Below are 57,671 nucleotides of genomic sequence, written 5' to 3'. Positions count from 1 at the left end.
TGCAGAATTCGAAGACGTGTACTCGGCCACGCGCCTGGGTACCGGCAGCAAGACCGTCGGCAACGGCGTGCGTCTGGCCAACGTTTCCCAGCAGTTCGGCCAGGGCGACGTGAACAACACCGGCAACGTGTTGGACATGGGTATCCAGGGCAACGGTTTCTTCGTCATGAGCGACAACGGCTCGCTGAGTTACACCCGTGCCGGTGCGTTCAAGACTGACGCCCAGAACTACGTGGTCGACAACAACGGCCGCCGCTTGCAGGGTTTTGGCGTAGACGCCAACGGCAAGATCATCAACGGCGTGCTGACCGACCTGAAAATCGACACCTCGAGCCTGGCGCCGCACGCGACCACTCGTGTCGACCAGACGATGAACCTGAACTCCTCGGACCCACTGCCAACAGTGACCCCGTTCAACGTCAAAGACACCAACAGCTACAACAAGACCATTTCCACCCCTGTGTACGACACGCAGGGTAACCAGCACACGATGGATCAGTTTTACGTTAAAAATGCGGCGTCCAACTCCTGGACTGTTTACACCTACATGGACGGCCGTAGCCCAACCAACCCGCTGACTGAGCCACCGGTGCCGATCCAGGCTGATATCACCTTCAATCCAGATGGCACCATCAAGACGCTGACGGGCGGTGCTGGCTGGACGCAAACCGGTACCACCCTGACCATGACAGGCTGGAAGCCGGGCGTGATGGTTAACGCCAACACCAACCCGCCGACCTGGGCCCTGAACGGTTCGGACGCAGCCGCGGCCGGTATCGCGTTCGACATGACCAAAACCACTTCTTACGCTTCGCCAACCGCACGTACTGCGCAGTATCAGGACGGTTACGCGACCGGCCAGATTTCCAGCCTGACCATCGACGAAAGCGGTGTCATGACCGCCAACTTCACCAACCAGCAAACCAAGGCCATCGGCCAGGTAGCCATTGCCAGTTTCGCCAACGAACAAGGCCTGCAGCCAATCGGTGGTACTGCCTGGAAAGAAACCTTCGCTTCAGGCGTGCCTGGCATCGATGCACCGAAAACCGGTACGCTGGGTTCGGTGGTGTCCAACTCGCTGGAAGAGTCCAACGTCAACCTGACCAACGAGCTGGTTGATTTGATCAAGGCGCAGAGCAACTACCAGGCGAACGCCAAGACCATCTCCACCCAGAGCACCATCATGCAGACCATCATTCAGATGACTTGATGCCTGATAGCGCTGCATAAAAAACCCCTCGAAAGAGGGGTTTTTTTATGGACGGGATTTGTCTCAGGTGCTGACATTTTGGTTGTCTGTATTGGCCTCATCGCGAGCAAGCTCGCTCCCACAGGGGACCGAGTTGGCCCGGAGGAATGCGATCAACTGTGGGAGCGGGCTTGCCCGCGATTGGGTGGCACAGTCGACGCTTTACTTGAGCCAAAAGAAAACCCCCGATCAATCCAGAGGAGTGATCGGGGGTTTTCGAGTAGCGTCTTGCGACGCCTACCGGCTCAGCTTATTGGCAAGCTTCGCAATCCGGCTCGTCGATGGCGCAAGCCTTTGGCACTGGAGCAGGGCCGGCAGGTGCTGCCAGGACCGAATCTTCACCGTGGTTGCCGCCGCTGGAAACAGCGTTCAGCTTGCCGGTGTTGATGGTCGACTTCTCGGTGCTGGTCGCAGCCAGGGCACGGAGGTAGTAAGTGGTTTTCAGACCACGGTACCAGGCCATGCGGTAGGTCACGTCCAGCTTCTTGCCCGAAGCGCCAGCGATGTACAGGTTCAGCGATTGAGCCTGGTCGATCCACTTCTGACGACGGCTTGCCGCGTCAACGATCCACTTGGTGTCCACTTCGAATGCAGTCGCGTAGAGCTCTTTGAGTTCTTGCGGGATGCGCTCGATTTGCTGCACCGAACCGTCGTAGTACTTCAGGTCGTTGATCATGACCGAGTCCCACAGGCCGCGAGCCTTCAGGTCGCGAACCAGGTACGGGTTGATCACGGTGAATTCGCCCGACAGGTTCGATTTCACGTAGAGGTTCTGGTAGGTCGGTTCGATCGACTGCGATACGCCAGTGATGTTGGCGATGGTCGCGGTCGGTGCGATGGCCATGATGTTGGAGTTACGAATGCCTTTCTGTACACGGGCGCGAACCGGTGCCCAGTCCAGGGATTCGTTCAGGTCAACGTCGATGTACTTCTGGCCACGCTGTTCGATCAGGATCTGTTGCGAATCCAGCGGCAGGATGCCTTTGGACCACAGCGAACCCTGGAATGTCTCGTAGGCGCCGCGCTCGTCAGCCAGGTCGCAGGAAGCCTGGATCGCGTAGTAGCTGACCGCTTCCATCGACTTGTCGGCGAACTCGACGGCAGCGTCGGAACCGTAAGGAATGTGCTGCAGGTACAGCGCATCCTGGAAGCCCATGATGCCCAGGCCGACCGGACGGTGCTTGAAGTTGGAGTTCTTCGCTTGTGGCACCGAGTAGTAGTTGATGTCGATCACGTTATCGAGCATGCGAACGGCGGTGTTCACGGTGCGTTCCAGCTTGGCGGTGTCCAGCTTGCCGTTGACGATGTGGTTCGGCAGGTTGATCGAGCCCAGGTTGCAAACGGCGATTTCGTCCTTGTTGGTGTTCAAGGTGATCTCGGTGCACAGGTTCGAGCTGTGAACCACGCCCACGTGCTGCTGCGGGCTACGCAGGTTGCACGGGTCTTTGAAGGTCAACCATGGGTGGCCGGTTTCAAACAGCATGGACAGCATTTTGCGCCACAGGTCTTTGGCCTGGATGGTCTTGAACAGTTTGACCTTGCCTGGGTATTCGGTCAGGGCTTCGTAGTACTCGTAACGCTCTTCGAAGGCTTTACCGGTCAGGTCGTGCAGGTCCGGTACTTCGGATGGCGAGAACAGGGTCCACTTGCCGTCATCGAAGACACGCTTCATGAACAGGTCAGGGATCCAGTTGGCGGTGTTCATGTCGTGGGTACGACGACGGTCATCACCGGTGTTCTTGCGCAGCTCGATGAACTCTTCGATGTCCATGTGCCAGGTTTCCAGGTAGGCACAGACAGCGCCTTTGCGCTTGCCACCCTGGTTAACGGCGACGGCGGTGTCGTTCACGACTTTCAGGAACGGAACAACGCCCTGGGACTTGCCGTTGGTGCCCTTGATGTACGAACCCAGTGCACGAACCGGAGTCCAGTCGTTGCCCAGGCCGCCGGCGAATTTCGACAACATGGCGTTGTCGTGGATCGCGTGGTAAATGCCCGACAGGTCATCCGGCACGGTGGTCAGGTAGCAGCTGGACAGCTGTGGACGCAGGGTACCGGCGTTGAACAGGGTCGGGGTCGACGACATGTAGTCGAAGGACGACAGCAGGTTGTAGAACTCGATCGCACGGTCTTCTTTGTGCTTCTCTTCGATCGCCAGGCCCATGGCCACGCGCATGAAGAAGATCTGCGGCAGTTCGAAGCGGATACCGTCCTTGTGGATGAAGTAACGGTCGTACAGGGTTTGCAGGCCCAGGTACGTGAACTGCTGATCGCGCTCGTGGTTGATGGCCTTGCCGAGTTTTTCCAGGTCGAAGGACGCGAGGACCGGGTTCAGCAATTCGTATTCGATACCCTTGGCGATGTAGGCAGGCAGGGCCTTGGCGTACAGGTCGACCATCTCGTGGTGGGTCGCGCTTTCGGCAACGTTGAGGAAGCTCAGGCCTTCGGCACGCAGGGTGTCCATCAGCAGGCGGGCGGTTACGAACGAGTAGTTCGGCTCACGCTCGACCAGGGTACGGGCGGTCATCACCAGGGCGGTGTTGACGTCGGTCAGGGCCACGCCGTCGTACAGGTTTTTCAGGGTTTCGCGCTGGATCAGGTCGCCGTCGACTTCTTCCAGGCCTTCGCACGCTTCGGTGACGATGGTGTTCAGGCGACCCATGTCCAGAGGGGCCAGGCTGCCATCGGCGCGGGTGATGCGGATCGACGGGTGAGCGTTGACGGCTTCTTCGGCCGGGGCGTGGGCGGCGCGTTGTTTCGAGCGACCGTCGCGGTAGATCACGTAGTCGCGGGCTACTTTCTGCTCGCCGGCACGCATCAGGGCCAGTTCAACCTGGTCCTGGATTTCTTCGATGTGGATGGTGCCGCCCGATGGCATGCGACGCTTGAAGGTCGCGGTGACTTGTTCGGTCAGGCGGGCCACGGTGTCATGGATTCGCGACGAGGCGGCAGCGGTGCCGCCTTCAACTGCGAGAAACGCTTTGGTGATGGCGACGGTGATCTTGTCATCGGTGTAAGGAACGACAGTGCCGTTACGCTTGATCACACGCAATTGACCCGGCGCGGTGGCGGACAGATCCGAAGTCGAATCAGCGGCCTGCGGCAAGGTACCCTGCGGGTTCTCGCGAGTTGTGTCGGTTTGCATGGGGGGTTGTCTCCACATTCTCTATGTTTGTTTGGGCACCATTACGGCGCCCACCGTTCTGTCCTGAAGCACTACAACCGACGTGGTGTCGGGCATAACAACTTCGGGACAGTAGGAAAAAGGCTAATGATGCCGCTTCCTTGCCGAAGTCTTTGGCCGCGAGCCTGGGCTCGAAGCCGGATTCCTTTCAAGGGTGCCAGTTATGACTGCAACACCCGTACCGTTTCGGCTGTTCTGGCCTGAAAAAACGGTGCCATCCGCACGTGCGGTTTGGTCTTGTAAAATCGTGCTTGGTTCAACCATAAACAGGCAATAAAGCGCTTGAGTTTCTGGTCTGAAATGTGGTTGGGCTTTTAAGCTAAAACCCTACATGTAGGGGTTTTTTGGCGCCGGGGTACAAGATAGTGCGTTTTTGGAGGTGTTGCAACGTACTGCCTGTGGATAAACCTGTGTGTAAATTGTGCGTGAAAGGTGGAACGAGCGTGTAGGCCGCGACCTAGCTGGATCGAGCCGTTTTTCATCGTTTTTCAACGATCGAAAACAGCCGTTTGGATTTTTAAGGGCGCGAACCCTATCACAAAAAACCGGGTTGTCCGAACGCATTTGCCGGCTTGTGTTCTCGGCGGGCGGCGTTTATACAATCGGCCAGTGTATAAGCATTCTTATCCTCCCCAATCATTACAAAAAGACGGGCGGATCCTTCCTTATTAGTGTTGTTGGCAAGCAGAGGTCACCGTGGAGCAAGAAGCCTGGCAGGTATTGATTGTGGAGGACGACCGGCGTCTGGCCGAACTGACCCGCGACTACCTGGAAGCCAATGGCCTGCGCGTCTCGATCGAGGGCAATGGTGCGCTGGCGGCGGCACGCATCATCAAGGAGAAACCGGACCTGGTGATCCTCGACCTGATGCTGCCCGGCGAAGACGGCCTGAGCATTTGCCGCAAAGTCCGCGACAAGTATGACGGGCCGATCCTGATGCTCACCGCCCGCACCGACGACACCGATCAGATCCTCGGTCTGGACCTCGGTGCCGACGACTACGTGTGCAAGCCGGTTCGTCCGCGCCTGTTGCTGGCGCGCATCCAGGCGCTGTTGCGCCGCAGTGAAGGCCCCGAAGCCTCCCCGGAAAAACAACGGCGCCTGCAGTTCGGCCCGCTGGTGGTGGACAACGCGTTGCGTGAAGCCTGGTTGCATGACAACGGCATCGAACTGACCAGCGCCGAGTTCGACCTGCTCTGGTTGTTGGTGGCCAACGCCGGGCGGATCCTGTCTCGCGAAGAGATTTTCACCGCGCTGCGCGGTATCGGCTATGATGGCCAGGACCGTTCTATCGATGTGCGGATCTCGCGCATCCGCCCGAAAATCGGCGATGACCCGGAACACCCGCGGCTGATCAAAACCATCCGCAGCAAGGGCTATCTGTTTGTGCCTGAAGCCTGTGTAGATCCGTCGCTGTGAATTCGATCTTCCTGCGCATTTATGGCGGCATGTGTGCGGCGCTGGTCCTGGTCGCCGTGCTGGGCGTGCTGGCGTTGCACTTGCTCAACGAAGTGCGCAGCGAGCAATACCGCGAGCGCCTGGCCCACGGCACGTTTTCGCTGATGGCCGACAACCTCAAGCCGATGAACGAAACCGAGCGCCACCGCGCCTTGCTGGTGTGGGAACGCTTGCTCGGCATTCCGTTGGCGCTGACCACATTTGCCCAGACCGACCTCGACCTCACCCAGCGCACCCGCGTGCTGCGCGGTCAGGCGCTGGTGGAACAGACCGGCCCGCATGCGGCGAAGGTCTACCGACTGGTCAACGACAAGGAACAGTTGGTGCTCACCGGCGAGGTTCAGCAGATCAGCGAGCAACTGGCCCGGGCCACTATTTATTTGCTGGTCGATGAACTGGTGCGCTACCCGGTGGCTGAACAGCCCGAACGGCTGGCGCTGTTGAAAGAAGACAAAGGGTTTGGGTTTGACCTGCGCCTGGTCAAGGTCGAGCAGGCGGACATGGACGAGGACCAGAGCCGTCGTGTGTCCGAGGGTGACACCGTGATGGCGCTGGGCAAGGGCGGCGACTCGATCCGCGTGTTTGCCGGCATGGTCGGTACACCGTGGGTGCTGGAGATTGGCCCGCTGTACCAGATGAATCCTTATCCGCCCGAATGGCTGGTGTTGATCGCCGCCCTCGGTTTGAGCCTGATTGGCCTGATCGTTTACTTGTTGGTGCGGCAACTGGAGCGCCGATTGCGCGGGCTGGAAGCGGCCGCCACGCGCATCGCCAAGGGTAGCCTGGAAACCCGCGTACCGGCGCGCGGTGCCGACTCGGTGGGGCGACTGGCCGCCGCCTTCAACGGCATGGCCGAGCACTTGCAGCAATTGCTGGCGATCCAGCGTGAACTGGTGCGCGCCGTGTCCCACGAGTTGCGCACACCGGTGGCGCGCCTGCGTTTCGGCCTGGAGATGATCGGTTCGGCCACCACGCCACAGCAGCTGGAAAAATACTGCGAGGGCATGGATCACGACATCGAGGATCTCGACAAACTGGTCGACGAGATGCTGACCTACGCGCGGCTGGAGCAGGGCTCGCCGGCGCTGAATTTCCAGCGGATTGATCTGGATGCGTTGGTCAATCAAGTGATCGAAGAACTGGCGCCGTTACGCGCCGAGGTCACGGTGCAGCGCGGCTTGTGTTTGTCGGCCGCCGATTGCGACGACGCCTGGGTCGAGGCCGAACCGCGTTACTTGCATCGGGCCCTTCAGAACCTGGTCAGCAACGCCATGCGTCACGCCCACTCACGGGTGACCGTCAGCTATCAGGTGGGGCAGCAGCGTTGTCGGGTGGACGTCGAGGATGACGGGCCGGGGGTGCCGGAGTTGGCCTGGGAGCGAATTTTCACACCGTTCCTGCGCCTTGATGACAGCCGTACCCGCGCCTCGGGCGGGCATGGATTGGGGTTGTCGATCGTGCGGCGGATTATCCATTGGCATGACGGGCGGGCGTTGATCAGCCAGAGTAAAAGCCTGGGTGGGGCGTGTTTCAGCCTGAGTTGGCCGCGCAATCAGGAGAAGCGTTGAGAGTTGTGGTGATAGTCAGGCCGCCATCGCGAGCAAGCTCGGCTCCTACAGGCGATCTTCGGTGTGTCAGAGATCCAATGTGGGAGCCGAGCTTGCTCGCGATGAGGCCAGTACAAACCCTGCAATTCTTCAGGCCTTGATACTGACCAGGCTCAACAACTGCCCATCCATCACCCCGAACTGCGCCTCAAGCTCCGTGCCATTGCGCCACTCGGCGGACAGGTCCGTCAGCATCCGCAACCGCACCTCACCGGCCTCGGTCCACTCCAGCACCTCGGCATGTTCAAAATAAAAGCGCTGCTGGACAATCGGGTACAGCGCCTTGAACAGACTTTCTTTTACCGAAAACGTCAGCGTCACCAGCAGTGCGAGGTCATCGCGACAACCGGCTGCCATGCGCTGCAACTCCGGCGGCGTGAGAATTTCCCCTGCCAGACGTTCGGCCCGGTCTGGGTTGAGCAGGTTTTCCAGGTCCATCCCCAAGCCGCGCCAATCAGTTTTTTCGCGACGATGGCGGCCGCCCGGCCAGTGCTGTGGGTGATCGAGCCGGCGATGTGCACCGGCCAAACCGGCGCCCGGTCTTCGCCGATGGCCGGGCTGACACTCAGGCCTTCCAATTGTTGCAACGCCGCCCGGGCGCAGACTCGCCCAGCCAGAAATTCCGCCTGACGCTTGGCGACCGAACGCTGAATGCTCGCGGGCGGCTCAATGGCGCTGCGCTGGAAATCATCGCTGGCCAGTTGCGAACTATCAAAGCGGGTGCTCAGCAGCACCGTATTGGGCAGCACAAACGGCAGCGGCCAACGGGCGTCGAGCGGGGTGCAGCAAACGGGGAGGGCGGGGGCGGAGTTCATGTCGGCATTTTGCCGGGTTGCCTTCTGGCTGGGTAGTAGCGTGATCGTTCCCACGCGAACCGCGGGAACGATCATCGCGTTACTAACTGAAGATTTTTTTGAAAAACGCCTGCATATCCGCCCAGGACTGTTCATCCGCCGCCTTGCTGTAGCCGATGTCCGGCCCGCCATGATCGCCGTGGCTCAGACGATCCGCATCAGGATTACTGAACCCATGCTTGGCGCCCTCAAGGCTGACGAACGTGTAGTCGGCGCCGGCCTTGTCCATTTCAGCCTTGAACGCGGCCACGTTATCCGGCGTGACCATGCTGTCCATCGCCCCATGCTCGACCAGGATTTTTGCCTTCACATTGCCCGGCATCGCCGGTGACTGGGTGGCCAGCGCACCGTGGAAACTCACCACGCCTGCCAGTGGCACGCCCTGACGAGCTGCATTGAGCACCACGCCGCCTCCGAAGCAGTAACCGATGGCGGCGATTTTATCCGGATTGGTCTGTGGCTGTTTCTTCAGCAAATCGAGCCCGGCCTGGAAGCGCGCGCTGGACGCGGCACTGTCTTTCAACGCGGCTTGCATGAAGGCCATGGCGTCCTTTGGATGTTCGGTGTTCTTGCCATCGCCATACATGTCGATGGCCAGAGCGCTGTAACCCAGGCCGGCCAGATCACGGGCGCGGCGCTTGGTGTAGTCGTTGAGCCCCCACCATTCGTGCACCACCACCACGCCTGGACGCGGGCCTTTGATGGCGTCGTCGTAGGCGTAGTAGCCAATCAGTTTTGTACCGTCGGCACTTTGGTAGGGAATCTCTTGAGTCTTGATGGCGGCTTGGCTGAACCCGCTCAAGGCCAGTAATACGAGGGCGAGGAAAACGCGCATGGTCGAATCTCCTGCAAAAAGTCAGCAAAACAGCTGGGTGGATTTGATTCAGCTCAGGTTCAGTGTGCGTTCAGGGGGAGTTCAGGGCGGGGTGGGTAACCTTGCCCCGTACCCAAAAAGCAAATAGCGCATGAGGAAACTCCCCAATGACTACTTTCAAAAAACTGCTTCTGGCCTTCGCCGTGATGGGCGCCAGTACCGCGGCTATGGCGACCGACGATAATTTCGCCAGCCTTACTCTTGGACAGACCAGCGACAAAGTCAAAAAATCCCACGCCCTGAACGACAACCTCAACCATCCGAACGCCGACGGCGTGATCGGCAAGGACACCACTTATGGTGTGCGTCTGGGCAAGCAAAACAGCGAGGGCCGCTACTACGCCACTTACGACAACGTGTCGGGCTCGCACAATGGCATTAAACTGCGCCAGGAAAACCTGCTGGGCAGCTACGATCTGTTCTACCCGGTGGGCGGCAGCACCAAATTGTTTGGCGGTGCCACGGCCGGTTTGACCAAGATGACGCAGGAGTCACCAGGCTTCAGCCGCGACAGTGACATCGGTTACGCGATTGGCGGCCAGGTCGGTGTGTTGCAACAGGTTTCGCAAAACACCTCGGTTGAACTGGGTTACCGTTACCTGCGCAGCAACGCCAGCACCGAGATGAGCGAGCGCGGCGGCAGCAAACAGGGTTCGCTGGACCTGACCAGCAGCGCCCAGACTTACCTGTCGGCAAACTACGCTTTCTGAACAGGTTGTGGGCATGTGCCAATGCCTTCAGATAAGCGAACCCCCTGTGGGAGCGGGCTTGCCCGCGATAGCGGCGGCACATTCACTATTGATGTGTCAGCCAGATCGCTATCGCGGGCAAGCCCGCTCCTACAGGTTCTGCGGCCTGACTGAAAACTGTGCTGTTGGAGATAACGATTTGCCTGGGAGAGCGTTATGAAACTGTTGGTCGTCGAAGATGAAGCGCTGTTGCGCCATCACCTGCAAACCCGCCTGACGGAAAGTGGCCATGTGGTCGAGTCCGTGGCCAATGGCGAAGAGGCGCTGTACCAGACCGGGCAGTTCAACCATGACCTGGCGGTGATCGACCTCGGCCTGCCAGGCATGAGCGGGCTCGATTTGATCCGCCAACTGCGCGCACGGGGCAAGACCTTTCCGATCCTGATCCTGACCGCGCGCGGCAACTGGCAGGACAAGGTCGAAGGCCTCGCCGCCGGGGCTGATGACTATGTGGTCAAGCCGTTCCAGTTCGAAGAACTCGACGCCCGGTTGAATGCCTTGTTGCGCCGCTCCAGCGGTTTCACCCAGTCGACCATCGTTGCCGGGCCACTGCTGCTGGACCTCAATCGCAAACAAGCCTCTCTTGATGATCAGCCGCTGGCGCTGACCGCGTATGAGTACCGGATCCTCGAGTACCTCATGCGTCATCACCAACAAGTGGTGGCCAAGGACCGCTTGATGGAACAGCTCTACCCGGATGACGACGAGCGCGATCCGAACGTGATCGAAGTGTTGGTCGGCCGTCTGCGCCGCAAACTCGAAGGCCCGGCCGGCTTCAAACCGATCGACACCGTGCGTGGCCTCGGCTACCTCTTCAATGAGCGCTGCACTTGATCCGTTCCCTTCGCGTCCGGTTGATGCTCGCCGCCACCCTGTTGGCGGTGTTGTTCATGCTGGCATTGCTGCCGGCGATGCAGGGCGCGTTCAGTCTGGCGTTGCAAGATTCCATCGAGCAACGTCTGGCGTCGGACGTCAACACGCTGATTTCCGCCGCACGGGTGGAAAACAACACCCTGCAAATGCCGGAGCAGTTGCCGGATGAGCGCTTCAACCTGACGGACAGCCGTTTGCTCGGCTACATCTTTGACCGCGATGCTCACCTGGTCTGGCGTTCGAAGGGCACCGGGCAGGAGATGATCAACTACAAACCGCGTTACGACGGACGTGGTAATGAGTTCGCGCGTATCCGCGAGGCCAGTGGCCAAGAGTTCTTCGTCTATGACGTCGAAGTCAAACTGCTCAGCGGCAAAAGCGCTGCGTTCAGCATCGTCGCCCTGCAACCGGTGAGCGAATACGAAACCACCGTCGAAGGTCTGCGCGAAAACCTTTACCTCGGTTTCGGCGCGGCGTTGTTGGTGCTGCTGGCGTTGCTGTGGATCGGCCTGACCTGGGGCTTGCAGGCGTTGCGCCGGCTCAGTCAGGAACTCGACGAAATCGAAAGCGGCGCCCGTGAAAGCCTCAGCGAACAGCACCCGCGTGAACTGTTGCGCCTGACCGGCTCCCTCAACCGCTTGCTGCACAGCGAGCGCGAACAGCGCAGCCGCTACCGCGACTCCCTCGACGACCTGGCCCACAGCCTGAAAACCCCGTTGACCGTGCTGCAAGGCGTCAGCGAAGACATGGCCCAGCGCCCGGAAAACCGCGAACAGGCCAGGGTTCTGCAAACCCAGATTGAGCGCATGAGCCAACAAATCAGCTATCAACTGCAACGCGCCAGCCTGCGCAAAAGCGGTCTGGTGCGCCATCAGGTGCGCCTGCAACCGGTGCTCAAAAGCCTGTGCGACACACTGGACAAGGTCTATCGCGACAAGCGCGTGCGGGTCGCTTTCGATCTGCCAGACCCATGTGATGTGCCGATCGAGCAAGGCGCCTTGCTGGAAATGATGGGCAACCTGTTGGAAAACGCGTATCGGCTGTGTCTGGGTGAAGTGCGCATCAGCGTGCGTGAAACCCTGAGCGGCGTTGAGTTGTGCGTCGAAGACGACGGCCCGGGTGTGCCGATGGATCAGCGCGCACGGATTCTCGAACGCGGCGAGCGGCTGGACCGTCAGCACCCTGGGCAGGGGATCGGGCTGGCGGTGGTCAAGGACATTATCGAGAGCTACAGCGCGAAGCTGACGCTGGGGGATTCGCCGATGGGCGGGGCGGCGTTCCGGATTCATTTTCCGGTGGTTTAGTGGTTGGCATTGCGGGCCCCATCGCGGGCAAGCCCGCTCCCACAGGTATCTTTGGTGAGCTCGCTATCTGTGAGCGATGAAGTTAATTGTGGGAGCGGGCTTGCCCGCGATGAGGCCCGAGCATCAAACACAAAACTGACAGATGCTCTGTAATAAACGGAGCTGTTTAAAAGACACCTCCAGACACTATCTCAGGCTACACATCCTTGCGCCGCTGCCTACGACTACGCCAGAATCCGCCGGCTTGTGCGTCTAGGGCGTGGGTTCTATCGTTTGCGGGTCGCTGACGAATCAGCGATCGGGTTTAGCGATCCGATCCCCTACACAGACGCAAAGCTGCAGTTCGCGTAATGGCGGCTGTGCGTGGGAGACCTTCGAGGTCTACCCGGGGTTTCTGTGTCCCGGATCGCTAACCTGCGTACAGCCGCCACCTTTACTTGTTTAGCGATAGGTCGTGGCGGCTCAACCAACCACGGAGCTTCACATGTTCAAGATCACGCCCAACCCGCCCGAAACCGACGACGTTTCCCCCTACGAAACCCCCGACTCCAAAAAACTCAACAAAGCCGCCGACCGCGCCCTCGATTACTACCTCAAACCGGTCATTCCCAAAGACACCCCGCGCAAACCCAGCACCATCTACTTCGTCGGGGTCGACACCCATGATGAAACCCTGCTGGTCAGCGCCTGTGAAACCATGGCGTCGGCGAGTGTGATGCTCAATGAATTTGCGGGGCAGGTAGAGGGAACCCAGCGCAACACGGTGCTGGGGATTGCTCAGGTTGTGATGCTTGGGGAGTTGGCGGTGAACCGGATGCTGGATAACCTCGATCCACAAGGCTAGCCAGAAAAAGCAAAATCAAAAGATCGCAGCCTTCGGCAGCTCACAGGCGATTGCATTCCAAATGGGGAGTTGCCGCAGGCTGCGATCCTTTGATCTTCATGTTCGACTACCGTCCGTCGGAGACAGCCGCTGACCTGTTAGTTCTTACAGTAGTCAGCAAGGAGGCTTGGGTGTCTGATCCTTTTTGTCCAGGTGCATTGCACGCCTGTCCAGCAAGGAGCAAGTCCGATGACAAGCGATCAGCCAAACGCAGAGATTCTCATCAATTACCCACTGAAATTTTCCGGAGCTACCGCCGGCGTGATCGTCACTCCGCCACCGCCTGCCGATGTGCCGGTCGAGGGGCTGCCGCAGGCCAGTTTCAAAGTGGTCACACGGCGCGATGGCAGCCGGGAAGGGGCGGTGCTGGCAGTGGTTGATCCACCGCAGGGAGGCCTCTATCTCAATATTGCCCTTTATATGCAGGGCCCAGGCGATTCGCAGCCACAACTGCTCGAGCGTAAACCGGTGGCGCCGGCCGAGCAGAATGATGGGGTGTATTTCGACGTGTACCAGTCATTGTTCACTGACGGGGTGCACGTCTTTACTTATGAGGTGGAGCGCTCCAGTGGCAACAGCGGTCCCTCCACGGAGTCGTGGGCTCTCTACCATCGCGACCTGCCCGGCGAAAACGGAGTGCCAGGTAGCGGGGATCACCCCTACCTTTTCATTAGCTTGCCGGCGGAGTTGGGCGACCCGCCGCAGATCGGCAAAGACGAAGTGGACAACGGTGTCGTGTGCACGTTGTTCTACCCGTTCCTGAGGGCTTATGACCGGATTACCCTGGAACTCAATCGCGAACGGTTCTACTTCAACGTGCAACCCGGGGTTGACGATCAGCCTTACGAAATAATCATTACCCGAGCCATGTTCGAACAGGCCGGCAGCAATCCCAGGTTTGCAATTTCTTACACGGTGGTCGATCAGGTGAACAACCCGACGGACAAGCGGCGGTGGTCGCGGACGATTGAGGCGAATGTCGATACAGAGCGTGTCTTTCTGACGGCGCCGGATCTGAGTGAAGACCCTGATGACTCTGCGGATGATCCTGGCACCATCGATCTGGGCAAAGTGAAAGACTTTCTCTACGTACAGGTTCACGTGTTCAAGCCACTCTGGGCAGAAGGCGACGTGGTCAGGGTCAATTACACTTGTACGCCGCAAACCGGGCCTGCGGTGACGCACAGTGCCGAGGAGTCCGTCGGGCGATTGCCTTTCACGCACAAACTGAAGGTGCCTGTGGACAAGGTTCTGCTCGACAGCCGGGTGTCGGCGTTTTATGAGCAGGTCCGTGGGAGCGATGTGCTTGCCACCTCGTTTACCGCAACGGCTCAAGTGTTTGGCAGGGCGACAGGGCCGGTGGGAAACATCAATCTGGGGCTTACGCAAAGAGCCAATGGCATCAGCCCGGACGGGTTACGCGTTTATGTCGGGCACGTCGGGGCGATATCAGTGATCGACACCACGACCAATCGACGGACGGACACTATTGTCACCCCCAACACAAACTTTTTTATGGGCTTCGTCTTTACCCCCGATGGAACCAAAATGTACGGAGCTGCCTATGGGACGAATGAAATTCTGGTCATTGATACCGGATCGAACAGGTTGATCAAACGCATCGCGGCTGGAGGGCCTCCGCACTCGATTGTCATGACCCCGGATGGGAGGCGGGTCATTTTTCATTACGTCAGCTCTGTCAACGGGGCAGTCAGGGTGATCGATACGGGGTTGGACCAAATCATCAGTACCTTTCCTACCGGGAGCGACACCAGCGGTGGTGCAATCAGCCCGGATGGACAGCGTTTCTACTACCTCGAATACAAAAATCGGAATCTGGTTGCCATGGATCCAGCCACTGGCCGTCGGCTGAGTGCCAGTGCCATGCCGAACTACCGGGGACAGGTTTACGTGAGCCCGGATGGCCTGCGGCTTTATCTTCCTTCGTACAATGACACCTCCTTCGCTTTACTTGAGGTGGAGGCCAGCACCCTGAAATTGGTTCGTACCTTCAACCACCCCTACCCAGCTGATCAATACACGGCGGCACTCAATCCCGAGGGTTCACGGTTATATCTGTGCGGTTGGGGACTGCGCAACAATCTGATATTGGATACGGCTTCGGGAGCAATCATTCACGCCTTTCCATCTGGGGTTGCTCCTTGGGGAGTATCTTGCACACGTGATGGCAAGCGTCTGTATGTCTGTAATGCGGGAAGCAATTTCGTGACGGTGGTAGCCGCTGATTGAAGGTGCTTATTGCATTGGACAAAAGCCAAGGTACAGGGGCATTGAGCTTGGCACTCACTGCTCCTGCGCGCGATAGGCGCCGGGTGTCAGCCCCGTCCACTTCTTGAACGCCCGGTGAAACGCCGACGGTTCTGAAAACCCCAACTGTTCAGCAATCTGCTGCAACGATAAATCCGCGCGCCCCAAGTGATAAATCGCAATGTCGCGCCTTAGCTGGTCCTTCAATTCCTGAAAACTCGTGCCTTCCTCACGCAAGTGCCGGCGCAACGTCTGCGGGCTGATGTGCATATGCGCGGCCACGGCGTCGAGGTCCGGCCAGCGTGCGCTGTCGCGGCTGAGCAAGCGGCGCAACTGGCTGCTCAGGCTGTCGCCGTCATCCGGGCGCGAGAGCAGGTCGGCGGGGGAGTGTTCGAGGAAATGTTTGAGCGTCCGTTCGTCCTGCAACAGCGGCATGTTCAGGTAGCGACTGTGAAACAGCAGGCTGCTCTGGGTCGCAGAAAATTCGAGTGGGCAAGAGAACAACAAGTCGTATTCCGCGCCGTGCTCGGGCCTCGGGTAACTGAAGGTCGCCTGCTCCAGGCGAATGCGTTGGCCGATCATCCAGCTGCCCAGCCGATGCCAGACCAACAGTTGGCTTTCGGTGAGAAAATGGTCCGGGTCCTGGAGCTTCGAATCATCGAGGCACAGGCGGATCAGGTCGCCTTCATGGGTCAGGCTCAGACGCGGACTGCCGGGGAATAAGCTATAAAACAATAAGCCGCGATGCAGCGCTTTTTCCAGATTGCGGCAGTGGATCACCGCATGGCACATCATCGCGAAGCTCCCGGTTTTGCTCGGAGCGGGCCCGAATCCCAGGTATTCGTCGTCCAGGGCCTGCCACAAACCCTGGATCAATCGGGTGAATTGTTCAGGCGCAAGTCGCGCACGTGGCTCGTCCAGCAACTCGAGGCTGATGCCCAGTTGCTGTAACAGGTCTGAACAGTCGACACCCAGCCGGCGCGCGCCACCGAGGGCGGCGCGGGCGAAATGACTGGCGATGGTGCGTTCGCGCATAAGCAGGCAAGTCCGTCCATTGAGCGACGGATGGTAGCCGTGGTGGCTGGCAACGGACAAGGCGGATATCCGCCAAATTGTAGGACGAGGTTTGGCCGATGGGCGGAAACCCGCCACATTGTGCGAGCCGATGGATGACCACGACAAACCTGCAACCCTTGATGTCAAAAGGCTTGCCGGTGATTTTGTGAAGGTGGCACGGGCCTTGCGATACAACGAGCAGAAGCTTGCCTTCGCGCAGCTCGAAAACAAATCCCTCCAGAAGCAGGAGGGTTCGCAATTCAGGTGTCGTGGACAACAGATGGATGTTGTCACCGGGCACTCTTGAGGAACTTTGCAATGACGACTCGTCAGCCACTGTACAAATCCCTGTATTTCCAGGTGATCGTTGCAATTGTTATCGGTATCGCGCTCGGTCACTTCTACCCACAAGTTGGTGTGGCGGTTAAACCACTGGGTGACGGGTTCATCAAACTGATCAAAATGATCATCGCCCCGATCATCTTCTGCACCGTCGTCAGCGGTATTGCGGGCATGCAGAACATGAAGTCGGTCGGCAAGACCGGCGGTTACGCGCTGCTCTACTTCGAAATCGTTTCGACCATCGCTTTGCTGGTCGGTCTGCTGGTGGTCAACATCGTCCAGCCGGGCAACGGCATGCACATCGACGTGGCCACGCTGGATGCTTCCAAAGTCGCTCAATACGTCGCCGCGGGTGCGGATCAAAGCGTCGTCGGCTTCCTGTTGAATGTGATCCCGTCGACCATCGTCGGCGCGTTCGCCACGGGCGATATCCTGCAAGTGCTGATGTTCTCGGTGATCTTTGGTTTCGCCCTGCATCGCCTGGGTGCCTACGGCAAGCCGATCCTGGACTTCATCGATCGCTTCGCCCACGTGATGTTCAACATCATCAACATGATCATGAAGCTCGCGCCAATCGGTGCCTTCGGTGCCATGGCGTTCACCATCGGTGCCTACGGTGTGGGTTCGCTGGTGCAACTGGGTCAGTTGATGGCGTGCTTCTACATCACTTGCGTGCTGTTCATCCTGGTTGTGCTGGGCGGTATCGCTCGCGCTCACGGTTTCAGCGTGCTGAAAGTGATTCGCTACATTCGTGAAGAACTGCTGATTGTGCTGGGTACTTCCTCGTCGGAATCGGTACTGCCACGCATGCTGATCAAGATGGAACGTCTGGGCGCGAAGAAGTCGGTAGTGGGTCTGGTGATCCCGACCGGTTACTCGTTCAACCTCGACGGTACGGCGATCTACCTGACCATGGCGGCCGTGTTCATCGCTCAAGCGACCGACACCCACATGGACATCACCCATCAGATCACCTTGCTGGTGGTGTTGCTGCTGTCCTCCAAAGGCGCTGCTGGCGTAACCGGCAGTGGCTTCATTGTGTTGGCGGCGACCTTGTCCGCTGTTGGCCACCTGCCGGTTGCCGGCCTGGCGCTGATCCTCGGTATCGACCGCTTCATGTCTGAAGCCCGCGCCCTGACCAACCTGGTGGGTAACGCTGTGGCCACCCTGGTCGTGGCCAAGTGGGTTAAAGAACTGGACACCGACGTGATGAACGCTGAACTGGCGTCTGGCGGTCGCGGTATCGCTGATACCCGTCCTGAAGATGACCTGGGCGTGGCCGAAGGCCCTACCCCAAGCAACGTCAAGTAACCCTCGCTGCACTGAAAAACCCGCTTCGGCGGGTTTTTTCTTGCCTGGGATTTGAGCGCAACGGTCACCTTTGCTGACACTTCGGGTGATTGCTGCAATGCCATCGGCTGCCTAGTCTGGAGGCATCGTTCACGGAGATCACTCATGCCCGGTCCATTGGCATCACTCAAGGTTCTGGATTTCTCGACACTGTTGCCGGGGCCGTTTGCCTCGTTGTTGCTGGCGGACATGGGCGCCGAAGTGCTGCGCATCGAATCGCCGACCCGCCTGGATTTGCTGCGGGTACTGCCGCCTCACGATCAGGGTATTTCCGCCAGTCACGCCTACCTCAATCGCAACAAGCGCAGTCTGGCGCTGGACCTCAAGCAGCCCGAGGCGCTGGAGGTGATCAAGCAGTTGCTGGCCGATCACGACATTGTGCTGGAGCAGTTCCGCCCCGGCGTGATGGAGCGCCTGGGGTTGGGGTATGAAGCCTTGAAGGCGATCAATCCCAAACTGATTTATGTGTCGATTACCGGTTATGGCCAGACCGGCCCCTACAAGGACCGCGCCGGCCATGACATCAACTACCTGGCGCTGGCGGGGCTGGCCAGCTACACCGGCCGCGCCGACAGTGGGCCGCTGCCGTTGGGCGCACAGGTGGCCGATGTCGCCGGTGGTTCGCTGCATGGGGTGATCGGTCTGCTGGCGGCCGTCATCGCCCGGCAGCAGACCGGGCAAGGCCAGCATCTGGATGTGAGCATGACGGACTGCGCGTTCAGTCTGAACGCGATGGCGGGTGCCGGGTATCTGGCCTGCGGCGTGGAGCCGGGGAGGGAAGACCAGGTGCTCAATGGCGGCAGTTTCTACGACTATTACCGTTCGCGGGACGGGCGCTGGTTGTCGGTGGGCAGTCTGGAACCGGTGTTTATGCAGCAACTGTGTACGGCGCTGGGGCGGCCGGAATTGGCGGCGCAGGGGTTGTCAGCGAAACCGGCGCAGCAACAGGCGTTGAAGAACGAGTTGAAGGTTGAATTCGAGAAGCATGACTTTGCTCAACTGTGCGAGCTGTTTGCCGGGGTGGATGCGTGTGTGGAACCGGTGTTGAGCATGAGCGAAGCAGTTCTGCATCCGCAGTTGCAGGCTCGGGCTTTGGTGACTGAAGTGCCGCGCGGGGACGGGACGAGTCAGGCGCAGATGGCGTGCCCGTTGAAGTTTTCGCAAGGGTTGCCAGAGCCTCGGCACATTGGCGCGACGCTGGGGCAGCATACCGATCAGGTGTTGGGGGAGTTGGGGTTCAGTGCGCAGCGGATCGAAGAACTGCGTCGTGCCAAGGTCATTGCATAGATCGTTCCCATGCTCCGCGTGGGAATGCTTCCCGTGACGCTCTGCGTCACAGTGGACGCAGAGCGTCCATGGCGGCATTCCCACGCAGAGCATGGGAACGATCATCCAACTACTCGACCCGCATCTCCCCACTGAACACCAAGGTGCTGCGGCAGCGCCGACACAAATACCGCCGCCCCTGCCGCACCAGGCCATGGCGTTGGGCCGAGAACGGAAAGTCGCTGTCCGCGCACGGGCATTTGTAGATGTAGCGCGTCACGCTGCGGCGTTTGACGTCGTAGGTGTGGCAGCGATTGGGCGGCAGTTCGTACACGCCGCGCATGATCAATTGCCACTCTTCACCATGGGGCGCAATGCGGTCGCCAAACAGTTGATGAGCGATCAGGTGCGCGACCTCATGGGCCACGGTTTGCTTGAGAAAGTCTTCGGTGTTTTCCCGATACAGTTGCGGGTTGAAGCGCAGCAGGTTCTCGTGCAAATGCGCGACACCGGCTTTTTGACCGCGCAGCTTGAGGCTCACCACGGGGCGTTTGAAAGTTCGTTTGAAAAAGGATTCGGCGAGTTGGTAACAGTCTTCGACGCGGGTATTGAGTTGCTCGGGCATGCTTGATGGATCTCCAGAGACGTCGAGTATGCCGCAACCCTGTTGGCTTGCGAATCGCCGAGGCGCCGAATGGTCGCCGCCCCGCCTGCCCTGGACATTAGAAGGCCGCCTTGCGGCGGCCTGTATTGGCAGATCTGGTTATTTTGGGTGCAGAGTTTTTAATTCGTATAGACCGGCCCCACGCCGAGTCCCCAGACAATGACTGTGAACGCCATGATGGCTACGAGCACCACCAGGCCTACCGCAAGCACCGAACTTGAAAAAAGAAAGCCCTCGTCTGTTGGAATGTTCATGAAAGTGGGTAGCCCCACATACAACAGGTACACCGTGTAGCAGATGGCAGCCGTCCCGACGACCATCCCCAACCACATGTGTGGGTACAGCGCCGCCAGACCGCCAACGAACAGCGGGGTCGCGGTGTAGGTTGCAAACGCAACGCAACGGGCCAGGCTCGGGTTGGCGTCATAGGTGCGAGCCATCCAGTGGATGAACGCGCCCATCACTGCAACACCACCGAGCATCGCCACGTACGACATGATCGTCATCCATAGCGCGCTTTCTTGCGTCAACATCACCGGTGCACGGCTGCCAATCACCCAGCCGACCTGCGTGGTGCCGATAAACGCCGACACGGCGGGGATCGCCGCCAGAATCAGCGTGTGGGTCAGGTACATGTGGCTGATACTTTCCTCTTGGTCGCCACGGATTTCTTTCCATTCCTGGTCGGGGTGGGTGAAGAGCCCCACTACGTGATGGATCATGCCAGTCACTCCTCTTGTTTTTACCGTCGCCCCCCAGTGGAGCGCCTACCGGCCAAAGTGGCCACGTAAGTAAAGGTCTGGATTTAAATGCGACCTTATGTCGCAGTATAGAAAGGACTTAACCGCACAGGTGATAGGGGCTTAGAGCAAATCGCGCTGTAAAGATCTCTGTTAATCGCCGACGGGTCTGTGCACGCAGATCCCTACAGGAGACGGTGGGCACTTCGCCCCTGATGTGTTTTTGCGTAAAATGCCGGCCTTTCGTCACACCTCACGGATTTCGCGTCATGGGCACTCTTACGGTCAACCAGAACAAACTGCAAAAGCGCCTTCGCCGCCAGGCCGGCGAGGCTGTTGCCGATTTCAACATGATTGAAGACGGCGACAAGGTCATGGTCTGCCTGTCTGGTGGCAAGGACAGCTACACCCTGCTCGATGTGCTGATGCACTTGCAGAAGGTCGCACCGATCAAGTTCGAGATCGTAGCCGTGAACATGGACCAGAAGCAGCCAGGTTTCCCGGAGCACGTGCTGCCGGCCTACCTCAAAGAGCTGGGCATCGAGTACCACATCGTCGAGAAAGACACCTACTCGGTGGTCAAGGAGTTGATCCCGGAAGGCAAGACCACCTGCTCGCTGTGCTCGCGCCTGCGTCGCGGTACGCTCTACACGTTTGCCGATGAAATCGGCGCGACCAAAATGGCCCTCGGTCATCACCGTGACGACATCGTCGAGACGTTCTTCCTGAACATGTTCTTCAACGGCTCGCTCAAGGCCATGCCGCCCAAACTGCGCGCCGACGATGGCCGCAACGTGGTGATCCGCCCGCTGGCCTACTGCAACGAAAAAGACATCCAGGCTTATTCGGACTTCAAGCAATTCCCGATCATCCCGTGCAACCTCTGCGGTTCTCAGGAAAACCTGCAACGTCAGGTGGTCAAGGACATGCTGCAAGACTGGGAGCGCAAGACCCCGGGCCGCACCGAAAGCATTTTCCGCAGCCTGCAAAACGTAATCCCGTCGCAACTGGCGGACCGCAACCTGTTCGACTTCACCAGCCTCAAGATCGATGAGACGGCGGCTTCGCGCTTCGTCAATGTGGTGAACCTCTGACAGTTGCAATAGCTCTGACACACGGCGCTTGCGGGCGCCGTTTTCATTTCATTCTTTAGGAGAGGGCATGCGCGACTACAAGTGGCTGCACGAATACTGTCTGAACCGTTTCGGCTCGGCAGCTGAACTGGAAGCCCATCTGCCCGTTCCGAAAACCCCGGCACAGTTACGCAAGATCAGCGACGACCGTTACCTCTCGACCATGGCGCTGCGTGTGTTTCGCGCCGGGCTCAAGCACAGTCTGGTGGACGCCAAGTGGCCGGCCTTCGAAGAAGTGTTCTTCAAGTTCGACCCGGAAAAAGTCGTGCTGATGAGCGCCGAACACCTCGAACGCTTGATGCAGGACGCGCGGATCATCCGCCATTTGGGCAAGCTCAAGAGTGTGCCGCGCAATGCGCAGTTCATTCTGGACGTGGCGCAGGAGCACGGCAGCTTCGGCGCGTTGCTCGCCGATTGGCCCGTGACCGATATCGTCGGGTTGTGGACGACCCTGAAAAAGCGCGGCCACCAATTGGGCGGGCTGTCGGCGCCACGCTTCTTGCGCATGGTCGGCAAGGACACGTTTGTGCCGAGCTACGATGTGGTCGCAGCGTTGAATGCACAGAAAATCGTCGACAAGGTGCCGACCAGTTTGCGCGACCTGGCGACAGTGCAGGGCGTGTTTAACCAGTGGCATGAAGAAAGTGGCGGCCGGCCGATGAGCCAGATTTCAATGATGCTGGCTTACACAGTGAATCATTGACACCGAGTTGAACCCATCGCGGGCAAGCCCGCTCCCACACGGACCGCGTAAACCCTGTGGGAGCGGGCTTGCCCGCGATGGCGTCAGGTCAGGCGACGGAAATCTCACCTTCGCCCGCAAGCTTGCGATTGAGCTGAAACCGCCACCGCACATACAGCAACGCCGAACAGAACACTGCCAGGCTCGCGCCCATTTCCAGTAATCCGAACAGCTGCCGGTTGGGGTCATACGCCGCCAATGCGCCTTTGATGAAATACAGGTTCACCACAAAACACATCCACGAATGCCCGCGCGGGCTACCGATCAGCATCCCAGGTGCCAACAGCAGCAGCGGCACCAATTCGATCAGCAGAATTACCCACGGCCGTGCGCCATGCAGATCGGCAAACACCAGATAGTAGGCGCACAACAGCCCGACCAGACCGAAAAAGCACAGCAAGCTGACGGCGCGCATTGCCCGAACCCGCGGTTCAAGCCATTCGATGGAGGGCAGAATCTTCGGCTTCTTGGCCACGTCAGTTCCCCAGCTTTTGCGCAGTCTTCGCCAAGCGCAGGCCCAAGGCCCGGCACAGCGCGACTTCGTGTTCGTTCAAACCACTTTTGCCATCGGCCCCGGCGTGATGGCTGGCGCCGTAGGGCGTGCCGCCACCACGGGTTTCCAGCAAGGCCGACTCGCTGTAAGGCAGGCCGGTGATCAGCATGCCGTGGTGCAGCAGTGGCAACATCATCGACAGCAGAGTGGTTTCCTGGCCGCCGTGCAGGCTGGCTGTGGAGGTGAACACGCCAGCCGGTTTGCCCACCAGCGCACCGGTCAGCCACAGGTTGCTGGTGCCGTCGAGAAAGTACTTGAGCGGTGCCGCCATGTTGCCGAAACGGGTCGGGCTGCCCATGGCCAGGCCCGCGCAGTTCTTCAGGTCGTCGAGGCTGGCGTACAGCGCGCCTTCGTCCGGGATGTCTGGCGACACGGCTTCGCATTCAGTGGAAATCGCCGGCACGGTGCGCAGGCGCGCTTCCATTCCGGACTGCTCGACGCCACGGGCAATCTGGCGGGCCATTTCATTGGTCGAGCCGCTGCGGCTGTAATACAGAACCAGAATGTACGGTGCACTCACGGTAGCAACTCCAGCACGTTCTCCGGCGGCCGGCCGATGATGGCTTTGTCGCCGACTTCGAGAATCGGTCGCTCCATGAGTTTCGGATGAGCCGCGATGGCCGCGATCACTTGTGCTTCGCTCAGGCTGGCGTCAGCGAGGTTCAGGGTCTTGTATTCGTCTTCGCCCGTGCGCAGCAATTGCCGGGCACTGATGCCCAGCTTGCCCAGCAGACTCTGGATTTGTGCGGCGTCCAGCGGGGTTTCCAGGTAACGGACCACGGTCGGCGTCAGGCCACGAGCTTCGAGCAATTCGAGCGCACCGCGGGATTTCGAGCAGCGCGGGTTGTGATAAAGCGTCAGATCGGTCATGTGCGGGTCGCTTCTTGCGTAAGGTGGCGGCTATTCTAACTGGGCAGCGCGTAATCCAGAACCTTGCGAGGCGATGGGTCGCAGGCGCATTCAATTTTGAACAAGGATCACGACATGACAAGGCGACTGGCAGCGGCATTGGCGATTTTCGGGGCGTTGATGCTGGGGGGCTGCGGCAATGACTATGGTATTGACCAGGACGGTCACAAGGTTGCTGCCAATCGCCTGGATGGCAAATGGCTGGTGCTTAATTACTGGGCTGAATGGTGTGGCCCTTGCCGCACCGAGATTCCGCAGTTGAACGCCTTGGCCGATCAATTGAAGGACAAGAAGATCGGCGTGTTCGGGGTCAATTTCGACAACGTGCAGGGTGAAGAGCTGAAGAGCGCCAGCGAGAAACTGGGCATCAAGTTCACGGTACTGGCTTCAGACCCGGCCGATCTTTTTGAATTGCCGCGCAGTGAAGCCTTGCCGGTGACGTACATCATCGATAACAAAGGCAAGGTGCGTGAACAACTGATGGGCGAGCAGACCGCGGCGGGGGTGATGGCCAAGCTGGAGGCGTTGCAGGCGAAGAACTAGCCGTAACGCGATTTGTAGCAGCTGGCGCAGCCTGCGTCCGGCTGCGCAGCAGTCGTAAACCCTGAAAATGCAGTCGTTCTGTATGACCGCATAGCCTGATTTCACGGCAGCTTCGCAGCCAGACGCAGGCTGCGCCAGCTGCTACAGGGAGCTGCGTCGTCTTCAATCCTCACCTTGATAGTTCCCACGCAGAGCATGGGAGCGATCATCAGCGGGGGATCAACCCTCTTCGAGCCACAAACGCAGCGGCTTTCCTTCCGCCGGCCAGAAGCGCATCTGGTCGATCGGTGAAATATCCCAGCGTTGCACACCTTCCAGCGCCTCCAGGAAGCGCTTTTCCTGCTCCATGAGCGCGGGTGCGCAGAGTTTGCGGGTGCTGCCGATTTTGCCGAAGGTCAGATTGTCGCCATCCAGGGTATACGGCGCGAACCAATGGTTGCAGCCGCCATTGCCATAGGCCCGACCGTCGTCACCCAGGGTAATGGTCAGGTGGCTGTAGTCGATCAACGGACGATCGCCGATCCATTCCAGAATGTAGCTACGATTTTGTTGCAGTTGCACCGGCTCGGCGGCGCAGCCCAGCAGGCTGGCACCGACCATAGTGGTCAGGGCGAGGCGTTTCATCACACAGGCTCCTGGCATTTCGGGCACAGGTGTTTGTCGCTAACGGTGGCCCAGCCCAATTCGGCAATCCGCGCGGTGGCAGCGGGCTTTTCAGCCTTGTTGCCGAGCTTGGCGTCGACCGCGAACTCGAAGCTCAGTGCCTTGGCGCAACTGTCGCAATTGACTTCCCACGTGTGGATCCCCAACTCGCCGAACACCGGACCACTGCTCACCGCGACCCATTGGCCCGGCGGGTTGATCAAGTGACGAACAGTTTCGACGGTCAGGCGCATGGACAAGTCCTTGCTGCCTTTAAGGGTGACTACCAGCACATCGCCAATCCGGATCGAGCCGCCGTTGCCGGTGACTTGATAACGCCCCGGCACCAGGGCGCGGCATTCGGTAAGGGTGTGTTGCGGGCTCATCAGGGTGTAGCGGAAATCGTGTTCGACCATGGGTCCTCCAAATATGCGCGGTATGCTATCACGGGCCTGCACGCAGCATGGCGCGGGTAGATGACCTTCGATCAGGTTCAAATGACTTGCCGACTCATGGCACACTGCCGCTTTTGCATCTCTAAGGAACGGACATGGCGTTAATCGAATGTTATGAGTGCAAGCAGAGCATCAGCTCCACGGCGCCTGCTTGCATTCATTGCGGTGCACCCGCGGCAACGGTGCAAGCGGCCACTTCGACGGCAACGCCTGTGCAGGCGCCTCTTTCGTTCGGGCGTTTACCGACGGACGAGAAAGTGGCCCGGGTGACCCCGGCCGCGTTCGGGCGTAAGCGCAAAACCGCGGTCGAAGCCGACGTTCAGTCGCCGGCATCCGCACCGACACCGGCACTCGATGGGACACGTCCGGTAGAGCTGTGGCTGAAACTGATGATTTTCTTTCTGCCGCCGTTTTTTGTCTGGTTCCTGCTGCGCCGCGGGCATTCCCTCGGGCAGCGCCTGCTGGGTTTCGGCTGGCTGGCGTTGATGATCCTGTTGTCGAAGGCCTGACCCGGTCAGCCCTCGACCCGATTCTGCGGCGCACCGGCAGCCCAGGTTGCGATGTTCTGCAGGGTCGTCGCAGCAATCGCGCCCAGGGCTTCACGGGTCAGGAAGGCCTGGTGCGCGGTGATGATCACGTTCGGAAAGGTCAGCAGCCGCGCCAGCACATCATCCTGCAACGGGAGGTCCGAGCGATCCTCGAAAAACAGCTGCGCCTCTTCTTCATACACATCCAGCCCCAGATAGCCCAATTGGCCGTCCTTTAACGCGTCAATCAGCGCCGGCGTGTCCACCAGGCCACCACGCCCGGTGTTGATCAGCATCGCGCCGGGTTGCATGTGTGCCAGTGACTCGCGATTGATCAGGTGTTTGCTCTGCTCGTTGAGTGGGCAATGCAGGCTGATGATCTGCGACTCGGCCAGCAGCTGCGGCAAACTCAGATAACGCGCGCCCAGGGCTTCGACTTGCGGGTTGGGGTAGGGGTCATAGGCCAGCAACTGGCAGCCGAAACCATTCATGATCTTGGCGAACGTCGCGCCGATCTGCCCGGTGCCGACCACGCCGACGGTCTTGCCCACCAGATCGAAGCCGGTCAGCCCGTGCAGGCTGAAGTCGCCTTCGCGGGTGCGGTTGTAGGCTCGGTGCAAGCGGCGGTTGAGTGCCAGGATCAGCGCCACTGCGTGTTCGGCCACGGCGTGTGGGGAGTAGGCCGGGACACGCACGATCGTAAGGCCCAGGCGTTTGGCCGCAGGCAGATCGACATGGTTGTAACCGGCCGAACGCAGGGCGATCAGGCGCGTACCGCCCGCGGCAAGACGTTCAAGCACCGGGGCGCTGAGGTCGTCATTGATGAAGGCGCAGACCACCTCGTGCGCGTCTGCCAGCGCCACGGTATCCAGGCTCAGCCGCGCTGATTGAAAGTGCAGCTCGATTCCGGCGGGCAGGTCGGCGCCCAGAAAGCTGTCACGGTCGTAAGTCTGGCTGCTGAAAAGTATCGTGCGCATGCAATCCTCCATTTAACTCATGCTGTAGGTAGCAGCTGGCGAAGCCTGCGTCCGGCGGCGCAGCCGTCGTAAATCCGGCAAACGCGGTTTCCCTGAAAGAGCGCAGTGCCTGATTTTACGACGGCTGCGCCGCCGGACGCAGCCTTCGGCAGCTGCTACACGGGCCAGCTTAGCGCCGATGGTGATCGGCGCCATTGCGCTGTGTCAGGCATTGATCCGGGCGTGAGCGGCCAAGCGATTGATCGCTCGTTCGAGCTCCTCCAGTGCGCCGGGCGCTTTCGGGTCCTGTTGCTTGAGCAGTGTTTCACTGCGCTGGCAGGCGGCGCGCAGTTGCGGGACGCCACAGTAACGGGTGGCCCCGTGCAGGCGATGGACACGCTCGATCAATGCCGTCTGGTCGTTGCTGTCCCGGGCAATGCGAATGGCCTCGCGGTCGGCTTCAAGCGAGGCCAGCAACATCGCAAGCATGTCCGCCGCCAGATCCGCCTTACCCGCCGCCAGGCGCAAACCTTCTTCGGGGTCGAGTACCTGCAAGTCATGTGCGCTGCCGTGGCTATCGCTGGAACGTTCCGGCCCGTGGTTGCGCAATGCCAGGCCTGTCCACTTCAGCACCACTTGCGCCAGTTGCCGCTCGCTGATGGGCTTGGTCAGGTAATCGTCCATGCCGCTTTGCAGCAGCGCACGTTTTTCATTGGCCATGGCGTGAGCGGTGAGGGCCACGATCGGCAGCGGTGTGCAATGCCGTTCACTTTCCCACTGACGAATCGCTTCGGTGCTTTGGCGCCCGTCCATGCCGGGCATTTGCACGTCCATCAACACCAGGTCGAAGGTTTCGGTCTGCACGGACTTGACCGCCGCGTAACCGCTGTCCACGGCCAATACCTTGGCGCCCATGTCTTCGAGCAGGGTTTGCACCAACAGCAGGTTGGCCGGGTTGTCGTCGACGCACAGCACCTTCGGCGCACGACTCGACACCGGTTCGCCGGGTTCGCTGCGCTGCTGGCGCGGGTTGACCAGATCGGACAAGGCACGACGCAGTTTGCGGGTGCAGGCCGGTTTGGCCTGAAGCTGACTGTGCGGGTTCGGCACCGAGAGATGGAACAGCGTCTGCTCGGTGGTCGGGCACAGCACCAGGACTTTGCAGCCCAGGTGTTCGAGGTCCCAGATGTGCTGGTTCAGTCGCTCCGGTGGCATGTCGTTGCTGGTGATGCCAAGTACCGCCAGGTCGATGGCCTGATCGGTCTGGTGCGCGCCGGTCACGCCATTGGCCAGGCTTTCCAGGGTGTTGAACGGCGTTACGCTCAGGCCGCAGTCTTCCAGTTGGTGCTGCAACGCCTGCCGGGCCAGTTCATGGTTTTCCAGCACGGCCACCCGACGCCCGAGCAGGGGCGCGGCAGGCAGGTCTTCGGCGTCATCGCGAGTCTTGGGCAGGCTCAGGCTGATCCAGAATTCCGAACCTTCACCCGGTGTGCTGTCGACGCCAATTTCGCCACCCATCTGTTCGATCAGTCGCTTGGAAATTACCAACCCCAGGCCCGTGCCGCCGGGTTGCCGGGACAACGAATTATCGGCCTGGCTGAAGGCCTGGAACAGTGCGCGCACGTCCTGGTTCGACAGGCCGATGCCGGTGTCCTGAATGCTGATGCGCAGTTGCACGCTGTCTTCATGCTCTTCTTCAAGCATGGCGCGGGCCACGATGGTGCCTTCGCGGGTGAACTTGATCGCGTTGCTCACCAGGTTAGTGAGGATCTGTTTGAGTCGCAGCGGATCGCCGACCAGCGACAGCGGCGTGTCGCGATACACCAGGCTCACCAGTTCCAGCTGTTTGGCATGGGCCGCCGGGGCGAGAATGGTCAGGGTGTCCTGGAGCAGGTCGCGCAGGTTGAACGGAATATTGTCGAGCACCAGTTTGCCGGCCTCGATTTTCGAGAAGTCGAGGATTTCGTTGATGATCCCCAACAGGCTGTCGGCGGATTTTTCGATGGTGCCCAGGTAGTCGAGCTGGCGCGGCGTCAGTTCGCTTTTTTGCAGCAAGTGCGTGAAGCCGAGAATGCCGTTGAGCGGCGTGCGGATTTCATGGCTCATGTTGGCCAGGAACTCGGATTTGATCCGGCTTGCTTCCAGGGCTTCCTTGCGCGCCAGGTCCAGCTCGATGTTCTGGATCTCGATGGTTTCCAGATTCTGGCGCACGTCTTCGGTGGCCTGGTCGACGCTGTGCTGCAATTCTTCCTGAGCGTTTTGCAATGTGCCGGCCATGCGGTTGATGCCGGAGGCCAGTTCATCCAGTTCCTGGCTGCCGAGCGGCGGCAGGCGGGTTTCCAGATGCCCGTCCTTGAGTTGCGCCACCGCCAGTTTGATCTGGCTGATCGGCCGGTTGATGGTCCGGCCCATCCGCAGGGCCAGCAGCGCCGCGCCGGCCAGGCCTGCGGCAATCATCAGCAGGCTGGCGAACAGGCTGCGGTAGCCGCGTAACAACATGCCGTTGTGGGATAACTCGATTTCGACCCAGCCCAGCAGGCGATCGGCTTCTTCGGGGATCAAGTCGCCGGCCAGGTTGCGGTGTTTGCCGAACACCGGCAGCAAGTAGCGCGTCGCATCATTGCCGCTGCGGCGCAGCATCTGCGAACCGGTGCCCAACGGTGCGCTGTTGAGCATGGTCGGGCCGGCATGGGCGAGCGACGTGCGGTCAGGGGCGAGGAACGTCACTGCGCGCACGTCCGCGGTTTCCAGCGCCTGGGTGGCAATGCGCTCCAGCAGTTCACTGTCCTTGTGACTCATGGCCGGAGCCACCAGGGGCGCCAGTTGTTCGGCAATCATTTCGCCGCGCTGCAACAGTTGGGTTTGCAGGTCGGATTGCTGCATCCAGGTGAAATAGCCGCCCAGGACCAATGCCATCAGAGTGGTTGGCAACAGGGTCAGCAACAGCACGCGGCCTTTAATTCCCAGTTTCGTGAGCACGCATCTCTCCTGCATCCAGCGATTGATTGACCTGCGTGTACGTCCGGTACGCGCCACCCGGGCAGTGTAGCGATTTGCAGGCAGGCAATCTTCGTAAAATTGATGTCGTCATTCGTCGGCTGGCGGGCGGCTTTTGCCTCAAAGGCAAACCTTGGGTTGCCCATCGATGGGCAATCTTGAATAATCATCAACTGAGAATTATTTGCAGATACTCATGACTCCCATCTCTATCGGCCACCCCCGAATCCTTTCCATCGAAGACGACCTGGTGCTCGGGGCGTATGTGCATGAGCATTTGGGCCGTTGCGGCTTTCAGGTGACCTGGTGCCAGAACGGCCAGGAAGGTCTGGCCATCGCGCGTCAGCAGGCCTTCGATGTGGTGTTGATGGATATTCTGTTGCCGGGCCTCGACGGGCTCAATGTATTGACGCAGTTACGCCAGAGCCACTCCACGCCTGTGGTGCTGATGTCCGCGCTGGGCGCCGAAGAGGATCGTATCAGCGGTTTTCGCCTGGGCGCCGATGATTACTTGCCGAAACCCTTCAGCATGGCCGAATTGCGTGTGCGCATCGAAGCGATCCTGCGCCGGGTGGCGCTCGACCGTCGACCGCCACCGGTGCCGTCAGCGGTTGAAAGCGAGACGGGCGGCCTGCGTTTTGACGATGAGCTGTGCGAAGTTTTTCATGGCAAACACGCCGCCGGCCTCACCCGCAGCGAGTATCGATTGCTGGAAACGCTTAACCGCAGCGGTGATGAAGTACTGAGCAAAGCCTTCCTTTATCAACACGTACTGCAACGCGGCTACGCGGCCCATGACCGCAGTCTCGACATGCACGTCAGCCAGATTCGCCGCAAGCTCAAAGGTATCGGCTACACCGCGCGCGAAGTGCGAACGGTGTGGGGCAAAGGCTACGTATTGAGTGCGGCCGATGAAGTGGTCTGACCTGCCGGGGCGGCACTCACTGTTCTGGAAACTGGCGTGTTTGCTGGTGGCGTTCTGTTTGCTGATGATCTGGCTGAGCTGGTCGTGGGGCCGGTACATGGAGCAGCGCAACCAGTTTCTGTCCGATGAGGCCCGACGCACCCTGGCGGGCTATGCCGTCGAGGCTGAACAGGCGTGGCGCCAGGGACAAAGTGACGGCGTCGATCGTTGGCTGCAGGGGATGCAGGAACGCGAAAAGGGCTGGGTTGGTGTCATTGGCGGTGATTTGCAGACATTGAGCAATCAGCCACTGACGGGCAAGGAAATCGAGCGTCTGACCTTTCTGCGTGGCCTCGATTGGCCTATTCACAAGCAAGGCCGACCTTGGCTGCGCATACCGTTTCCCAGTGATCCAAGCGTCGGCAATCTGGTGATCGAACTGCCCCAGCGGTTCTTGCCCGGGCGTTACAGGACCTTCTGGCGCGTGATTACCAACGGGGTGATTCCAGGGCTGTTTACCTTGCTGCTGTGTGTCGGCCTGTATCGACTGCTGGTGGTGCCGTTGAACAGTCTGCGTGAACAGGCCAACGCCTGGCGCGCCGACCAGTTGAATGTGCGCTTGTCGAGCAGCACCACCAATCGTTCGGATGAACTCGGTGAGCTGGGCAGGGCCTTCGATCACATGTCCGAGCGCCTGCAAAGCACGGTGGCCCTGCAGCAACAATTGTTGCGCGACCTTTCCCACGAACTGCGCACGCCGCTGAGCCGCTTGCGGGTGGCCAGCGAAAGCGAGCAGGAGCTGACAGCGTTGCGTGAGCGCATTGGCCGGGAAGTCGATGGCATGCAGCGTCTGGTGGAAGACACGTTGCAACTGGCCTGGCTCGACACCGAGCGATCACCGCTGCCCGATGAGGCGATCCAGATTCAGGCTCTGTGGGAAATGCTCACGGAAAACGCCTGCTACGAAAGCGGTTGGCCGGTCAGTCAATTGCGCTGCACGGTGGACTCGACCTGCTGGGTTCGCGGCAACCTCAACACCCTGGCGCAGGCACTTGAAAACATCCTGCGCAACGCTATTCGTCATTCGTCCGAGGGCGGCGTTGTAAGTCTCGGTGGGCAGCGCGATGGCGATTTCTGGCATGTGTGGCTGGAAGATCAGGGCGGTGGGGTGGCCGAGGCGGATCTTGAACGGATCTTTTCGCCGTTTACTCGGCTAGACGGTTCGCGACCGGGGGATGGCGGGTTTGGCTTGGGATTGAGCATTGCCAGGAATGCGGTGCAGCGTCAGGGCGGGCAGCTTTGGGCCGAAAACACCGGGGTTGGGTTGCGACTAAATATGCGGTTGGTGGCTGAAATTGATGGTGTGAGTGATGACGCCATCGCGAGCAAGCTCGCTCCTACAGTACAGGTGTGTCGCCCACAAAGGGTGTGATCACCCCGATCCCCATGTAGGAGTGAGCCTGCTCGCGATGAGGCCCTCCCAGCCACCAAGAAGCTGGTTTTTCCGGAGTGTTCCCGTTCTTTTGTACGACCTTTCCTAAAGGGTATTGCCGACACCTACTGCCTGACTTAACGCAATAGACTCGCGTTTTTTCTCGGCCTCAAGGAGTTCGGCATTAATCCATCCAGCGCCCCCGACGACCGCTTCAATGAAGTGCTTGCACTGATTCAAAGTGCCAAACAGCAGGCGATGCAGGCGGTGAACACCCAGCTGATCGAACTGTATTGGCAGGTCGGTGCTTACATCAGTCGCAAACTCGAAAAAGCCGAATGGGGCGATTCTGTGGTCGGTCAGTTGGCGGGACATCTGGCTCAGACTCAACCTGGGTTGCGCGGATTTACCCGGTCGAATGTGTTCCGCATGCGCCAATTCTATGAGATTTATTGTACGGAGGAGAAAGTCGCACCACTGGTGCGACAATTGTCCTGGTCGCACAACCTGATCATTTTCGGCCAGAGCAAACGCTCGGAAGAGCGGGAGTTTTACGTCCGTCTGTCGGTTCAAGAAAAATGGTCGAAGCGCGAACTGGAGCGTCAGTTCAAAGCAGCACTGTTCGAGCGAAGCGTGACCCAACCAGCAAAAACCTCAGCGATGCTGAGACAAACCCACCCGGCAGCACTTGAGATATTCCGTGACGGCTACATGCTCGAGTTTCTCGACCTGCCCGGTGGCCATGCCGAGACCGATCTGCAAAAAGGGTTACTGGCGCGCCTAAAAGAATTCCTGAGCGAGCTCGGTCGCGACTTCTGCTTTGTCGGTTCCGAGTATCCGCTGTAAGTGGGTGGGTGTGATTTTGCATTGGATCTGCTGTTCTTCCACCGTGGCCTTAATTGTCTTGTAGCCATTGAGCTGAAGGTCGGTCGTTTTAAGCCGGAGTACCTGGGCAAGCTGGACTTCTATCTGGAAGCGCTGGATCGCAATGTACGCAAGCCCCACGAAAATCCGGCCATTGGTGTGTTGCTGTGTGCCAGCAAGGATGACGAAGTGGTGGAGTACGCCCTGAACCGCAGCCTCTCACCAGCATTGATCGCCGAATATCAAGTCCAGCTTCCAGACAAGCAATTGTTGCAGGCCAAGTTGCATGAGTTCTATGCGTTGAATGTCGCGCATGAAGAGCAATGCTGAGGCAGCCGCTTATTCCCATAAGCCATAAGCACCGCACTTTGCGTGATATGGCCTGCGAACGTTTGCCGGTATGATAGGCGCCCCCGCAGTCTGGATTGCGAATACGCCATGACCTTGCAGTACCCAACCATCGCCGATTGCGTCGGCAACACTCCGCTGGTCCGTTTGCAGCGCCTGCCCGGCGTCACCAGCAATACCCTTTTGCTCAAGCTCGAAGGGAATAACCCGGCGGGTTCGGTCAAGGACCGTCCGGCGCTGTCGATGATCACCCGCGCCGAGTTGCGCGGGCAGATCCACGCCGGCGATACGTTGATCGAAGCGACTTCGGGTAACACCGGGATTGCGTTGGCCATGGCCGCCGCGATCAAGGGTTACAAGATGATCCTGATCATGCCGGATAACTCCAGCGCCGAACGTAAAGCCGCGATGACGGCTTATGGCGCCGAACTGATCCTGGTCACCCAGGAAGAAGGTATGGAAGGCGCCCGCGATCTCGCTCAGCGGATGGAAGCCGAAGGCCGTGGCAAGGTGCTGGACCAGTTCGCCAACGGCGACAATCCGCAAGCGCACTACACCACCACCGGCCCGGAAATCTGGCGTCAGACCGAGGGCACCATCACCCATTTCGTCAGTTCGATGGGCACCACCGGCACCATCATGGGTGTCTCGCGCTACTTGAAAGAGCAGAGCGAGAGCGTGCAAATCATCGGCCTGCAACCGATGGAAGGCTCGGCGATCCCGGGTATCCGCCGCTGGCCGCAAGAATACCTGCCGAAGATTTATCAGGCTGATCGCGTAGACCGCATCGTCGACATGGCGCAAAGCGAAGCCGAAGACGTGACCCGTCGTCTGGCCCGCGAAGAAGGCATTTTCTGTGGCGTGTCCTCGGGCGGTGCAGTGGCAGCGATGTTGCGACTGTCCAAAGAAGTTGAAAACGCGGTGATCGTCGCGATCATCTGCGACCGTGGCGACCGTTACTTGTCGACCGGCATTTTCGACGCGCCCAACTGATGGCCAAGCACGAGAGAGGCCTGCGCTTCCAACCCACGGGCGGCAGCAAGGCCCCACAAATCCCGACCGGCAAAAAGCAGCGCTTGACCATCGAGCGCCTGGCCAATGACGGTCGCGGTATCGCATTTTTCGAAGGTCGCACCTGGTTCGTCATCGGCGCATTGGCCGGTGAAGACGTCGAGGCGCGGGTGTTGGGTGCCCACGGCAAAGTGGTCGAGGCGCGCACCGAACGCGTGTTCCAGGCCAGTGAACTGCGACGCCCGGCGCCGTGCCCGCATGCCGGTCGTTGCGGCGGTTGCAGCGTGCAACATCTGCCACACAACGAACAATTGGCCCTGAAACAGCGCATGCTCGCCGAGCAGCTGTCGAAGGTCGCCGGTGTCGAACCACAAGAATGGGCGGCGCCGTTGAGTGGCCCGGAATTCGGTTACCGCCGTCGCGCCCGGGTTGCAGTGCGCTGGGACATGAAGGCGAAAAAGCTCGAGGTGGGTTTCCGCGCGGCGGGCAGTCAGGACATCGTCGCGATTAACGAATGTTCAGTGCTGGTTCAGCCATTACAGCCGATCATGACCCGCTTACCGGAAATGCTGCGTCGCTTGAGCAAGCCTCAGGCGCTGGGGCATGTGGAATTGTTCAGCGGCTCGTCGCTGGCGGTCTTGCTGCGGCACATGGCGCCGTTGTCTGACGCAGACCTGACGATCCTCAAGGATTTCTGCGCGTTCCACGAAGCGCAGTTGTGGCTGCACGGTGACGGCGAGCCGCAACCGGTCGATGCCGATCAGTCGCTGGGTTATCGTCTGGCGTCGTGGGATCTGGATCTGGCGTACCGGCCGGGAGATTTCATCCAGGTCAACGCCGGCGTCAACGAAGCGATGATCGCCCAGGCGCTGGAATGGCTGAAGCCGCAACCGGATGAACGCGTTCTCGACCTGTTCTGCGGGTTGGGCAATTTTGCATTGCCGCTGGCCAAAGCCGTTCGCGAAGTGGTGGCGGTCGAAGGTGTGCAGACGATGGTCGAGCGTGCTGCCGCGAACGCCGCTAGCAATAATCTGAATAACGCGAAGTTTTTTCAGGCCGATTTATCCCAGCCTTTGGCTGATGCCGAATGGGCCCGCGAAGGCTTTTGTGCGGTACTCTTGGACCCACCGCGTGACGGTGCTTTCGAGGTGGTGCGCAAGCTCAAGACCTTGGGCGCCGAGCGATTGGTGTATGTGTCGTGCAACCCGGCAACGCTGGCGCGCGACACGGTTGAGTTGATCAAGCAGGGCTACCGGTTAAAACGTGCCGGGATTCTCGATATGTTTCCTCAAACGGCACATGTCGAGGCCATGGCGTTATTTGAAGCGAGCTAGGATGGCTCGTCTGGTCCGACTGGCCCGCCCGTGCAGCGCTCGCATGAGCCCCGTGAGCGCAATCGGGCAACGAAGGTCAGCGATTTGACGCATTGAATCTGCGTCGTAGGGAAGGTAAGCAAGATGGTACAGGTGAGAGCACACCAGCCGATCAACACAGACGGCAGTATCAATCTCGAGGCTTGGCTCGATCATGCGGTCAGTGTCGATCCGGCACTGGATCGCGAAGCCTTGAAGGAGGCGTGCGAGTTCGCTCGCATGTCGGAACAACAGGCCAATGCGGCGAAGAATCTCTGGTCCGAAGGGACCTCGAGTTTCCGCACGGGCCTTGAGATCGCCGAGATTCTCGCCGACCTCAAACTCGATCAGGATTCACTGGTCGCCGCGATCTTGTACCGTGGCGTGCGCGAAGGCCAGATCGAGTTGCCTGCCATCAGCCAGCGCTTCGGCCCGGTGGTGGCCAAGTTGATCGATGGCGTGCAGCGCATGGCGGCGATCAGCGACAGCTTGAGCCCGCGCAAATCCCTGGTGCTGGGCACTCAGGGCCAGGTCGAAAACCTGCGCAAAATGCTGGTTGCCATGGTCGATGACGTACGCGTCGCACTGATCAAGCTGGCTGAACGCACCTGCGCGATTCGTGCGGTGAAAACCGCCGACGACGAAAAGCGCAATCGCGTCGCCCGCGAAGTCTTCGACATCTATGCGCCACTCGCGCACCGTCTCGGTATCGGTCACATCAAGTGGGAGCTGGAGGACTTGTCCTTCCGTTACCTTGAGCCTGACCAGTACAAGCAGATCGCCAAGCTGTTGCATGAGCGACGTCTGGATCGCGAACGCTTCATCAGCGACGTGATGACCCAACTCAAAAACGAATTGCAGGCCACCGGCGTCGATGCCGACATCAGCGGCCGGGCCAAACACATCTATTCGATCTGGCGCAAAATGCAGCGCAAGGGTCTGGAGTTCAGCCAGATCTACGACGTGCGCGCCGTTCGCGTGCTGGTGCCGGAAATGCGCGATTGCTACACCGCGCTCGGCATCGTCCACACCTTGTGGCGGCACATCCCGAAAGAATTCGACGACTACATCGCCAACCCGAAAGAGAACGGCTATCGCTCGCTGCACACGGCGGTGATCGGGCCTGAGGGCAAGGTGCTGGAAGTGCAGATCCGCACCCACGCCATGCACGAGGAAGCCGAGCTGGGCGTGTGCGCGCACTGGCGCTACAAGGGCACCGACGTCAAATCCGGTTCGAACCACTACGAAGAGAAAATCTCCTGGCTGCGTCAGGTCCTCGAGTGGCATGAAGAGCTGGGCGATATCGGTGGCCTGGCGGAACAGCTGCGGGTCGATATCGAGCCGGACCGGGTCTACATCTTCACCCCCGACGGTCACGCCATCGACTTGCCCAAAGGCGCGACACCGCTGGACTTCGCGTACCGGGTGCACACCGAGATCGGCCACAACTGCCGTGGCGCGAAGATCAACGGCCGGATCGTGCCGCTCAACTACAGCCTGCAAACCGGTGAACAGGTCGAGATCATCACCAGCAAGCACGGCACCCCGAGCCGCGACTGGCTGAACCCTAACCTGGGCTACATCACCACCTCGCGGGCGCGGGCGAAGATTGTCCACTGGTTCAAATTGCAGGCGCGTGACCAGAACGTCGCGGCCGGTAAAACCCTGCTCGAGCGTGAACTCAATCGTCTGGGCTTGCCGGCGGTGGACTTCGAAAAGCTGGCCGACAAGGCCAACATGAAGACCGCCGAGGACATGTTCGCCGCATTGGGCGCCGGTGATTTGCGCCTGGCGCAATTGGTGAACCTGGCGCAGCAACTGGTCGAGCCGGAACGCGGCAACGAACAGCTAGAGTTGATACCGCGCAAAGCCACCGGCTACAAACCGGGCAAGCGTGGGGACATCCAGATCCAGGGTGTCGGCAACCTGATGACGCAAATGGCCGGCTGCTGCCAGCCATTGCCGGGCGATGCCATCGTCGGTTACATCACCCAGGGTCGTGGCGTGAGCATTCACCGTCAAGACTGTGCCTCGGTGCTGCAACTGGGCGGGCGCGAGCCAGAGCGGATCATCCAGGTCAGCTGGGGGCCGGTGCCGGTGCTCACTTACCCGGTGGACATCATCATCCGCGCCTACGACCGCTCCGGGTTGCTGCGTGATGTGTCGCAGGTGCTGCTCAACGAGCGGATCAACGTGCTGGCGGTCAACACCCGCTCGAACAAAGAGGACAACACCGCGTTGATGTCCCTGACCATCGAGATTCCGGGACTGGATGCGCTGGGGCGGTTACTGGGGCGGATTTCCCAGTTGCCGAACATCATCGAAACCCGCCGTAACCGGACGCCGTGAAACCGATCCCTGTAGGAGCCGAGCTTGCTCGCGATGGCGATTTACCTGATGTACCGCTATCGCGAGCAAGCTCGGCTCCTACGGGTTTTGCGATTCAGATGCAGAGACTGATTGATGTATTCACTTGAAGACTTGCTGCACTTGATGAACCGGCTGCGCGACCCGCAGTTCGGTTGCCCGTGGGACATCAAGCAGACCTACGAAACGATCGTCCCGCACACCCTTGAGGAAGCCTACGAAGTCGCTGACGCCATTGAGCGCGGTGACTTCGATCACTTGCAGGGTGAGCTGGGGGATTTGCTGTTCCAGGTGGTTTATTACAGCCAACTGGCGCGCGAAGAAGGGCGCTTTGAATTCGCCGGCGTGGTCGACAGCATTACCCGCAAGCTGATCCGTCGTCACCCTCATGTGTTTCCTACCGGTGATCTGTATGCGCCGGTGGACATCCCGCGACTGAGTGAAGAGCAGGTCAAGCAGCGCTGGGAAGAGATCAAGGCCGAAGAGCGCGCCGAGAAGTCAGCGGCACCGTTGCAATTGTCGTTGCTCGACGATGTACCGGCCGCGCTGCCGGCATTGTCGCGCTCGGCGAAACTGCAGAAGCGCGCCGGGCAGGTCGGTTTCGACTGGCCAGACGCGTTGCCGGTGCTGGACAAGGTCCGCGAAGAGCTCGATGAAGTGCTCGAAGCGATGGCCGACAATGACTCGGCAGCGATTGCCGATGAGGTCGGTGACCTGTTGTTTTCGGTGGTCAATCTGGCGCGTCATCTCAAGGTCGATCCGGAAACCGCACTGCGTGGCGCCAACGGCAAATTTGAAAGACGCTTCCGTTTTATCGAACAGGCATTGCGCGACACCCACCGTCCCATAGAAGATTGCACCCTCGAAGAGTTGGACGCCCTGTGGGGTGAAGCCAAACGTCAGGAAAAGAATTTGACCAGCTGCGGTTGAGCAGTTGCCTAAGTGAGAAACAAGCACCATGAGCATTTCCCTTCGCGACCAGTTACTCAAAGCAGGGCTGGTCAACCAGAAGCAGGCCAAGCAGGTCAGCAAAGACAAGCAGAAACAGCAGCGCCTGGCCCACAAGGGCCAGATCGAACTCGATGATTCCCAGCAGCGTGCAGCGCAGGAAGCCATGGCCGAGAAGGTCAAGCGCGACCAGGAGCTGAACCGCCAGCAACAGGAAAAGGTCGAGGCCAAGGCTCGCGCCGCTCAGGTCAAGCAATTGATCGAAGTCTCGCGTCTGCCAAAGCTGACCACCGAGGACTACTACAACTTCGTCGACGACAAGAAGGTCAAGCGCATCTGCGTCAATACGCTGATGCGCAACAAGCTCAGCAACGGATCGCTGGCCATCGTGCACCATGCTGGCGGTTACGAAGTGATCCCGCGTGAAGCGGCACTGAAGATTCAGGAGCGCGATCCACAGCGTATCGTGCAGATGAACGTGAAGACAGAAGAAGTGGCGGCCGAGGACGATCCGTACGCGGCCTATCAGATCCCGGATGATCTGATGTGGTAAGCCGTTAAGTGCTTCATCAACGACAAACCCCGCTCATGGCGGGGTTTGTCGTTTTCAATGCTGTAGTTGCTCAGGCGCAGTGGCTAGGCGGATAGCAGCGCTCTTTGCTGTTCCAGTGTTTCGAGTTCCGCTTTGTAGTTATGCGCGTCAGTCTCGGAGTGAAACATCCCCACCAGCATGTCTTGTTGGTGGACATCCCAAATGCGGATACCGGCGGCTACACCCTCATGGGATTTATGTGAATCGTCGCGTTCAGTTACTTTTACAGTCATCTGCTAGCTCCAATCTCAATTACCTGCACCAAGGCATGTGCAGGCCTCTGTTATATGAGTTGTTAGCTTGCTAAGTAAACTGACGGATCTGGAAACAGACTTTTGCAGATTTGAATAAAATCCTGCAGCCCTTTAAGTGCGCGACATTCGGTCGCAGGCCCGTTGGTTTCATGACAAAAGCTTCATGTTCGACGGGCTCTTTGTAGCAGCTGGCGAAGCCTGCGTTCGGCTGCGCAGCAGTCGTGAATCAGGCAATGCGGTGTGCCAGGAAGACTGGATGCTCAGGTTTACGACTGCTGCGCAGCCGAACGCAGGCTTCGCCAGCTGCTACAGGGGATATGTCAGGCACAAAAAAAACGCCCCGAACCAGTCGGGGCGTTTTTCAATACAGCGAAACGGCGGGTATTACTTACCAGCCCAGCGCTTGAGTACCAGCGTGGCGTTGGTGCCACCGAAACCGAAGCTGTTGCTCATCACGGTGTCGATGGTGGCGTTTTCGCGAGTCTTGGTCAGGATTGGCATGTCTGCCACTTCTGGGTCCAGCTCGTCGATGTTGGCGGAGCCTGCCATGAAGTTGCCTTCCATCATCAGCATGCAGTAGATCGCTTCGTGAACGCCGGCGGCGCCCAGGGAGTGACCCGACAGGCTTTTGGTGGAGCTGATGGCCGGAGCCTTGTCGCCGAACAGTTCGCGCACACCTTTCATTTCCATGACGTCGCCGACCGGAGTCGAAGTGCCGTGGGTGTTCAGGTAGTCGATCGGTGCGTCAACGGTGGACATGGCCATCTGCATGCAGCGGATGGCGCCTTCGCCGCTTGGGGCGACCATGTCGTAGCCGTCGGAGGTCGCGCCGTAGCCAACGATTTCCGCGTAGATCTTCGCGCCGCGCGCCAGAGCGTGTTCCAGCTCTTCGACCACGACCATGCCGCCACCGCCAGCAATGACGAAACCGTCACGCTTGGCGTCGTAGGCACGGGAAGCTTTTTTCCGGGGTTTCGTTGTACTGGCTGGACAGTGCGCCCATGGCGTCGAACAGGAACGATTGGCTCCAGTGTTCTTCTTCGCCGCCGCCAGCGAATACGATGTCCTGCTTGCCCATCTGGATCTGTTCCATGGCGGTACCGATGCAGTGAGCACTGGTGGCGCAGGCAGAAGCGATGGAGTAGTTCAGGCCCTTGATCTTGAACGGGGTGGCCAGGCAAGCGGAAACGGTGCTGCTCATGGTCCGCGTTACGCGGTATGGGCCAACGCGCTTCACGCCTTTCTCGCGCAGGATGTCCAGCGCTTCCATCTGGTTCAGCGTGGAGGCACCACCGGAACCGGCGATCAGGCCGGTACGCGGGTTGGAAACTTGTTCGTCGCTCAGACCGGAGTCAGCGATGGCGTCTTTCATGGCCAGGTAGGCGTAAGCCGCCGCGTGGCCGACGAAGCGATAGATCTTGCGATCGATCAGCTCTTCGAGGGGAAGGTCAATGGAGCCGGAAACCTGGCTACGCAGACCCATTTCGGCATATTCCGGGTTGAACCGGATGCCAGGGCGGCTTGCACGCAGGTTAGCGGAGACGGTCTCTTTGTCATTGCCCAGGCACGAAACGATGCCCAGACCAGTGATAACGACGCGGCGCATGCGAATAACCCTTAGAAGTTGTCAGTGGAGGTAAACACGCCGACCCGAAGGCCTTCGGCGGTGTAGATTTCGCGACCGTCGACAGTGACCGAACCGTCGGCGATGGCCAGGTTCAGCTTGCCCTTCAGGACGCGCTTGATATGAATGTTATAGGTGACTTTCTTGGCGGTCGGCAGGACCTGGCCGAAGAATTTCACTTCGCCCGAACCCAGCGCACGGCCACGGCCCGGCAGACCTTGCCAGCCCAGGAAGAAACCGACCAGTTGCCACATGGCGTCGAGGCCCAGGCAGCCCGGCATCACCGGATCGCCCTCGAAGTGGCAGGCAAAGAACCACAGGTCCGGATTGATATCCAGCTCGGCGACCAATTCACCTTTGCCGTACTTGCCACCTTCTTCGCTGATCAGGGTGATGCGATCAACCATCAGCATGTTCGGGGCGGGCAGTTGCGCGTTACCTGGGCCGAACAGCTCACCGCGACTGCAGCGCAGCAGGTCTTCCCGGGTAAAGGCGTTTTGTTTGGTCATGCGAGCTCCTCAATAGTCCCATGCGGCAGGTGGGGCAAATCTTCCCGGCCGATCGAAGCGTTCATGCCTCGAACCGGCAGCCTACTCATAGACTATTGCGTTGTGGTGAAAGTCACAGCACCAAGGACATGAATGTACACTTGTGCACTGAAATTATTATTCAAGCCCCTTTTCGGGCCTGTTCGGGTGCCTAAGACTGCCGCACTTTCGCCTTTCACGCCAGTCGCAGATGGTCGAAAGGCCTGTACTACTGCACCCAGCGCTGCAGAATTTGCTGCAAATCAGTACGTTTGAAGGGCTTGGCCAGATAATCGTTCATGCCAGCCGACAAGCAGGCTTCGCGGTCGCCCTGCAACGCATTGGCCGTCAATGCAATGATCGGCAAGTTGGTGCAGCCGGGCAATTGGCGGATCTGACGGGTTGCTTCGTAGCCATCGATGATTGGCAGGCGGCAGTCCATCAGAATCGCTTCAAATACCAGGCTCTCGGCACTGCGCACCGCTTGCGCGCCATCGGTTGCGACGCTGACAGTAAAGCCCAGGCTGCGCAACATTGCTTCGATGACGGTCTGATTGACCGGGTTGTCTTCGACCAGCAGCACATTGCGCCCTTCGCCATCATCGTTGCCGGTCTGTGCCCGGGGTGTCAGTACGGGCAGCGGCTGCTTGTACAGTGCCAGCGGGATTTCCAGCGTAAACACCGAGCCCAGGCCTTCTTCGCTCTGAGCCTGCAAGGTGCCGCCCATGCGTTCCGCCAGTGTGCGGGCAATCGGCAGGCCCAGGCCGGTGCCACCGTAACGACGTGAAATGGAACTGTCGGCCTGCTGGAAGGCATTGAACATCAGCTCCAGGCTTTCAGCGGAAATACCGATGCCACTGTCGCGCACGGTGCAGGTGAACCACAGCAGTTCGTGATCCAGCGATTGCCACTGCGGTTCGATGCTCACGCGGCCGTGCTCAGTGAACTTCAAGGCATTACCGACCAGATTGACCAGAATCTGCCGGATCCGCGTCGGATCACCCTGCACTTGAAGGGCGCGCATGTCCTCGGGGATTTGCAACTGCAGGTCGAGGCCGCGCTGCAACGCGCTGTGCTGGAACGATTGGGCGCAAGTGCTGATCAAGTCCGCGAGGTTGAACGGGATGTGCTCCAGTTCCAGTTCCGAGCGCTCGATGCGCGAGAAATCGAGAATATCGTTGATGACCTTGAGCAGGTGTTCGGTGGACTCCGACGCCAACGCTGCGTATTCGATCTGCTCCTCGGTCATGTCGGTGGTTTCCAGCAATTGCAGCATACCGAGCACGCCATTCATCGGCGTGCGCAGTTCATGGCTCATCATTGCCAGGAAGTCAGACTTGGCATTGTTGGCCTTTTCCGCTTCCTCACGCGTCTGGATCAACTGTGCCATTGCCTGATGCTGTTCGCGGCTGGCTTGTTCGAGGCCGGCGGCGAGGTTGTTGATGTGTTGCGACAGCGCGCCCAACTCGGTGTCGTCGACAATCGGCAGGGTGTTTTGTATTCGCCTTCCTGAATCGCCTTCACCGCGTCGCCAATATCGCGGATCGGTTGGGAGAGGCTGCCCGCCAGGCGTCGGGCAACGAGAAAGGTAAACAGCAGGGTGAACAGCGCGAGGATCGCAGCCTTCAGCAAAATTTCCTGCTGGCGCTGGTTGAAGGCGTCATTCGACAAACCGACGATCACCCGACCCAGGTAGTCCTCGGAGGGGGTTGTGCTCGCCGCTTTGGAACCCTGGAAAAAATCATTGTTGAGCGCAATCCGCTGTAGCCGCACCGGTGCCTGAAACACTTCGACTTGCTGCGAGCGTCTGTAGGTTTCCGACGGCTGCTCGACGTACACCAATATCCGGTTGGCGTTGTCCTGGACCTCCAGAAATCGCACGTTCGGCGTGGCGAGCGTGGCCTTGAGCAAACTTTCGAGCACCTCGTTGTTCCCCGAGATCACTCCGTACTCGGTGGCGGGTGCGAGCTGGTTGGCGATCAATTGCCCGGTGTGGTTGAGCTCCTGGCGCAAGTCCTGGATCCGCACAAAGGTAAAGAAGCTGATCAGCAGCAACGTCAGCAACAGGGCAGGGCCGAGACTGATCATCTGGGTGCGGGTACTGATGTCCCAAGAGCGTCGGAGGGTCATGGACGGCTTTCTCCTTCAGCCAACTGGGTGGCGACAGATGTTTCATTCACCTGTTCAATTCCTAATGAACGAGCCACTTGCGGATTGCTTAACACTTTGAAGTGCTGCGGATAGAGAGCACGCGGCCAGCTCGGGGGTGGCAGGTCGAGCACTTCGTCGAGCACTTGCAGCCAGTCGCTCTGATCGCTGTAAGTGCTGGCCAGGCTGCCCGCCTTGACGAACGCGGCGTTGGGGCCGACTAATGCCAATTGCCGGGAATAGCTGCTCAGCAGCAGATTTTTTGCAGTTTTCGGGTTGTAAAGGTCGGGATCGTCAAGACCCAGCAATACGTCGCAATTTTTCAGCAGGGCCTGCAAAGGACGGCTGTCGTTGATGTTATCCCAACGCTCGGTGACCACTTCCAGGCCCAGCCCAAGGGCGGCCTCCCGTAATTCATTGAGCAGGAATTCGCTGTGACTGTCGTACAGCACACCGATGCGCCTGGCCTGGGGCAGGATGAGCCGGGTCAGGCGCAATTGCCGATCCAGCGGCGGATCGCTCCAGAGCAGGCTGAGGTACGGTGGAACGTTACTCCCGAAACGTTGCCGGGCTTGCAGGCGGCTGATACGCAGCACCAGCGTCGCCGGGCCCTGGGCCTCTTGCTGGCGCCAGTCGAGGCTCGGCAGGTCGAGCAGAATCAAGCGAGTGCCAGCGGGTAATTTGCCGGGCATTGGAAGGCTCGCCAGTGGCTGGAAACGCACACTGTCGGCCGGGCGCATTTCACTCAGCGCATGGACGAAGGATTGCACACCGGGGCTGTCTTCGGCACCGGTCAATAGAATGTCGGCGGCTTGTGCCGGCACGGCGCCCAACAGGCAACCAACCGCCAGGCACAACCCGACCAGCAGGCGGCCCAGTGGCGGCGATTTCCATGCCAAGCGCTGCAGCATTTAAAACGTCAGCTCCGCACTGAAGTAAAGCACTCGACGCTCGTCGTAATTGTTGTCGATGAACGTGGTGGGCTGGTTATCCAGACGTTGTTGAAGGACACCGGCCAGTTCCAGGTTGGCCTTGCCCAGGCCGATGCGTTTGGCGATGCGCGTGTCGACGCGCTCGAAGCGGTAACCGTTGAGCGCATCGTCGCCATAGTAGAAGAGCGCGCTGTTCCAGCCATAGCCCCAATCGCGCAGCCAACCGGCGGAACCACTGTTGCGCGCGGTCTGCTGCTCATCCAGCGGGTTACTCGCGTCGGCGTCGACATAGGCATAAGTCAGGCGTAGGCGGTCAGCGTTATCAAGACGCCAGTCCAGTTGCGTTTCAGCCCCGGAAAACCGCGCGTTGTTCGAGTTGCTGGCGATGTACTGGTTGTTGCGCAGCGGCTCGCTGATCATGTCGCTGATTTCGTCGTAGAACAGCTTCACATCGACGCTCAGCCCCAGTTTGGCGAAGTAGCCGTTGTAACCCAGCTCTCGCGAGCGCATGTGTTCCTTGTCGAGGTCACCCGGACCTCGGGTCTTGACGAAATAACGGGCGCTAGTCTGACCGTAGGCCGTGGGCCGCAGATTGGTCACCTGGTAACTCCAGTTGACGTTGTTTTCGAACATGTTCGGTGAGCGGATCGCTTCCGAGTATACGGCGCGCAAACCGTGACGCGGGGTGATCAGGTAATTGACCGCCACCCTCGGGGTCAGTGAGCTGCCGGTCAACTGCGTGTCCTCGAACATCGCCCCGCCCTGCAACAACCAATGCTCTGTGGCACGCCATTCGAGTTGGCCAAACGTGCGCCAAGTCGTGTCGTCGAGCGTCCCATTGAAATAGGTCTCGGAATCTGCCCGGTCATAACGATAGTTCATGCCGCTGACCAGTCGCAGGCTGTCGGACAGGCTGAGGGTGTCTTGCACTTCGAGGTCGTAGCGCGATTCACGGGCGCTCTGATCGATGTCACCACAGAGTGTTTGCCGCGCGCCGTTTTTCCATTGCGCCAGCACCTGATTGGCCAGCGCTTGTTCCGCTGGCGTGCCGCGAGGTGCGCCGGAACCGGTGAAGCGATCCATGTTGCGCGCCAGGCGTTCGGTGTAGTTTGGATTGAGCTGCCAGAGTCGGGTCAGTTCCGGGCTGAATGACACCTCGGCATCACAGGCGCGCCAGGTTTGCTGGCGATCCCAATGCTGGGCCGAACCCTGGATATAAAGGCTGTGCTCGGGATTCAAGTCCAGGTTCCAGCGCAAGGAGCCGGCGTAGTCTTTGGCGGTGACGTCAGAATTGTCCCCGGCGGCAGTAATCCCGGGGAACACCGGGCGGTAGGTATAGGGCCGCTGGTTGGTGCCTTCCTTCGCATTCAATTGCCAGTCGATGCTCTGGCTTTGCGTGAGCGTCTGGCTGACCGCGAGGTTAAAGCGGTTCAGGCGACGGCTGTCACGATAATCGGCCTCGTTGCGGTCCGAATCGAAACCGTCGTCTTGCTGGCCTGACAGGGACAGACGCAGGTCGCCACCGTCCCAACCGGTACCCTGGCTGGCGTAATAGTCGTTGATGCCGCGTTGGCCACGGGTCACTTTCACTCGCGTGCCATGGCTGTCGGCCGGGTTGCGCGTGATGATGTTGACCACCGCCATCAGCGCATTGGCGCCATAGCTGACGGTGTTCGGGCCGCGAAACACTTCGATGCGCTCGATGTCTTCCATGGCGACCGGGATATCACTCCAGTCCACCGTGGCGAGGCCCGCGCGGTATACCGAGCGACCGTCGATCAGCACTTGCATGCGCCGGGCCCCGGTGACGTTGGTGCCGTGGTAGTTCACGGCGGCTTGGTTGCCGCTGAGGTTGCCGACCATCATGCCGGGCACCAGCCGCAGTAACTCGCTGATGTCGCGCGCGCCGCTGTCGTTGATCAGTTCGCTGTCGATCACCGTCATGCTGCCCGGAACCGCCGCCGGCGACTGCTTCAGGCGGGTGGCCGTCAGCACTTGCGGGAGCGGTTCGTTGTCGAGAAACAAGTCGTCGGCCAGCAAGGACGGGCTGAAAATCAGCGCCAGGACCAGCGGCGAGCGGGGTGAAGGAGAAGCAAACGTCACGTCATACCCTTGATCGCGATAGGTTGGTGCGCATGTTAACCGAGCTTGTCTACTTTTCCATTGGCGATACCGGCATTTTCCTAGGATTTATCGGCCTTCTTCCTACATTTGTGGGTAATTGACGCAGGGGCTGGCCGCCACTGGGACGCTCCGTATAATGCCGACATCGCCACTGGTATGGATTAACGGATTGCATATGACTGAACAGCGCCCAATTGCGGTCCTGGGAGGCGGAAGTTTTGGTACCGCCGTGGCTAATCTATTGGCCGAGAACGGGCATCAGGTCCGGCAGTGGATGCGTGACCCCGAACAGGCCGAGGCCATTCGGGTCAATCGTGAAAACCCGCGTTACCTCAAAGGCATCAAGATTCTCCCGGCGGTAGAACCGGTGACTGACCTGCAAGCCACGCTGGATGCCTGCGACCTGTGTTTCGTCGCGCTGCCCTCCAGCGCCCTGCGTTCGGTCCTGGTTCCGCACGCCGAGCGGTTGAGTGGCAAGTTGCTGGTCAGCCTGACCAAAGGCATCGAAGCCCACACGTTCAAGTTGATGAGCGAGATCCTCGAGGAAATCGCTCCGCAAGCGCGCATCGGCGTGCTGTCGGGGCCGAACCTGGCCCGTGAAATCGCTGAACACGCATTGACCGCCACTGTGGTCGCCAGCGAAGACGAAGAGCTGTGCCAGCGGGTCCAGGCTGCGCTGCACGGCCGGACGTTTCGCGTGTATGCCAGCGCCGACCGTTTTGGCGTCGAGTTGGGCGGAGCGCTGAAAAACGTTTACGCGATCATTGCCGGCATGGCGGTGGCGCTGGGCATGGGCGAAAATACCAAGAGCATGCTGATCACCCGGGCGCTGGCGGAAATGACGCGTTTTGCGGTGAATCAGGGGGCCAACCCGATGACCTTCCTCGGTCTTGCCGGCGTGGGCGATTTGATCGTTACCTGCTCGTCACCGAAAAGCCGTAACTACCAGGTCGGGTTCGCCCTTGGCCAAGGCCTGAGCCTGGAAGACGCGGTCACGCGTCTGGGCGAAGTGGCCGAAGGCGTGAACACGCTCAAAGTGCTCAAGGCCAAGGCTCAAGAGGTCGGCGTCTATATGCCGTTGGTCGCCGGGTTGCACGCAATTCTGTTCGAGGGGCGCACGCTTGAGCAGGTGATAGGGCTGTTGATGCGCGGCGAACCGAAAACCGACGTCGATTTTATTTCCACCAGCGGTTTCAACTAAGCACGCTTTAAAACAAAGCAGGGGACAGCGACATGAACGATCCGAAAACCGAGTCCAAGTACGAATCCATCCTGCTGCGGGTGCTGTGGATGATCGTCTTCCTGCTGGTCTGGCAAGTGGCGCAGTTCATCCTTGGCGCGGTGGTGCTGGTTCAACTGATCTATCGTTTGTTTTATGGCGCCCCGAGCGCCAGCCTGATGAACTTCGGCGACAGCCTGAGCCAGCTCCTGGCCCAGATCGGTCGGTTCGGCACCTTCCACAGCGACCAGAAGCCCTGGCCGTTTGCCGATTGGCCGGCGCCGCGTACACCGGAAGGTGAAGCGCCGCACGTCGTGGCACCCGCACCGCATCCGGTCAGAGATGAGGAACCCAAGCTATGAAACTCTGGGTATTGCGTCATGGTGAAGCTGTACCACACGGATCCCGCCCCCACGATTCGGAGCGGGAGTTGACGGAACACGGTCGCAAGGAAGTGCTGAGCAGCGCTGCGCGACTGATGGGGCAACCGCTGACGGCGATCTACGCCAGCCCCTACCTGCGAGCGCAGCAGACCGCGCAAGTGGTGCGTGAAACGCTGGGTTTCGAGCCGGAGATCCGTACGGTCGATTGGCTGACGCCGGAATCGGACCCCGACAAAGTGGCTGAACAACTGGTGTCGGTGAGTAATGTACTGCTGGTCAGTCATAATCCGCTGGTCGGCAGTTTGTTGAGCTACTTGCAACATGGCGCCGGATACCCGCCGGAAAAAGTCAGCACTGCCGGGCTGGCCGAGCTCGAGCATTCAGAGCTGCTGATCGGCTCGATGACGCTCAACAGCATCAAGCACCCCTGATCCCGTCTCTATCACATTTAATTTTTTGTAAAAAATAGTCAACCAAGCACTTGCTTGGTTGACTACGCTTGCTCCAGAACAAAAATTCAGGAGCGAGTCGCATGTCTGCTGCTTTTCGATTGCCGCTGGATGTTTTTTACGAGCGCGAGGCCCGCCATCCACGCCAGCGTTTCCTGGTCCAGCCCACGGGTGGCGGGCAGGTCGAGACCCTGACCTGGGCCGACGTCGGCCACCAGGCTCGTTGTGCCGCGCATTGGCTGAGGGCTCGCGAACTGCCACAAGGCAGCCATATTGCCCTGATCTCGAAAAACTGTGCCCACTGGATCATCGCCGACCTGGCGATCTGGATGGCCGGGCATGTCTCCGTCCCGTTGTACCCCAACCTGACCGCCGAATCCGTGGCTCAGGTGCTCGATCATTCCGAAGCGGCACTGGCGTTTATCGGCAAACTCGACGACTGGCCAAACATGTCCCGTGGCGTCAAACCTGACCTGCCGATAATCAGTCTGCCGCTGCACCCGTCCGGTACTTTCGATTTCAGTTGGGCCGACCTGCAGCGCAGTTCGCCCATACAGGATGACCCCAAGCCCGACGCCGATCAGTTGGCGACCATCATTTACACCTCCGGCACCACCGGGTTGCCCAAAGGCGTGATGCACAGTTTCAGTAATCTTGGCTTTGCCACCACGCGGGGTACGCAACTGTTTGGGCTCAACGAGTCGGACCGACTGCTGTCCTACTTGCCGCTGTGCCACGTGGCCGAACGGATGTTCGTCGAGCTGGCATCGATCTACACCGGGCAGACGGTGTTCTTTGCCGAAAGCCTCGATACCTTCCTGACTGATTTGCAACGTGCGCGGCCTACCGCATTGTTTGGTGTGCCGCGAATCTGGACCAAATTCCAGATGGGCGTGTACAGCAAGATCCCGGCAAAACGCCTCGATTTTTTGCTGGGCCTGCCCATTATCGGCAAGCGGGTCGGGCACAAAGTCCTCGCCGGGCTGGGGCTGGATGCGTTGCGTGTCGCCTTGTCTGGCGCGGCGCCCGTGCCGCAGACCCTGCTGCTGTGGTACCGCAAACTGGGGCTGGATGTGCTTGAGGTCTACGGCATGACCGAGAGCTGCGGTTATTCCCACATTGGCCGGCCCGGCGAGAATAAGCCCGGCTGGATCGGCAAGCCCTGCCCGGAGGTTGAAGTACGAATCGACGACTCGGGCGAGGTCATGGTGCGCAGTGGTGCGACCATGCTCGGCTACTTCAAGGAACCGCAGAAAACCGCTGAAACCATCACTGAAGATGGCTTCCTGCGCACCGGCGACAAGGGCGAGCAAGACGCTGAAGGCAACCTGCGCCTGACCGGGCGGCTGAAAGAAATCTTCAAGACCAGCAAGGGCAAATACGTCGCGCCGGCACCGATCGAAAACCGCCTGGCGGTGCATTCACGGATCGAGCAAGTGTGTGTGGTCGGTGATGGTCTGAGTGCGCCGCTGGGGCTGTGTGTGTTGTCGGCAGTCGGGCAACAGGATGCCAGTGGAACGGCGAGGGCAGGGCTGCACTCAAGCCTGGAAAAACTGCTGGACGAGGTCAATGGCGTGCTCGATAAACATGAGCGCCTGCGGCGTCTGGTGGTGGTCAAGGACAGCTGGGCCGTGGACAACGGCTTCCTCACGCCGACCCTGAAGATCAAGCGTAACGTGATCGAAGCGGCTTACGGCGCCCGCTTCGAAGAATGGAGCGAGCGCAGTGAGACCGTGCTGTGGCAGGATTGAGCGACGAACAACACCTACAAAGGAAAGCAGCGATGAGTCTGTGGCGTACCACTCCCAACATCGAGCAGTTGAACGCAATCCAGAAAAACACCATCGGCGAAGTGCTGGATATCCGCTTCGAAGCGTTCGACGAAGAGTCCCTGACCGCGAGCATGGTCATTGACCACCGCACTCACCAGCCTTACGGCCTGCTGCACGGTGGCGCCTCGGTGGTGCTGGCCGAAAGCGTCGGTTCCATGGCCAGCTACCTGTGCATCGATGCCAGCAAGTTTTACTGCGTGGGCCTGGAAATCAACGCCAACCATTTGCGCGGCCTGCGCAGTGGGCGAGTGACCGCCGTGGCCAAGCCGATACACATTGGCCGCACGACTCACGTTTGGGATATCCGCTTGAGCAGTGACGAAGGCAAGGCCAGTTGTGTGTCGCGCCTGACCATGGCGGTTGTTCCATTGGGCGAACAACCGCCGTCTCGTTTGTAGCGTAAAGTCGTTTCGTTTACATATGCGTCATCATATGGCGCAGATTGATCTCGAATAACTGCGTTGCCTGCGCGTCGTTTCGCTGGTGATGTAGAAAATTTCGGTGGCTGCCGGGTCATAGGCCTCATCGCTAGATGTCGGTATGCCTTCTCGGGTAATGCCGGCGCCGACCGTGTTTTTTTCCAGATCCCAGGATGTTTGCCCCAGTTCTGCACTTAAGCCGGGTGTTGCGGTGGTCACGAAGGTCGATCGCAAGTCGCCGATGGCACTGCCGACAGCTCGTGTCACCGCCGTTCGAGTGTTTTCGTCCAGTGTGTTGTATCCAGGTATCTGTGCGACGGCCAGATTGGCTAATTGTCCCAGAGAGCTGAAGAAGTGCCGACTGCTGGATCCGACAACAGCTTTGGCCGAGTCGAATGTCGGCCCACTGCCTTTGGACTGTTTGGTTGGCGTTCCACGCAACCCCCTCACGGCAGAGGCGCCGGCCGCACCGGCCGCCGTCGCCGTAGAGGCCGCGACGATGCTTTGCAGGGCTTTCCCCGCAGGTTCAGCTCCGAACAGCAGCGAGCCACCAAAGCCCACCGCACCTCCAATGCCTGCGACGGCGCCCATGCTGCCAAGTCCGGTTACGAAGTCTGCACGGCCGACGGAGGGATTGCTCGGGCCGGCATCGGCAAAATACTGGGCGCTCACCTCGCGAAACGCTGTCCCGAAAGCGCTGCCGATTTGAGAGGCAGCAGCTGTATTGCCTTTGGGATTGAGCATCCCTAACAGGGAGGGTGCTGCCCCCAGAGCGGCACCAAGAACAGCACCACCGACTTTCGCGGCAAGAGGCCCCCAGCCGGACGGATCGTCGACGGACACTCGGGATTGCGTCCAGTTCGCGCTCGCATACCCGCTGACGCCGCCTGAAATCGCGCCGGCCGTGGCGCCGGCAACTGTCACGGCCATGCTCATAGGCGACATAAACGCTATCATTGCATATTGCACGGCGGCGGCGATCAAGGCGCTTGGAAGTTCTCGGGCCGCGGTTGCACTGGCCGCGAAGACAGTGTCGACCCCTGCCAAGCCTTGAACATCGACAAATCTGACAGGATTGCCGTGCACCATCGTAAACAGGTTCAAGCCGTCGGCACTCCCTGCCGGGTCGGCATTGAGCCAGCGTTCCAGCCAGGGAGCGTAGTAACGTTGTCCGTAGTAATACAGGCCAGTGGCATCACGTTCCTGGCCTGAGAATCGCCGGGTTCTATAACTCGCTTGCACTTTGTCCCGGCCAGCCCACCATGAAGTGCCACCATAGGGGTAGTACATTTCCTCGCTGATCAGTTCTGCCAGTTGATCGAGTTCCAATGTACTGGAGCCCAGGTGATTGCTCAGGCTGTAACGATACTGATCGTCCTTGCCACCGCCCGGTTCCCAATGCAGAACCTGTACCGCACAGCGACCGGCCTGCACTGAAATAACGTGTAGAACTTCTTCGGGAGATGTGCGGATTTCCAGCCCTGGCAAATACCGCACTTCGTGCGTTCGCGTTGAGGAACCGGCTTGAGCAATGCGGATTTTTCGCTTTCGTTGGCCAGATTCGTCATAACGGTAGATTTCACTGTCATTGGGGCCATTCTCACGCGTCACTTGATCGACCTGCCGCAGGTGGTTGCTCAGGCTCCAAATCAGATCCTGACCCGCCATCAATTGCTCTTTGTTGCCGTTGGCATCGAATCCGGCGGTGATCTCACTCTCTCCGGGCAGCTCGCCGTCAGCTTTTTGCGCCAGTCCCCGATTGCTGTATTTAGATATCGCCGTCTGCTGTGTCCAGCTGTGGCTGGCAGCGCTGTGAACCAGTTTCTTGAGGTTGCCCGCACAATCGTAGGTAAAGGTCTGGCGGTAATTTTCCAGTTGTCCAGGGTCAGGAGGGGAAACGAAGACCGGCTCCTGAGGACCGTTGTGGCTATTGATCCGTTGCCAGCCGTTTGCCTCTATCAACTGATACAAACTGTTGTAGGTAAAGGTGTTGATCGGTTCGATCTTCTGGTTGCGAAAACGGGTGCGCTGAGCCGCGTTTTTGATGCTGAGGATATTGCCGACCCGATCATAGTCGTACACCAAGTGTTGAAGCGGTGGCTGGCTGGGAAGTCCAGCCAGGAGTTCCAGTAATCGGCCGTCCTTCGGGTCGTATCGGGCTTCACTGATCACGCCGTTGCCGGCGGTCTGGCGCTCGATGTTGCCAAATGTGTTGTAGTGGATGTCGCTCAGCAGCGATATGTCTTGCGATCGCCCGGCGATTCTCAAGCGAACCCGACTCAGTTGGCCTGCGATGTCCAGATCCGAGAACCGTGCGTTGCCGTGCGCATCTTCCTGGCAGACCTGTATCCCCAGGGCGTTGTAGAGGGAGCGGGTGGTCGCGCCGTTGCCGGTTTCGTTCAACTGGTTTCTTTCAGTTTCGTCAATGGGCCAGTCTGGTTCGTCCAGCTGTTCGAGAAAATGTCGAGTCTGTGAGCTGACTCCGCCCGTCAGTGCGAAGTCGGTGAAGTGTAGGGTGCCGGCACTGTCGTCATGGCGGATCAGCTGACCGCATTGATTATGCAAGGCAGCTTCCGGGGTGTTGTCACCATAGGTGTAGAACGAACGGTTTCTTGCGGGTCTGCCATGAGCCTGCTCGACAGTTTTGATCGGGCGCAGCAACAGATCGTATTCGGTTCGAACCTGAGTGAGCAGACTGTCCCAGCCGAAGAGGTTTTGACCGGCCACACCGGGTAGGGTCAACCGGCTTCCCGCATCCACGCTCTCACTGTAGAGGGGCGCACCAGTGAGACTGAAAACTGTCATCAGGTTTGGCCGGGCGTCCGGCTCAGTCTCGAGCAGCTTGAGCAGGCGAGGGTCGCAGCTGATCGTCGGTTGACCTGCGCCATTGAAGGACTGGCGGTAAATCCAAGGTTCTGCTGGCTCGCCGGGTGTTTCACGGTAATAGGACACAGTGGCGACGTTTAACCCTCGCGGATCATTCACAGAGACTGTCGGGGTATTCTTGTGCATGGAAACAGCCTCACGAAAGAACTTCGGGTGGGGAATAGTTATTCGCGATTGCTCCCTCGCAGTCAACTGTCAGAAATAACAGGTAAGTTCGGTGTTCGACGCAGGCCCGGACTGTTTTTCATCGATGGAACGATGCTGTCATCATTCCTGTCTGTTACGGTCATTGCTGTCAGCCGTCGTCTTACGGACAATCAACGCCTTGTCTCGCTCATGGATTTGCCGGTATGTCGCAACAGATATTTTTCGCCCACGCCAATGGCTTTCCTTCAGGGACCTACGGCAAGTTGTTCGCGGCGCTCGCGCCCGAGTACCAGGTGACGCATCTGGAGCAGCACGCTCATGACCCGCGTTTTCCGGCGGACGACAATTGGTACAACCTGGTGGACGAGCTGATCCATCACCTCAAGCAACAAGCAGAACCGGTGTGGGGCGTCGGCCATTCCTTCGGCGGTGTGCTGCACTTGCACGCGGCACTGCGTTGCCCAGAGTTGTATCGTGGCGTGGTGATGCTGGACTCTCCGGTCCTGACCCGCACCGATCAATGGGTCATCCGCGCCGCCAAGCGATTCGGTTTTATCGACCGCTTGACCCCGGCCGGTCGTACCTTGGGGCGTCGGGAAGAGTTTGCCGACCTGGAAAGCGCCCGCCGCTATTTCGCTGGTAAAACCCTGTTCCGCAGTTTTGATCCGGAATGTTTTGACGCCTACCTGCAACATGGTTTGCACAAGGTCGGCGATAAACTGCGCCTGCGCTTCGATCCTGCCACGGAAATCAGCATCTACCGTGGCGTGCCCCACACCAGCCCCGGTCGCACTCGGCAATTGAAAGTACCGCTGGCGGTGGTGCGCGGGCACAAGAGCCGCGTGGTAATGCGTCATCACGCCAGCTCCGTCGGACGCATGCCGCAAGGTGAATCCCTGACCCTGCCTGGCGGCCACATGTTTCCGCTTGAACGTCCACACGACACGGCCACGTTGCTGAAGACCTTGTTCAGTCGCTGGGACGGTCGCCGCCAACAGGATTGCGCATGAGCAACGCCGTCGAAGAAGTCCGCCTGAGCCTGCCGCACATCGAGCTGGCGGCGCATTTGTTCGGTCCTGAAGACGGCCTGCCGGTCATTGCGTTGCATGGCTGGCTGGACAATGCCAACAGCTTTGCCCGGCTCGCACCCAAGCTTAAAGGCCTGCGCATCATCGCCCTGGACATGGCCGGTCACGGTCATTCCGGGCATCGCCCGCCCGGTGCCGGCTACGCGATGTGGGACTACGCCCATGACGTGCTGCAAGTCGCCGAACAGCTGGGCCTCAAGCGTTTTGCGCTGATGGGGCACTCCATGGGGGCAATCGCTTCGTTGATCATTGCCGGATCGATGCCGGAGCGTGTCACGCACCTGGCCTTGATCGACGGCATCATTCCTCCTACAGACAAAGGCGAAAATGCTGCCGAGCGAATGGGCATGGCCCTGCAAGCGCAGCTGGACCTGCGGGAAAAACGCAAACCGGTCTACACCACCCAGGACCGTGCCATCGAAGCGCGCATGAAAGGCTTGGTGGCCGTCAGCCGAGAAGCCGCCGAGCTGCTGGCCCAGCGAGGCTTGATGCCGGTGCCGGGCGGTTACACCTGGCGCACCGATAACCGGCTGACGCTGCCTTCACCGTTGCGCCTGACTACCGAACAGGCCATGGCCTTTGTCCAGCGGGTCAGTTGCCCGGCAAAACTGGTGGTCGCAGCGGATGGCATGCTCGCCAAACATCCTGAATTGCTGGAGCGTCTACCCTTTAGCCGTGAACAGCTGCCAGGCGGTCATCATTTGCACCTGAATGACGAACCCGGCGCCGACCTTGTCGCAGACTGTTTCAATCGGTTCTTCGCCGTTCCTTGACTTGCGCCGGGCAACTGTCGAGGCTGGGCGGGTTGAAATGGGAGACAACCATGATAGATCTCTACACCGCTGCGACCCCGAATGGCCACAAGGTCTCTATCGTGCTCGAGGAACTCGGCCTGCCCTACACGGTGCAAACCCTGAGTTTCGACAAAAAGGAACAGAAGTCCGAAGACTTCCTCAAGATCAATCCCAATGGCCGGATTCCGGCCATTGTCGACCGCGGCAATGGCGATTTCGCCGTGTTCGAATCCGGCGCCATCCTGATTTACCTCGCTGAAATGACCGGGAAACTGATGCCTTCCGACCCGAAAGGGCGCTCGGTGGTGTTGCAGTGGCTGATGTTCCAGATGGGTGGGATCGGTCCGATGCAGGGGCAGGCCAACGTGTTTTTCCGCTACTTTCCGGAAAACTCCAGGGCGCCATCGATCGTTATCAGCATGAAACCCGGCGCCTCTATGAGGTACTCGATACGCGCCTGCAAACCGAAGAGTTTCTGGCCGGCGAATACAGCATTGCCGATATCGCGACCTTCCCGTGGGTGCGTGGCTATGAGTGGTCAGGTGTTTCCGTGGACGGCCTGACGGCGTTGCAACGCTGGATGGCGACCATGGAGGCGCGTCCGGCGGTGCAGCGTGGGTTGCAAGTGCCCCCACGCTCCGATGAAGCCAGTGTCATCAAGGGTGCCCAGGCCATGCTGATCCGATGAGTCTGACCATGCGTTCACTCAGTCTGTTGGTGCTGTGCTGCATCAGTCCCTTATCGTTTGCCGCCGATGTCCCGGGCAGTCAGGACCTGCCGATCCTGCCGCGTATGGAAGATGCGCAGATTGTCGACTTTCGCCCGGCGGCCGAGCTGGAGCGGATCTAC

Annotated in this window: 47 protein-coding genes and 5 pseudogenes (2 of these 52 running past the window's edge); 32 read left to right on the top strand and 20 right to left on the bottom strand. The window is 59.6% G+C overall.

Annotated elements, in window-relative coordinates; translation table 11 throughout:
- On the top strand, positions 1–1,210 hold the 3' portion of the coding sequence (flgE, locus tag AB4N76_RS06530; RefSeq protein ID WP_046031557.1) for a flagellar hook protein FlgE. The gene continues 107 nt to the left of window position 1, outside the view; the window shows 1,210 of its 1,317 coding nt (coding positions 108–1,317); its start codon lies off the left edge, out of view; the stop codon is at positions 1,208–1,210.
- A 289-nt stretch (positions 1,211–1,499) separates the two neighbouring features.
- Here the strand turns inward: flgE and AB4N76_RS06525 are convergent, their stop codons facing one another.
- Positions 1,500–4,394, bottom strand: coding sequence for a ribonucleoside-diphosphate reductase subunit alpha (locus tag AB4N76_RS06525; RefSeq protein WP_077431460.1), 2,895 nt, complete (start codon positions 4,392–4,394; stop codon positions 1,500–1,502).
- 735 nt (positions 4,395–5,129) lie between these two features.
- On the opposite strand from AB4N76_RS06525, the gene AB4N76_RS06520 reads away from it, so the two are divergent.
- Positions 5,130–5,852, top strand: coding sequence for a response regulator (locus AB4N76_RS06520; protein ID WP_046031559.1), 723 nt, complete (start codon positions 5,130–5,132; stop codon positions 5,850–5,852).
- Complete coding sequence (locus AB4N76_RS06515) at positions 5,849–7,459, top strand: ATP-binding protein (RefSeq protein ID WP_077431462.1); 1,611 nt, start codon at positions 5,849–5,851, stop codon at positions 7,457–7,459. Before AB4N76_RS06520 ends, AB4N76_RS06515 begins: the two co-directional genes overlap by 4 nt.
- Positions 7,460–7,588: 129 nt before the next feature.
- Here the strand turns inward: AB4N76_RS06515 and AB4N76_RS06510 are convergent.
- A pseudogene (locus AB4N76_RS06510) lies at positions 7,589–8,313 on the bottom strand (4'-phosphopantetheinyl transferase family protein).
- Between the two features lie 82 nt (positions 8,314–8,395).
- Positions 8,396–9,187 (bottom strand): dienelactone hydrolase family protein, encoded by a 792-nt coding sequence (locus tag AB4N76_RS06505; RefSeq protein ID WP_460164279.1) that lies wholly within the window; start codon positions 9,185–9,187, stop codon positions 8,396–8,398.
- A 146-nt stretch (positions 9,188–9,333) separates the two neighbouring features.
- On the opposite strand from AB4N76_RS06505, the gene AB4N76_RS06500 reads away from it, so the two are divergent.
- The 5 genes from AB4N76_RS06500 (at position 9,334) to AB4N76_RS06480 (ending at position 15,285) form a co-directional block, all read left to right on the top strand.
- Entirely contained in the window at positions 9,334–9,936 is a 603-nt protein-coding gene (locus tag AB4N76_RS06500; protein ID WP_046031563.1) for a membrane protein, read from the top strand.
- A 195-nt stretch (positions 9,937–10,131) separates the two neighbouring features.
- Positions 10,132–10,809 carry a response regulator transcription factor gene (locus tag AB4N76_RS06495; RefSeq protein ID WP_046031564.1) on the top strand — a complete coding sequence of 226 codons (678 nt, stop codon included), beginning with the start codon at positions 10,132–10,134 and terminating at the stop codon, positions 10,807–10,809.
- On the top strand, positions 10,806–12,152 hold the full coding sequence (locus tag AB4N76_RS06490) for an ATP-binding protein (protein WP_046031565.1): 1,347 nt from the start codon (positions 10,806–10,808) through the stop codon (positions 12,150–12,152). Before AB4N76_RS06495 ends, AB4N76_RS06490 begins: the two co-directional genes overlap by 4 nt.
- A 484-nt stretch (positions 12,153–12,636) precedes the next feature.
- Entirely contained in the window at positions 12,637–12,996 is a 360-nt protein-coding gene (locus AB4N76_RS06485) for a DUF6124 family protein (RefSeq protein WP_046031566.1), read from the top strand.
- 228 nt (positions 12,997–13,224) lie between these two features.
- Positions 13,225–15,285 carry a YncE family protein gene (locus tag AB4N76_RS06480; RefSeq protein ID WP_175648980.1) on the top strand — a complete coding sequence of 687 codons (2,061 nt, stop codon included), beginning with the start codon at positions 13,225–13,227 and terminating at the stop codon, positions 15,283–15,285.
- A 54-nt stretch (positions 15,286–15,339) separates the two neighbouring features.
- Here the strand turns inward: AB4N76_RS06480 and AB4N76_RS06475 are convergent, their stop codons facing one another.
- A complete protein-coding gene (locus AB4N76_RS06475) occupies positions 15,340–16,338 on the bottom strand; it encodes an AraC family transcriptional regulator (protein ID WP_046031567.1) in 999 nt (332 codons plus the stop codon).
- Between the two features lie 130 nt (positions 16,339–16,468).
- Between AB4N76_RS06475 and AB4N76_RS06470 the strand changes: the two genes are divergently transcribed.
- The 3 genes from AB4N76_RS06470 to AB4N76_RS06460 all read left to right on the top strand — a co-directional run bounded on the left by AB4N76_RS06470 (position 16,469) and on the right by AB4N76_RS06460 (position 19,338).
- On the top strand, positions 16,469–16,666 hold the full coding sequence (locus AB4N76_RS06470; RefSeq protein WP_046031568.1) for a hypothetical protein: 198 nt from the start codon (positions 16,469–16,471) through the stop codon (positions 16,664–16,666).
- An 11-nt stretch (positions 16,667–16,677) separates the two neighbouring features.
- Positions 16,678–18,012, top strand: coding sequence for a dicarboxylate/amino acid:cation symporter (locus tag AB4N76_RS06465; protein WP_046031569.1), 1,335 nt, complete (start codon positions 16,678–16,680; stop codon positions 18,010–18,012).
- Between the two features lie 144 nt (positions 18,013–18,156).
- Entirely contained in the window at positions 18,157–19,338 is a 1,182-nt protein-coding gene (locus tag AB4N76_RS06460; protein ID WP_460164278.1) for a CaiB/BaiF CoA transferase family protein, read from the top strand.
- A gap of 109 nt (positions 19,339–19,447) precedes the next feature.
- Here the strand turns inward: AB4N76_RS06460 and AB4N76_RS06455 are convergent, their stop codons facing one another.
- Together AB4N76_RS06455 and AB4N76_RS06450 are read right to left on the bottom strand one after the other, a co-directional pair.
- Complete coding sequence (locus AB4N76_RS06455; RefSeq protein WP_046031571.1) at positions 19,448–19,942, bottom strand: SprT family zinc-dependent metalloprotease; 495 nt, start codon at positions 19,940–19,942, stop codon at positions 19,448–19,450.
- Between the two features lie 158 nt (positions 19,943–20,100).
- Entirely contained in the window at positions 20,101–20,703 is a 603-nt protein-coding gene (locus AB4N76_RS06450) for a Yip1 family protein (RefSeq protein WP_046031572.1), read from the bottom strand.
- 287 nt (positions 20,704–20,990) lie between these two features.
- Between AB4N76_RS06450 and ttcA the strand changes: the two genes are divergently transcribed.
- Together ttcA and AB4N76_RS06440 are read left to right on the top strand one after the other, a co-directional pair.
- Positions 20,991–21,815: a tRNA 2-thiocytidine(32) synthetase TtcA gene (gene ttcA / locus AB4N76_RS06445; protein WP_077431467.1), complete on the top strand. Its 825-nt coding sequence runs from the start codon at positions 20,991–20,993 to the stop codon at positions 21,813–21,815.
- A gap of 67 nt (positions 21,816–21,882) precedes the next feature.
- Complete coding sequence (locus AB4N76_RS06440; RefSeq protein WP_046031613.1) at positions 21,883–22,557, top strand: DNA-3-methyladenine glycosylase I; 675 nt, start codon at positions 21,883–21,885, stop codon at positions 22,555–22,557.
- A gap of 88 nt (positions 22,558–22,645) precedes the next feature.
- On the opposite strand, the gene AB4N76_RS06435 is transcribed toward AB4N76_RS06440, so the two are convergent.
- Genes AB4N76_RS06435 through arsC form a run of 3 tightly spaced genes read right to left on the bottom strand, consistent with a single transcriptional unit; the run spans position 22,646 to position 24,019 of the window.
- Positions 22,646–23,071 (bottom strand): DUF2069 domain-containing protein, encoded by a 426-nt coding sequence (locus AB4N76_RS06435; protein ID WP_046031614.1) that lies wholly within the window; start codon positions 23,069–23,071, stop codon positions 22,646–22,648.
- 1 nt (position 23,072) lies between these two features.
- The gene (gene wrbA, locus AB4N76_RS06430; RefSeq protein WP_046031615.1) at positions 23,073–23,669 is read right to left on the bottom strand and encodes an NAD(P)H:quinone oxidoreductase; all 597 of its coding nucleotides are present in this window, start codon (positions 23,667–23,669) and stop codon (positions 23,073–23,075) included.
- Complete coding sequence (gene arsC, locus AB4N76_RS06425) at positions 23,666–24,019, bottom strand: arsenate reductase (glutaredoxin) (RefSeq protein ID WP_046031616.1); 354 nt, start codon at positions 24,017–24,019, stop codon at positions 23,666–23,668. The genes wrbA and arsC overlap by 4 nt, the downstream gene beginning before the upstream one ends.
- Before the next feature lie 114 nt (positions 24,020–24,133).
- Here arsC and AB4N76_RS06420 point away from each other — a divergent pair, with 114 nt between their 5' ends.
- Positions 24,134–24,601: a TlpA disulfide reductase family protein gene (locus AB4N76_RS06420; protein ID WP_077431469.1), complete on the top strand. Its 468-nt coding sequence runs from the start codon at positions 24,134–24,136 to the stop codon at positions 24,599–24,601.
- Positions 24,602–24,820: 219 nt separating this feature from the next.
- Here the strand turns inward: AB4N76_RS06420 and AB4N76_RS06415 are convergent, their stop codons facing one another.
- Together AB4N76_RS06415 and AB4N76_RS06410 are read right to left on the bottom strand one after the other, a co-directional pair.
- Complete coding sequence (locus AB4N76_RS06415) at positions 24,821–25,225, bottom strand: META domain-containing protein (protein WP_046031618.1); 405 nt, start codon at positions 25,223–25,225, stop codon at positions 24,821–24,823.
- Entirely contained in the window at positions 25,225–25,659 is a 435-nt protein-coding gene (locus AB4N76_RS06410) for a hypothetical protein (protein ID WP_046031619.1), read from the bottom strand. Before AB4N76_RS06410 ends, AB4N76_RS06415 begins: the two co-directional genes overlap by 1 nt.
- Before the next feature lie 134 nt (positions 25,660–25,793).
- Between AB4N76_RS06410 and AB4N76_RS06405 the strand changes: the two genes are divergently transcribed.
- A complete protein-coding gene (locus AB4N76_RS06405; protein WP_046031620.1) occupies positions 25,794–26,207 on the top strand; it encodes a hypothetical protein in 414 nt (137 codons plus the stop codon).
- 5 nt (positions 26,208–26,212) lie between these two features.
- Here AB4N76_RS06405 and AB4N76_RS06400 read toward each other — a convergent pair whose 3' ends face one another.
- Entirely contained in the window at positions 26,213–27,202 is a 990-nt protein-coding gene (locus tag AB4N76_RS06400) for a 2-hydroxyacid dehydrogenase (RefSeq protein WP_046031621.1), read from the bottom strand.
- Between the two features lie 204 nt (positions 27,203–27,406).
- Positions 27,407–30,160, bottom strand: a complete 2,754-nt coding sequence (locus AB4N76_RS06395) for a response regulator (RefSeq protein WP_077431471.1) — start codon at positions 30,158–30,160, stop codon at positions 27,407–27,409.
- Positions 30,161–30,374: 214 nt separating this feature from the next.
- Here AB4N76_RS06395 and AB4N76_RS06390 point away from each other — a divergent pair, with 214 nt between their 5' ends.
- The 8 genes and pseudogenes from AB4N76_RS06390 to AB4N76_RS06355 all read left to right on the top strand — a co-directional run bounded on the left by AB4N76_RS06390 (position 30,375) and on the right by AB4N76_RS06355 (position 39,957).
- Entirely contained in the window at positions 30,375–31,103 is a 729-nt protein-coding gene (locus AB4N76_RS06390; RefSeq protein WP_046031623.1) for a response regulator transcription factor, read from the top strand.
- Entirely contained in the window at positions 31,090–32,514 is a 1,425-nt protein-coding gene (locus AB4N76_RS06385) for a sensor histidine kinase (RefSeq protein WP_046031624.1), read from the top strand. Before AB4N76_RS06390 ends, AB4N76_RS06385 begins: the two co-directional genes overlap by 14 nt.
- Before the next feature lie 183 nt (positions 32,515–32,697).
- Positions 32,698–33,708, top strand: a pseudogene (locus AB4N76_RS06380) (PDDEXK nuclease domain-containing protein).
- A 108-nt stretch (positions 33,709–33,816) separates the two neighbouring features.
- Entirely contained in the window at positions 33,817–34,719 is a 903-nt protein-coding gene (gene cysM / locus AB4N76_RS06375) for a cysteine synthase CysM (protein ID WP_046031625.1), read from the top strand.
- Positions 34,719–36,071 carry a 23S rRNA (uracil(1939)-C(5))-methyltransferase RlmD gene (rlmD, locus tag AB4N76_RS06370; RefSeq protein WP_077431473.1) on the top strand — a complete coding sequence of 451 codons (1,353 nt, stop codon included), beginning with the start codon at positions 34,719–34,721 and terminating at the stop codon, positions 36,069–36,071. The genes cysM and rlmD overlap by 1 nt, the downstream gene beginning before the upstream one ends.
- Positions 36,072–36,194: 123 nt before the next feature.
- Complete coding sequence (relA, locus tag AB4N76_RS06365; RefSeq protein ID WP_460164277.1) at positions 36,195–38,438, top strand: GTP diphosphokinase; 2,244 nt, start codon at positions 36,195–36,197, stop codon at positions 38,436–38,438.
- A gap of 114 nt (positions 38,439–38,552) precedes the next feature.
- A complete protein-coding gene (gene mazG, locus AB4N76_RS06360) occupies positions 38,553–39,386 on the top strand; it encodes a nucleoside triphosphate pyrophosphohydrolase (protein WP_046031628.1) in 834 nt (277 codons plus the stop codon).
- Between the two features lie 28 nt (positions 39,387–39,414).
- Positions 39,415–39,957 (top strand): DUF2058 domain-containing protein, encoded by a 543-nt coding sequence (locus tag AB4N76_RS06355; RefSeq protein WP_109785180.1) that lies wholly within the window; start codon positions 39,415–39,417, stop codon positions 39,955–39,957.
- 83 nt (positions 39,958–40,040) lie between these two features.
- Here the strand turns inward: AB4N76_RS06355 and AB4N76_RS06350 are convergent, their stop codons facing one another.
- The 6 genes and pseudogenes from AB4N76_RS06350 to AB4N76_RS06325 all read right to left on the bottom strand — a co-directional run bounded on the left by AB4N76_RS06350 (position 40,041) and on the right by AB4N76_RS06325 (position 47,584).
- Positions 40,041–40,229 (bottom strand): hypothetical protein, encoded by a 189-nt coding sequence (locus AB4N76_RS06350; protein WP_046031630.1) that lies wholly within the window; start codon positions 40,227–40,229, stop codon positions 40,041–40,043.
- Positions 40,230–40,634: 405 nt separating this feature from the next.
- Positions 40,635–41,856, bottom strand: a pseudogene (gene fabB, locus AB4N76_RS06345) (beta-ketoacyl-ACP synthase I).
- A gap of 11 nt (positions 41,857–41,867) precedes the next feature.
- Entirely contained in the window at positions 41,868–42,383 is a 516-nt protein-coding gene (fabA, locus tag AB4N76_RS06340) for a 3-hydroxyacyl-[acyl-carrier-protein] dehydratase FabA (protein ID WP_003227150.1), read from the bottom strand.
- 247 nt (positions 42,384–42,630) lie between these two features.
- Positions 42,631–44,531 (bottom strand): annotated as a pseudogene (locus AB4N76_RS06335) (ATP-binding protein).
- Entirely contained in the window at positions 44,528–45,460 is a 933-nt protein-coding gene (locus AB4N76_RS06330; RefSeq protein WP_077431476.1) for an ABC transporter substrate-binding protein, read from the bottom strand. Before AB4N76_RS06330 ends, AB4N76_RS06335 begins: the two are co-directional and overlap by 4 nt.
- Complete coding sequence (locus AB4N76_RS06325) at positions 45,461–47,584, bottom strand: TonB-dependent receptor plug domain-containing protein (protein WP_077431478.1); 2,124 nt, start codon at positions 47,582–47,584, stop codon at positions 45,461–45,463.
- Positions 47,585–47,780: 196 nt separating this feature from the next.
- Between AB4N76_RS06325 and AB4N76_RS06320 the strand changes: the two genes are divergently transcribed.
- From AB4N76_RS06320 to AB4N76_RS06300, 5 genes are all read left to right on the top strand, one after another.
- On the top strand, positions 47,781–48,806 hold the full coding sequence (locus AB4N76_RS06320) for an NAD(P)H-dependent glycerol-3-phosphate dehydrogenase (protein ID WP_046031635.1): 1,026 nt from the start codon (positions 47,781–47,783) through the stop codon (positions 48,804–48,806).
- A 32-nt stretch (positions 48,807–48,838) separates the two neighbouring features.
- Positions 48,839–49,186, top strand: a complete 348-nt coding sequence (locus tag AB4N76_RS06315) for a DUF4389 domain-containing protein (protein WP_460164276.1) — start codon at positions 48,839–48,841, stop codon at positions 49,184–49,186.
- Entirely contained in the window at positions 49,183–49,638 is a 456-nt protein-coding gene (sixA, locus tag AB4N76_RS06310; RefSeq protein ID WP_460164275.1) for a phosphohistidine phosphatase SixA, read from the top strand. Before AB4N76_RS06315 ends, sixA begins: the two co-directional genes overlap by 4 nt.
- A gap of 101 nt (positions 49,639–49,739) precedes the next feature.
- Complete coding sequence (locus tag AB4N76_RS06305; RefSeq protein ID WP_460164274.1) at positions 49,740–51,407, top strand: AMP-binding protein; 1,668 nt, start codon at positions 49,740–49,742, stop codon at positions 51,405–51,407.
- A gap of 32 nt (positions 51,408–51,439) precedes the next feature.
- Positions 51,440–51,886, top strand: a complete 447-nt coding sequence (locus AB4N76_RS06300; protein WP_046031639.1) for a hotdog fold thioesterase — start codon at positions 51,440–51,442, stop codon at positions 51,884–51,886.
- Positions 51,887–51,916: 30 nt separating this feature from the next.
- Here the strand turns inward: AB4N76_RS06300 and AB4N76_RS06295 are convergent, their stop codons facing one another.
- Positions 51,917–54,919, bottom strand: coding sequence for an RHS repeat-associated core domain-containing protein (locus tag AB4N76_RS06295; protein ID WP_460164273.1), 3,003 nt, complete (start codon positions 54,917–54,919; stop codon positions 51,917–51,919).
- 224 nt (positions 54,920–55,143) lie between these two features.
- Here AB4N76_RS06295 and AB4N76_RS06290 point away from each other — a divergent pair, with 224 nt between their 5' ends.
- The 4 genes and pseudogenes from AB4N76_RS06290 to AB4N76_RS06275 form a co-directional block, all read left to right on the top strand.
- On the top strand, positions 55,144–55,950 hold the full coding sequence (locus AB4N76_RS06290) for an alpha/beta fold hydrolase (RefSeq protein ID WP_046031641.1): 807 nt from the start codon (positions 55,144–55,146) through the stop codon (positions 55,948–55,950).
- Positions 55,947–56,801: an alpha/beta hydrolase gene (locus AB4N76_RS06285; protein WP_046031642.1), complete on the top strand. Its 855-nt coding sequence runs from the start codon at positions 55,947–55,949 to the stop codon at positions 56,799–56,801. Before AB4N76_RS06290 ends, AB4N76_RS06285 begins: the two co-directional genes overlap by 4 nt.
- 50 nt (positions 56,802–56,851) lie before the next feature.
- A pseudogene (locus tag AB4N76_RS06280) lies at positions 56,852–57,510 on the top strand (glutathione S-transferase family protein).
- An 8-nt stretch (positions 57,511–57,518) separates the two neighbouring features.
- Positions 57,519–57,671: the beginning of a DUF4892 domain-containing protein gene (locus AB4N76_RS06275; RefSeq protein ID WP_046031644.1), read on the top strand. The gene runs 654 nt beyond the window's last position; only the first 153 of its 807 coding nucleotides appear in the window; it begins with the start codon at positions 57,519–57,521; the stop codon falls past the right edge of the window.

Source organism: Pseudomonas sp. S2_F03 (genome assembly GCF_054668335.1).
Note: the sequence above shows the minus strand (reverse complement) of the source record. Positions and strands in the feature narration are given on the sequence as shown.

Bases quoted from the DNA above. Each gene is read 5' to 3' on its own strand.
- AB4N76_RS06405 (WP_046031620.1), top strand. From the start codon at position 25,794: ATGGCGTTAATCGAATGTTATGAGTGCAAGCAGAGCATCAGCTCCACG.
- AB4N76_RS06305 (WP_460164274.1), top strand. From the start codon at position 49,740: ATGTCTGCTGCTTTTCGATTGCCGCTGGATGTTTTTTACGAGCGCGAG.
- fabA (WP_003227150.1), bottom strand. From the start codon at position 42,383: ATGACCAAACAAAACGCCTTTACCCGGGAAGACCTGCTGCGCTGCAGT.
- relA (WP_460164277.1), top strand. From the start codon at position 36,195: ATGGTACAGGTGAGAGCACACCAGCCGATCAACACAGACGGCAGTATC.
- cysM (WP_046031625.1), top strand. From the start codon at position 33,817: ATGACCTTGCAGTACCCAACCATCGCCGATTGCGTCGGCAACACTCCG.
- AB4N76_RS06415 (WP_046031618.1), bottom strand. From the start codon at position 25,225: ATGAAACGCCTCGCCCTGACCACTATGGTCGGTGCCAGCCTGCTGGGC.
- AB4N76_RS06355 (WP_109785180.1), top strand. From the start codon at position 39,415: ATGAGCATTTCCCTTCGCGACCAGTTACTCAAAGCAGGGCTGGTCAAC.
- AB4N76_RS06315 (WP_460164276.1), top strand. From the start codon at position 48,839: ATGAACGATCCGAAAACCGAGTCCAAGTACGAATCCATCCTGCTGCGG.
- AB4N76_RS06450 (WP_046031572.1), bottom strand. From the start codon at position 20,703: ATGATCCATCACGTAGTGGGGCTCTTCACCCACCCCGACCAGGAATGG.
- AB4N76_RS06320 (WP_046031635.1), top strand. From the start codon at position 47,781: ATGACTGAACAGCGCCCAATTGCGGTCCTGGGAGGCGGAAGTTTTGGT.
- mazG (WP_046031628.1), top strand. From the start codon at position 38,553: ATGTATTCACTTGAAGACTTGCTGCACTTGATGAACCGGCTGCGCGAC.
- AB4N76_RS06440 (WP_046031613.1), top strand. From the start codon at position 21,883: ATGCGCGACTACAAGTGGCTGCACGAATACTGTCTGAACCGTTTCGGC.
- AB4N76_RS06330 (WP_077431476.1), bottom strand. From the start codon at position 45,460: ATGCTGCAGCGCTTGGCATGGAAATCGCCGCCACTGGGCCGCCTGCTG.
- AB4N76_RS06460 (WP_460164278.1), top strand. From the start codon at position 18,157: ATGCCCGGTCCATTGGCATCACTCAAGGTTCTGGATTTCTCGACACTG.
- AB4N76_RS06505 (WP_460164279.1), bottom strand. From the start codon at position 9,187: ATGCGCGTTTTCCTCGCCCTCGTATTACTGGCCTTGAGCGGGTTCAGC.
- rlmD (WP_077431473.1), top strand. From the start codon at position 34,719: ATGGCCAAGCACGAGAGAGGCCTGCGCTTCCAACCCACGGGCGGCAGC.
- AB4N76_RS06400 (WP_046031621.1), bottom strand. From the start codon at position 27,202: ATGCGCACGATACTTTTCAGCAGCCAGACTTACGACCGTGACAGCTTT.
- AB4N76_RS06480 (WP_175648980.1), top strand. From the start codon at position 13,225: ATGACAAGCGATCAGCCAAACGCAGAGATTCTCATCAATTACCCACTG.
- AB4N76_RS06470 (WP_046031568.1), top strand. From the start codon at position 16,469: ATGGATGACCACGACAAACCTGCAACCCTTGATGTCAAAAGGCTTGCC.
- AB4N76_RS06285 (WP_046031642.1), top strand. From the start codon at position 55,947: ATGAGCAACGCCGTCGAAGAAGTCCGCCTGAGCCTGCCGCACATCGAG.
- arsC (WP_046031616.1), bottom strand. From the start codon at position 24,019: ATGACCGATCTGACGCTTTATCACAACCCGCGCTGCTCGAAATCCCGC.
- ttcA (WP_077431467.1), top strand. From the start codon at position 20,991: ATGGGCACTCTTACGGTCAACCAGAACAAACTGCAAAAGCGCCTTCGC.
- AB4N76_RS06350 (WP_046031630.1), bottom strand. From the start codon at position 40,229: ATGACTGTAAAAGTAACTGAACGCGACGATTCACATAAATCCCATGAG.
- AB4N76_RS06385 (WP_046031624.1), top strand. From the start codon at position 31,090: ATGAAGTGGTCTGACCTGCCGGGGCGGCACTCACTGTTCTGGAAACTG.
- AB4N76_RS06500 (WP_046031563.1), top strand. From the start codon at position 9,334: ATGACTACTTTCAAAAAACTGCTTCTGGCCTTCGCCGTGATGGGCGCC.
- AB4N76_RS06455 (WP_046031571.1), bottom strand. From the start codon at position 19,942: ATGCCCGAGCAACTCAATACCCGCGTCGAAGACTGTTACCAACTCGCC.
- AB4N76_RS06290 (WP_046031641.1), top strand. From the start codon at position 55,144: ATGTCGCAACAGATATTTTTCGCCCACGCCAATGGCTTTCCTTCAGGG.
- AB4N76_RS06420 (WP_077431469.1), top strand. From the start codon at position 24,134: ATGACAAGGCGACTGGCAGCGGCATTGGCGATTTTCGGGGCGTTGATG.
- sixA (WP_460164275.1), top strand. From the start codon at position 49,183: ATGAAACTCTGGGTATTGCGTCATGGTGAAGCTGTACCACACGGATCC.
- AB4N76_RS06475 (WP_046031567.1), bottom strand. From the start codon at position 16,338: ATGCGCGAACGCACCATCGCCAGTCATTTCGCCCGCGCCGCCCTCGGT.
- AB4N76_RS06390 (WP_046031623.1), top strand. From the start codon at position 30,375: ATGACTCCCATCTCTATCGGCCACCCCCGAATCCTTTCCATCGAAGAC.
- AB4N76_RS06485 (WP_046031566.1), top strand. From the start codon at position 12,637: ATGTTCAAGATCACGCCCAACCCGCCCGAAACCGACGACGTTTCCCCC.
- AB4N76_RS06295 (WP_460164273.1), bottom strand. From the start codon at position 54,919: ATGCACAAGAATACCCCGACAGTCTCTGTGAATGATCCGCGAGGGTTA.
- AB4N76_RS06410 (WP_046031619.1), bottom strand. From the start codon at position 25,659: ATGGTCGAACACGATTTCCGCTACACCCTGATGAGCCCGCAACACACC.
- AB4N76_RS06465 (WP_046031569.1), top strand. From the start codon at position 16,678: ATGACGACTCGTCAGCCACTGTACAAATCCCTGTATTTCCAGGTGATC.
- AB4N76_RS06495 (WP_046031564.1), top strand. From the start codon at position 10,132: ATGAAACTGTTGGTCGTCGAAGATGAAGCGCTGTTGCGCCATCACCTG.
- AB4N76_RS06300 (WP_046031639.1), top strand. From the start codon at position 51,440: ATGAGTCTGTGGCGTACCACTCCCAACATCGAGCAGTTGAACGCAATC.
- AB4N76_RS06525 (WP_077431460.1), bottom strand. From the start codon at position 4,394: ATGCAAACCGACACAACTCGCGAGAACCCGCAGGGTACCTTGCCGCAG.